Source organism: Roseateles sp. GW823-FHT07B05 (assembly GCF_058794515.1).
On the sequence record NZ_JBXAGX010000015.1, the window covers coordinates 1 to 55,467 of the forward strand.

50 protein-coding genes (1 of these 50 only partly in view) are annotated in these 55,467 nt (G+C 70.2%); 27 read left to right on the top strand and 23 right to left on the bottom strand.

Annotated features, from left to right (window positions below):
- Nucleotides 1-124 precede the first annotated feature (124 nt).
- Together AC1Q7O_RS23315 and AC1Q7O_RS23320 are read left to right on the top strand one after the other, a co-directional pair.
- Entirely contained in the window at nt 125-400 is a 276-nt protein-coding gene (locus AC1Q7O_RS23315; RefSeq protein ID WP_492661305.1) for a pyocin activator PrtN family protein, read from the top strand.
- A 659-nt stretch (nt 401-1,059) separates the two neighbouring features.
- Nucleotides 1,060-1,332 carry a hypothetical protein gene (locus AC1Q7O_RS23320; RefSeq protein WP_492661304.1) on the top strand — a complete coding sequence of 91 codons (273 nt, stop codon included), beginning with the start codon at nt 1,060-1,062 and terminating at the stop codon, nt 1,330-1,332.
- A gap of 355 nt (nt 1,333-1,687) precedes the next feature.
- Here AC1Q7O_RS23320 and lexA read toward each other — a convergent pair whose 3' ends face one another.
- Nucleotides 1,688-2,356 (bottom strand): transcriptional repressor LexA, encoded by a 669-nt coding sequence (gene lexA / locus AC1Q7O_RS23325; RefSeq protein WP_492661303.1) that lies wholly within the window; start codon nt 2,354-2,356, stop codon nt 1,688-1,690.
- Nucleotides 2,357-2,438: 82 nt separating this feature from the next.
- On the opposite strand from lexA, the gene AC1Q7O_RS23330 reads away from it, so the two are divergent.
- A complete protein-coding gene (locus tag AC1Q7O_RS23330) occupies nt 2,439-3,356 on the top strand; it encodes an asparaginase (protein WP_492661302.1) in 918 nt (305 codons plus the stop codon).
- On the opposite strand, the gene AC1Q7O_RS23335 is transcribed toward AC1Q7O_RS23330, so the two are convergent.
- From AC1Q7O_RS23335 to AC1Q7O_RS23345, 3 genes are all read right to left on the bottom strand, one after another.
- Nucleotides 3,357-4,808 (bottom strand): esterase-like activity of phytase family protein, encoded by a 1,452-nt coding sequence (locus AC1Q7O_RS23335; protein WP_492661301.1) that lies wholly within the window; start codon nt 4,806-4,808, stop codon nt 3,357-3,359. It lies immediately after the preceding gene.
- Between the two features lie 123 nt (nt 4,809-4,931).
- Entirely contained in the window at nt 4,932-5,366 is a 435-nt protein-coding gene (locus AC1Q7O_RS23340; RefSeq protein WP_492661300.1) for an organic hydroperoxide resistance protein, read from the bottom strand.
- Nucleotides 5,367-5,410: 44 nt separating this feature from the next.
- Nucleotides 5,411-5,914: a MarR family winged helix-turn-helix transcriptional regulator gene (locus tag AC1Q7O_RS23345; protein WP_492661299.1), complete on the bottom strand. Its 504-nt coding sequence runs from the start codon at nt 5,912-5,914 to the stop codon at nt 5,411-5,413.
- A 118-nt stretch (nt 5,915-6,032) separates the two neighbouring features.
- On the opposite strand from AC1Q7O_RS23345, the gene AC1Q7O_RS23350 reads away from it, so the two are divergent.
- Complete coding sequence (locus AC1Q7O_RS23350; RefSeq protein ID WP_492661298.1) at nt 6,033-6,392, top strand: DUF1304 domain-containing protein; 360 nt, start codon at nt 6,033-6,035, stop codon at nt 6,390-6,392.
- 24 nt (nt 6,393-6,416) lie between these two features.
- Here AC1Q7O_RS23350 and AC1Q7O_RS23355 read toward each other — a convergent pair whose 3' ends face one another.
- The 6 genes from AC1Q7O_RS23355 to queF are packed head-to-tail and all read right to left on the bottom strand — an operon-like array spanning nt 6,417 to nt 12,840.
- Entirely contained in the window at nt 6,417-8,366 is a 1,950-nt protein-coding gene (locus AC1Q7O_RS23355; RefSeq protein WP_492661297.1) for an ABC-F family ATP-binding cassette domain-containing protein, read from the bottom strand.
- Nucleotides 8,363-9,223 (bottom strand): 50S ribosomal protein L3 N(5)-glutamine methyltransferase, encoded by an 861-nt coding sequence (gene prmB, locus AC1Q7O_RS23360; protein ID WP_492661296.1) that lies wholly within the window; start codon nt 9,221-9,223, stop codon nt 8,363-8,365. Before prmB ends, AC1Q7O_RS23355 begins: the two co-directional genes overlap by 4 nt.
- The gene (locus AC1Q7O_RS23365) at nt 9,220-10,383 is read right to left on the bottom strand and encodes a PilT/PilU family type 4a pilus ATPase (RefSeq protein WP_492661295.1); all 1,164 of its coding nucleotides are present in this window, start codon (nt 10,381-10,383) and stop codon (nt 9,220-9,222) included. Before AC1Q7O_RS23365 ends, prmB begins: the two co-directional genes overlap by 4 nt.
- A 2-nt stretch (nt 10,384-10,385) precedes the next feature.
- Nucleotides 10,386-11,210: a 2,3,4,5-tetrahydropyridine-2,6-dicarboxylate N-succinyltransferase gene (dapD, locus tag AC1Q7O_RS23370; RefSeq protein ID WP_492661294.1), complete on the bottom strand. Its 825-nt coding sequence runs from the start codon at nt 11,208-11,210 to the stop codon at nt 10,386-10,388.
- Entirely contained in the window at nt 11,207-12,400 is a 1,194-nt protein-coding gene (gene dapC / locus AC1Q7O_RS23375; protein ID WP_492661293.1) for a succinyldiaminopimelate transaminase, read from the bottom strand. Before dapC ends, dapD begins: the two co-directional genes overlap by 4 nt.
- The gene (queF, locus tag AC1Q7O_RS23380) at nt 12,397-12,840 is read right to left on the bottom strand and encodes a preQ(1) synthase (RefSeq protein WP_492661306.1); all 444 of its coding nucleotides are present in this window, start codon (nt 12,838-12,840) and stop codon (nt 12,397-12,399) included. The genes dapC and queF overlap by 4 nt, the downstream gene beginning before the upstream one ends.
- A gap of 162 nt (nt 12,841-13,002) precedes the next feature.
- Here queF and smc point away from each other — a divergent pair, with 162 nt between their 5' ends.
- The 6 genes from smc (at nt 13,003) to paeA (ending at nt 22,358) form a co-directional block, all read left to right on the top strand.
- Nucleotides 13,003-16,515: a chromosome segregation protein SMC gene (gene smc, locus AC1Q7O_RS23385; RefSeq protein WP_492661292.1), complete on the top strand. Its 3,513-nt coding sequence runs from the start codon at nt 13,003-13,005 to the stop codon at nt 16,513-16,515.
- 157 nt (nt 16,516-16,672) lie between these two features.
- A complete protein-coding gene (locus tag AC1Q7O_RS23390; protein ID WP_492661291.1) occupies nt 16,673-17,725 on the top strand; it encodes a cell division protein ZipA C-terminal FtsZ-binding domain-containing protein in 1,053 nt (350 codons plus the stop codon).
- Between the two features lie 238 nt (nt 17,726-17,963).
- Complete coding sequence (locus AC1Q7O_RS23395; protein ID WP_492661290.1) at nt 17,964-18,695, top strand: PEP-CTERM sorting domain-containing protein; 732 nt, start codon at nt 17,964-17,966, stop codon at nt 18,693-18,695.
- A 10-nt stretch (nt 18,696-18,705) separates the two neighbouring features.
- Nucleotides 18,706-19,401, top strand: a complete 696-nt coding sequence (locus AC1Q7O_RS23400; RefSeq protein WP_492661289.1) for a DUF6445 family protein — start codon at nt 18,706-18,708, stop codon at nt 19,399-19,401.
- A 22-nt stretch (nt 19,402-19,423) separates the two neighbouring features.
- The gene (locus AC1Q7O_RS23405; protein ID WP_492661288.1) at nt 19,424-20,977 is read left to right on the top strand and encodes a tryptophan halogenase family protein; all 1,554 of its coding nucleotides are present in this window, start codon (nt 19,424-19,426) and stop codon (nt 20,975-20,977) included.
- A gap of 88 nt (nt 20,978-21,065) precedes the next feature.
- Nucleotides 21,066-22,358: a polyamine export protein PaeA gene (gene paeA, locus AC1Q7O_RS23410; RefSeq protein ID WP_492661287.1), complete on the top strand. Its 1,293-nt coding sequence runs from the start codon at nt 21,066-21,068 to the stop codon at nt 22,356-22,358.
- Between the two features lie 30 nt (nt 22,359-22,388).
- Here paeA and AC1Q7O_RS23415 read toward each other — a convergent pair whose 3' ends face one another.
- Entirely contained in the window at nt 22,389-24,254 is a 1,866-nt protein-coding gene (locus AC1Q7O_RS23415) for a carbohydrate-binding module family 20 domain-containing protein (protein WP_492661286.1), read from the bottom strand.
- Between the two features lie 379 nt (nt 24,255-24,633).
- Between AC1Q7O_RS23415 and AC1Q7O_RS23420 the strand changes: the two genes are divergently transcribed.
- Nucleotides 24,634-25,323: a Crp/Fnr family transcriptional regulator gene (locus AC1Q7O_RS23420; protein WP_492661285.1), complete on the top strand. Its 690-nt coding sequence runs from the start codon at nt 24,634-24,636 to the stop codon at nt 25,321-25,323.
- An 8-nt stretch (nt 25,324-25,331) separates the two neighbouring features.
- On the opposite strand, the gene AC1Q7O_RS23425 is transcribed toward AC1Q7O_RS23420, so the two are convergent.
- Together AC1Q7O_RS23425 and AC1Q7O_RS23430 are read right to left on the bottom strand one after the other, a co-directional pair.
- The gene (locus AC1Q7O_RS23425) at nt 25,332-25,640 is read right to left on the bottom strand and encodes a c-type cytochrome (RefSeq protein WP_492661284.1); all 309 of its coding nucleotides are present in this window, start codon (nt 25,638-25,640) and stop codon (nt 25,332-25,334) included.
- 9 nt (nt 25,641-25,649) lie between these two features.
- Entirely contained in the window at nt 25,650-27,398 is a 1,749-nt protein-coding gene (locus tag AC1Q7O_RS23430) for a cytochrome D1 domain-containing protein (RefSeq protein ID WP_492661283.1), read from the bottom strand.
- A 28-nt stretch (nt 27,399-27,426) separates the two neighbouring features.
- Here AC1Q7O_RS23430 and AC1Q7O_RS23435 point away from each other — a divergent pair, with 28 nt between their 5' ends.
- The 3 genes from AC1Q7O_RS23435 to AC1Q7O_RS23445 are packed head-to-tail and all read left to right on the top strand — an operon-like array spanning nt 27,427 to nt 30,700.
- The gene (locus AC1Q7O_RS23435; protein WP_492661282.1) at nt 27,427-27,585 is read left to right on the top strand and encodes a hypothetical protein; all 159 of its coding nucleotides are present in this window, start codon (nt 27,427-27,429) and stop codon (nt 27,583-27,585) included.
- Nucleotides 27,582-29,519: a TonB-dependent receptor plug domain-containing protein gene (locus AC1Q7O_RS23440; protein WP_492661281.1), complete on the top strand. Its 1,938-nt coding sequence runs from the start codon at nt 27,582-27,584 to the stop codon at nt 29,517-29,519. Before AC1Q7O_RS23435 ends, AC1Q7O_RS23440 begins: the two co-directional genes overlap by 4 nt.
- 59 nt (nt 29,520-29,578) lie before the next feature.
- Complete coding sequence (locus AC1Q7O_RS23445; protein WP_492661280.1) at nt 29,579-30,700, top strand: HD-GYP domain-containing protein; 1,122 nt, start codon at nt 29,579-29,581, stop codon at nt 30,698-30,700.
- A 10-nt stretch (nt 30,701-30,710) separates the two neighbouring features.
- Here the strand turns inward: AC1Q7O_RS23445 and AC1Q7O_RS23450 are convergent, their stop codons facing one another.
- Complete coding sequence (locus AC1Q7O_RS23450) at nt 30,711-31,229, bottom strand: hemerythrin domain-containing protein (RefSeq protein WP_492661279.1); 519 nt, start codon at nt 31,227-31,229, stop codon at nt 30,711-30,713.
- A gap of 40 nt (nt 31,230-31,269) precedes the next feature.
- On the opposite strand from AC1Q7O_RS23450, the gene ligA reads away from it, so the two are divergent.
- The gene (gene ligA / locus AC1Q7O_RS23455; protein WP_492661278.1) at nt 31,270-33,306 is read left to right on the top strand and encodes an NAD-dependent DNA ligase LigA; all 2,037 of its coding nucleotides are present in this window, start codon (nt 31,270-31,272) and stop codon (nt 33,304-33,306) included.
- 19 nt (nt 33,307-33,325) lie between these two features.
- On the opposite strand, the gene AC1Q7O_RS23460 is transcribed toward ligA, so the two are convergent.
- Both AC1Q7O_RS23460 and AC1Q7O_RS23465 read right to left on the bottom strand, forming a co-directional pair.
- A complete protein-coding gene (locus tag AC1Q7O_RS23460) occupies nt 33,326-34,156 on the bottom strand; it encodes a hypothetical protein (protein WP_492661277.1) in 831 nt (276 codons plus the stop codon).
- Complete coding sequence (locus AC1Q7O_RS23465; RefSeq protein WP_492661276.1) at nt 34,153-35,094, bottom strand: LysR family transcriptional regulator; 942 nt, start codon at nt 35,092-35,094, stop codon at nt 34,153-34,155. The genes AC1Q7O_RS23460 and AC1Q7O_RS23465 overlap by 4 nt, the downstream gene beginning before the upstream one ends.
- Before the next feature lie 91 nt (nt 35,095-35,185).
- Between AC1Q7O_RS23465 and AC1Q7O_RS23470 the strand changes: the two genes are divergently transcribed.
- The 5 genes from AC1Q7O_RS23470 to AC1Q7O_RS23490 all read left to right on the top strand — a co-directional run bounded on the left by AC1Q7O_RS23470 (nt 35,186) and on the right by AC1Q7O_RS23490 (nt 40,858).
- Entirely contained in the window at nt 35,186-36,001 is an 816-nt protein-coding gene (locus tag AC1Q7O_RS23470; protein WP_492661275.1) for a pirin family protein, read from the top strand.
- Nucleotides 36,002-36,025: 24 nt separating this feature from the next.
- Complete coding sequence (locus tag AC1Q7O_RS23475) at nt 36,026-37,129, top strand: HlyD family secretion protein (RefSeq protein ID WP_492661274.1); 1,104 nt, start codon at nt 36,026-36,028, stop codon at nt 37,127-37,129.
- Between the two features lie 12 nt (nt 37,130-37,141).
- Nucleotides 37,142-38,725, top strand: a complete 1,584-nt coding sequence (locus AC1Q7O_RS23480; protein WP_492661273.1) for a DHA2 family efflux MFS transporter permease subunit — start codon at nt 37,142-37,144, stop codon at nt 38,723-38,725.
- Between the two features lie 16 nt (nt 38,726-38,741).
- On the top strand, nt 38,742-40,145 hold the full coding sequence (locus AC1Q7O_RS23485; protein ID WP_492661272.1) for an efflux transporter outer membrane subunit: 1,404 nt from the start codon (nt 38,742-38,744) through the stop codon (nt 40,143-40,145).
- Between the two features lie 107 nt (nt 40,146-40,252).
- On the top strand, nt 40,253-40,858 hold the full coding sequence (locus AC1Q7O_RS23490) for a hypothetical protein (protein WP_492661271.1): 606 nt from the start codon (nt 40,253-40,255) through the stop codon (nt 40,856-40,858).
- A 12-nt stretch (nt 40,859-40,870) separates the two neighbouring features.
- Here the strand turns inward: AC1Q7O_RS23490 and AC1Q7O_RS23495 are convergent, their stop codons facing one another.
- From AC1Q7O_RS23495 to AC1Q7O_RS23505, 3 genes are all read right to left on the bottom strand, one after another.
- A complete protein-coding gene (locus tag AC1Q7O_RS23495; protein WP_492661270.1) occupies nt 40,871-42,151 on the bottom strand; it encodes a 3-deoxy-D-manno-octulosonic acid transferase in 1,281 nt (426 codons plus the stop codon).
- Nucleotides 42,151-42,906 (bottom strand): hypothetical protein, encoded by a 756-nt coding sequence (locus AC1Q7O_RS23500; RefSeq protein WP_492661269.1) that lies wholly within the window; start codon nt 42,904-42,906, stop codon nt 42,151-42,153. Before AC1Q7O_RS23500 ends, AC1Q7O_RS23495 begins: the two co-directional genes overlap by 1 nt.
- A gap of 116 nt (nt 42,907-43,022) precedes the next feature.
- On the bottom strand, nt 43,023-44,420 hold the full coding sequence (locus AC1Q7O_RS23505; RefSeq protein WP_492661268.1) for a phosphomannomutase/phosphoglucomutase: 1,398 nt from the start codon (nt 44,418-44,420) through the stop codon (nt 43,023-43,025).
- Between the two features lie 137 nt (nt 44,421-44,557).
- On the opposite strand from AC1Q7O_RS23505, the gene AC1Q7O_RS23510 reads away from it, so the two are divergent.
- The 7 genes from AC1Q7O_RS23510 (at nt 44,558) to AC1Q7O_RS23540 (ending at nt 52,056) form a co-directional block, all read left to right on the top strand.
- Nucleotides 44,558-45,691, top strand: coding sequence for a sensor histidine kinase (locus AC1Q7O_RS23510; RefSeq protein ID WP_492661267.1), 1,134 nt, complete (start codon nt 44,558-44,560; stop codon nt 45,689-45,691).
- Nucleotides 45,688-46,434 carry a LytR/AlgR family response regulator transcription factor gene (locus tag AC1Q7O_RS23515; RefSeq protein WP_492661266.1) on the top strand — a complete coding sequence of 249 codons (747 nt, stop codon included), beginning with the start codon at nt 45,688-45,690 and terminating at the stop codon, nt 46,432-46,434. The genes AC1Q7O_RS23510 and AC1Q7O_RS23515 overlap by 4 nt, the downstream gene beginning before the upstream one ends.
- Nucleotides 46,435-46,481: 47 nt before the next feature.
- Nucleotides 46,482-47,225 carry a substrate-binding periplasmic protein gene (locus AC1Q7O_RS23520; protein ID WP_492661265.1) on the top strand — a complete coding sequence of 248 codons (744 nt, stop codon included), beginning with the start codon at nt 46,482-46,484 and terminating at the stop codon, nt 47,223-47,225.
- A gap of 54 nt (nt 47,226-47,279) precedes the next feature.
- Nucleotides 47,280-48,731 carry an Ada metal-binding domain-containing protein gene (locus tag AC1Q7O_RS23525; RefSeq protein WP_492661264.1) on the top strand — a complete coding sequence of 484 codons (1,452 nt, stop codon included), beginning with the start codon at nt 47,280-47,282 and terminating at the stop codon, nt 48,729-48,731.
- Nucleotides 48,728-49,216 (top strand): methylated-DNA--[protein]-cysteine S-methyltransferase, encoded by a 489-nt coding sequence (locus tag AC1Q7O_RS23530; RefSeq protein WP_492661263.1) that lies wholly within the window; start codon nt 48,728-48,730, stop codon nt 49,214-49,216. Before AC1Q7O_RS23525 ends, AC1Q7O_RS23530 begins: the two co-directional genes overlap by 4 nt.
- Entirely contained in the window at nt 49,213-50,094 is an 882-nt protein-coding gene (locus AC1Q7O_RS23535) for a DMT family transporter (RefSeq protein ID WP_492661262.1), read from the top strand. The genes AC1Q7O_RS23530 and AC1Q7O_RS23535 overlap by 4 nt, the downstream gene beginning before the upstream one ends.
- Before the next feature lie 90 nt (nt 50,095-50,184).
- Entirely contained in the window at nt 50,185-52,056 is a 1,872-nt protein-coding gene (locus AC1Q7O_RS23540) for a right-handed parallel beta-helix repeat-containing protein (RefSeq protein ID WP_492661261.1), read from the top strand.
- Nucleotides 52,057-52,068: 12 nt separating this feature from the next.
- Here AC1Q7O_RS23540 and AC1Q7O_RS23545 read toward each other — a convergent pair whose 3' ends face one another.
- The 4 genes in view from AC1Q7O_RS23545 to AC1Q7O_RS23560 are tightly spaced (each overlapping or abutting the next) and all read right to left on the bottom strand, a layout consistent with a single transcriptional unit that may run on beyond the window.
- Nucleotides 52,069-53,850: a secretin GspD/PilQ domain-containing protein gene (locus tag AC1Q7O_RS23545; RefSeq protein ID WP_492661260.1), complete on the bottom strand. Its 1,782-nt coding sequence runs from the start codon at nt 53,848-53,850 to the stop codon at nt 52,069-52,071.
- On the bottom strand, nt 53,847-54,236 hold the full coding sequence (locus AC1Q7O_RS23550; protein ID WP_492661259.1) for a hypothetical protein: 390 nt from the start codon (nt 54,234-54,236) through the stop codon (nt 53,847-53,849). Before AC1Q7O_RS23550 ends, AC1Q7O_RS23545 begins: the two co-directional genes overlap by 4 nt.
- A complete protein-coding gene (locus AC1Q7O_RS23555; RefSeq protein WP_492661258.1) occupies nt 54,233-54,910 on the bottom strand; it encodes a hypothetical protein in 678 nt (225 codons plus the stop codon). The genes AC1Q7O_RS23550 and AC1Q7O_RS23555 overlap by 4 nt, the downstream gene beginning before the upstream one ends.
- On the bottom strand, nt 54,907-55,467 hold the 3' portion of the coding sequence (locus tag AC1Q7O_RS23560) for a PilN domain-containing protein (RefSeq protein WP_492661257.1). 126 nt of this gene lie beyond the right edge of the window; the window shows 561 of its 687 coding nt (coding positions 127-687); its start codon lies off the right edge, out of view — the gene reads right to left on this strand; its stop codon occupies nt 54,907-54,909. The genes AC1Q7O_RS23555 and AC1Q7O_RS23560 overlap by 4 nt, the downstream gene beginning before the upstream one ends.

The window sequence follows — 55,467 nt, forward strand, 5'->3', positions numbered from 1 at the left end:
CATCCGAACATCATCCCGACGCCGCTGCTGCCTTGCCACCAGATCAACCCGGAAGGCAGACCTTAATCAGCGTAGCCCTAGACTGCCCTCGCGGATCGACGTTGCGCAACGCGAAGGGTCAGACATGAATACGGCGTTCCTCCTGATGGCCCAATACGACGGTCGGGCGGTCATCCCCGTCGACGTTGTCGCGCGGGACTACTTCCCGCACCTGAGTGCCGACAAGTTCCTCAGGAAGGCAGCCCTCGGCGAGATCAGGTTGCCCGTGGTGCGCATCGACCCTGGCACTCAGAAGAGCGCAAAGGGCGTCCACCTGGCTGACTTGGCCCAGTACATCGACGACCGTCGCGCCGCAGCGATCAAGGAGGCTGCGCAGCTGGCCTGCGCCGCACGCTCCTAGCGCCGCAGCAATAGGCCGATGACGCTCTGCCGCTTGGCCACTGCCGACGATGCCAAACGCGCGGCCAATAGGTGAGCCGCGCTGACCAACGCCACACGGGCATTAATCTACATTCGCGCGATTGTTTCGGCGGGGTCGGCGTGTTCGGCCGAAACGCCAAGTGCGCAGCGCAGCAGTGACCCGGCATGGCCAAAGTGAACAGGAGTAGACGAAACGGCGTGAATCAGGCAATCAGGCGCCGTTTTGTCCCCGCCTGTTTTCTAGCGGGGACAATAGGCGGGGACAATATCTCTCTTTTGAATCAATGGCTTGCAGAGCTTGTCCCCGTGTCCCCGCTGTCCCCGCGACTTTTGCAGCGGGCGGGCGATGTAGGTCTGAAGTCGCGCCGCGCCGCCTGTGGATAACTTGCGCGCACAATCTACATTGTGCGAAATAGCGGCGGGGTTAGAAGTGCTGCATTTGTGAGCATCGGCCGCGATGCCAATAGGCATGCGGGTTGCGAGCCGGTGGGGGTGTGGACAACACCTCTGCGCGAATGTCGACAACCGGCGTTATGTTAAATAAATGTAGATTAATCTGCTGTTTGATCTACTTTGAGTGATGCGCTACGCTGCTTGCAGCGTAGCGGTTGAAGCCCCAAGCGGGCAGGAAGGAAAGCGATGACACCGGAGCAGTTCGACACCGGCCTAGAGGAGCTGGGCTGGAAGGCGGTTGACTTCACCCGCCGCACGGGTCTCGTCCCCAACACGGCCTGGCGCTGGCGCAAGGGGCTGACGCCCATCCCTGAGTGGGTGCCGCAGTACCTCGCCGCGCTGCTTGAGCTGAAGTTGCTGCGGGCGACGCTGGACCTGGAGCGGCTTCACGGCGTGCTCGCATCGGTGGCGCGGCCGATGGGTGCTGAGCCGGCGCAGACTGGGGACGCGGACGCCTGATTTCGAGTCAGGTGCACGCGGCATGCGCGGGAGTCGCTTGGCAGAGTTACCCGGTTTCCAGCGCGCCAAGTTACCCGGTTTGGGCCAGTTACCCGGAAAGTTACCCGGTTGACCGCACGCCAGTGGGCGGCCCGCTCGATGCCCAGGAATCACAATCCTGGCACACCTGAAGTGCCCTGCAGCGAGGTCACGCGGCGCACTGACCGGGTAACTTTCCGGGTAACTCGTCAAGGCCATCAAGTGAAAACCCAATAGCCATGCGGGTTTGCGGGCAGGGTTCAAGTGACCCCGGCCCACCCAAAACGAAAGGCCCGTGTCGGTGACACGGGCCTTTTTCATTTCCATCGAACCGGGGTCAATTGAACCCTTGTCCACGAATCAGTCCGACGGCCAGGCCCTCGATGCTGAAATGCTCGTCCTCGCTGACGAGGATGGGCTGGAAATCGGCGTTCTCGGGCAGGAGTTCGATGCCCGCAGGCCCGCGCTTGAAGCGCTTCACGGTCACTTCCTCGCCGACGCGGGCGACGACGACCTGGCCGTTGCGGGCCTCCTTGGCGGACTGCACCGCCAGCAGGTCGCCGTCGAGGATGCCGATGTCTCGCATGCTCATGCCCTTGACCTTGAGCAGGTAGTCGGGCTTCTTGGCGAACAGGCTGGGCTCGACGGTGTAGGTCTGCTCGACATGCTCCTGCGCCAGGATGGGCGCGCCGGCGGCGACGCGGCCGATCAGCGGCAGCGTCAGCTGCGACAGGCTGGGGATGGGCAGGCTGAACTGGCGGGCGCGGTTGACGGCGCTGAGCGTGTCGGACTTGAGCCGGATGCCGCGGGACGTGCCGCCTACCAGTTCCAGCATGCCCTTGCGGGCCAGCGCCTGCAGATGCTCCTCGGCGGCGTTGGCGGACTTGAAGCCCAGCTCGGCGGCGATTTCGGCGCGCGTGGGCGGGGAGCCGGTGCTCTCGATCGCGTGGCGGACCAGGTCGAAGATCTGCTGCTGGCGGGCGGTAAGCTTGGGTTGGTCTTGCACGGGCGGCCTTTTTGTTGGGCTGGTTGTGTATCCAGTATCTGTATTTTTATCCAGGAATCGAAAATTGCAAACCCTTGAGCCCTTGATCGTCATTCTCGGCACGGGCGGCACCATCGCCGGTACCGCGCAGAGCGCCGCGGATGGCGTGGGCTACACGGCGGCGCAGCTGCGTGTGGAGGACTTGCTGGCCGCCGTGCCGACGCTGGCCGGGCGACGGCTGGAGGCGCACCAGGTGGCGCAGCTGGACAGCAAGGACATGGACATCGCCACCTGGCAGGCGCTGGCCGCCGCGGTGCAGGCGCAGCTGGACCGGCCCGACGTGGGCGGCATCGTCATCACCCACGGCACGGACACGCTGGAGGAAACCGCTTACCTGCTGCACCGCGTGCTGGCGCCCGCCAAACCGGTGGTGCTGACGGCGGCCATGCGGCCGGCGACGGCGCTGGTGCCGGACGGGCCGCAGAACCTTGCGGATGCCGTGCAAGTGGCGGCCACGCCGGGCGCTGCGGGCGTCGTCGTGGCGTTCGCAGGGCGTGTGCATGACGCGCTGCAGGTGCGCAAGACGCACAGCTACCGCGTCGATGCGTTCGAGTCGACGGACGGCGCGCTGGTGGCGCGCGTGGAGGAGGGCACCGTGCGCGTGCTGGGCCGCTGGCCCGCGGGCGAGGCGCTGGGCCTGGTGCGCATCGCCGTGCCGGCGGCGGACTGGCCGCGCGTGGACATCGTGCTGAACCACGCCGGCGCGGACGGCCGCATCGTGCGGGCGCTGCTGGCGGCGGGCGTGGACGGCATCGTGGCCGCCGGCACCGGCAACGGCACGCTGGCCCGACCGTTGGAGGCGGCGCTGCGCGACGCGCAGGCTGCCGGTGTGCGCGTGCTGCGCAGCACGCGCTGCGATGCCGGGCCGGTGATGGACCTGCCCGGCCTGCTGCCGTCGGCCGGCGCGCTGAGCCCGGTCAAGGCCCGCATCGAGCTGATGCTGGCCTTGCTGGCGCGCTGATCAGGCGCGGCGCTGGCGGCGGGCCCAAGCCAGCACGCCCAGGCCGGCCAGCAGCATCGCGTAGGTCTCGGGCTCGGGCACCGGCGCCGTGTAGCCGGCGATGTCGGCCGTGTAGCTGTGAAGCACGCCGGGCAGCAGCTGGTAGGCGCTGGTCAGCGTGGCGCCCAGCGAGGTGGCGGTGGAGAAGCAGCCGGTCGTCACGCCCACGGGGCATTGGATGGACGAGGCGAACGGGTCCGCCTTGGTCACGTCCAGGTAGACGTCGAACTGCGTGCCGGTGCCGTTCTGCGTGACGCTGTAGTCGTTGTCGGTGCCGGCCAGGATGACGTACTTGCCGTTGGCCAGCTGCGGGCCGATGGCCAGGCCTTCCCACTTCTCGGGCGACTTGTTGCCCAGCGCGGCCAGCGTGTTGGCGTCCAGGTCCATGACCTTGGCACCCTTGGCGGCGGCGATGACACCGGCCGGCAGCGCGCCGCTGGCGGGCAGGTTGAGGCCGGACACGTCGGTGGCGGTGCTCAGGTCCACCTCGAAGACGTTCTTGTCGGGGCTGGCCACCGTGGCGCCGATGCCGATGCCGCGGTTGTTGCGCTCCAGCACGAGGAAGCGGTTGGCGTCGATGGCCACCAACGCCGAGATGCCGCGGCCCTGGCCCGAGCTGTTGAGCTGGTAGGCGTACTGGCCGACGGCCTCGCCGGTGGCGGTGTCGTACTTGACGATGCGGGTGTACTGGCCGCGCGTGCCGGAGGCGGCGTCGTAGCCGTCGGTGACGGTGCCGTTCTGCAGCATCGCGAACGCGTAGCGGCCGTCGGGCGTGATGGCCAGCGCTTCCAGGCCGCGGTTGCCTTCGCGGCCGCTGGTCAGTTGCGGCGTGCTGCCGGCGGGCGCCAGCGCGTTGTAGTCGACGCTGCTGCCGGCCTTGGGCACGAGGTTGGCCGGTGTGGCGTACTGGCGCACCAGCTGGCCGCTGCGGTTGAACTCGTAGACCGAGGGGCCGTACTCGTCGCTGACCAGCAGGTTGCCGGTGACGGGGTTGACGACGATGCCCTCGGGATCGAAGGACTTGCCCAGCAGGCTGGGCGTGGCGGGCGCCTGGCCGTTCAGCGCGATGCCGGCGCTGGTGAACTTGAGGGTCTGCTGGATCTGGAAGTTGGAGATCGCACCGGTGTTGGCGTTGATGTCCAGCGTGAAGCGCTGCACGCGCGTCTCGTAGGGCAGCGTGCCGCCGCCGGGGCCGCGGTCGGACAGGCCCCACCACTCGTTGCGGGCGCGGTCGTAGTAGATGTCGGAGAAGAAGCCGACGCGGCGGTCGAAGTCACTGCCGCTGGACAGGTCCAGCGTGTTGCCGGCGATGGTGATGCCGTTGATGAAGCTGACGTTGCTGACCGACGTGGCCGCAGCGGCCGAGGCGCTGGCGATGGCGGTCAGCGTGAGCAGAGAAGCTCGGAAGAACATGGGGCCCCCAGGACGTTGCTTTGTTGAAGAGCGTCGGAGGCTAGGCAGGGCTTGTGAAAACCCCGTGACGACGCCCCGGGGCACCCCGCACTCGCGTGAGCGGGGGAACCCGGGGCCGCGCGATCAGACGATGGTCAGCGTGACGTCGACGTTGCCGCGGGTGGCGTTGGAGTAGGGGCAGACCTCGTGGGCCGTGGCCACCAGGGCTTCCAGCTGGGCGCGCTCCATGCCGGGCACGGAGATCTTCATGTCGACCTGGATGCCGAAGGCGCCGGGCTTGTTGGCGTGCGGGCCGATGGCGACGTCGCTGGTGATGGAGACCTCGGCGGGCAGGGCGATCTTCTGCTTGCCGGCGACGGCCTTCATCGCGCCGATGAAGCAGGCGGAGTAGCCGGCCGCGAACAGCTGCTCGGGGTTGGTGCCGAAGGCGCCGTCGCCGCCCAGTTGCTTGGGCGTGGTCAGCACGGCGTCCAGCGCGCCGTCGGAGGACTTGGCGGTGCCGGCGCGGCCGCCGGTGGCGGTGGCGGTGGCGGTGTAGAGGGCTTTTTCGATGGCCATGGTGGGCTCCTTGGGGGTGGGGGAACGGGAAGAGGTGAGGCGCTTCAGGCCGCCTCGGTGGCCGCAGTCAGCTGACTGCGCAACTCATGGAGGCGCTGCGTCAGCAGCGCGAGTTCGTGCAGGTCGCAGGCGCTGGCGCAGGCCAGCTGGCCGGGAATGTCCAGCGCCTGGCGGCGCAGCTTGCGCCCGGCGGGCGTCAGGAAGATGTCGACGCGGCGCTCGTCATCCCGGGCGCGGCGGCGTTCGATGTGGCCCAGCGTCTCCAGGCGCTTGAGCAGCGGCGTGAGGGTGCCGGAGTCCAGCGACAGCCGCTGCCCCAGCTGGCCGACGGCCAGGCCGTCGCTCTCCCACAGCACCAGCATCACGAGGTACTGCGGGTAGGTCAGGCCCAGCGGGGCCAGCAGCGGCTTGTAGAGCTTGGTCATCGCCAGCGAGCTGCTGTAGAGCGCGAAGCACAGCTGGCGGTCCAGCTGCAGCCACTGCTCCCGCGGGTCGGCGGCCGGAGCGGCGTCGGCAGCGGAGGCGGTGGTGGGCTTGTGGCGTGGCATGGGCGAGAATGTAGGCGGCAATTAAATTGCACACAATCAAAATGGTCTTTCTGGTGACAGCCGGCGCGCCGGCGGTCTGCGACCATGCGCGTCAAATCAACTTCAAGAGGAGAGGGCCATGCAGACCCTGGCTTTGGTGCTCGCAACGCTGCTCGCGCTGCTGCACGTCTACATCCTGGTGCTGGAGATGTTCTTCTGGACCAAGCCGCTGGGTCGCAAGGCCTTCGGGCTGAAGGCGGACTTCGCCGAGCAGAGCAAGGCGCTGGCGGCCAACCAGGGGCTGTACAACGGCTTCTTGGCGGCCGGCCTGGCGTGGGGCGTCATGCAGGGCGCGGTCGCGGGCCGGCCCTGGATGATCTTCTTCGCGGGCTGCGTGGTGGTGGCCGGCGTGTTCGGTGCGGCCACCGCGTCGCGCAAGATCCTGTTCGTGCAGGCGCTGCCCGGCGCGCTGACGCTGGCGGCCGCGCTGGCCGCCTGAGCGGCCTGATCGGCTGTCAGGCGCTCAAGCGGACAGCGCCTCGATCTGCTCGCCCAGCTCCAGCCAGCGCATCTCGTCGGCTTCGAGCTGGTCGGCAATCGCCTTCAGGCGCTTGCCCATCTCGGCGATGGCCGACGCGGCGGCGCCTTCGGCAAGCTGCGCCTCGATGCCCGCGCGCTCCTCGGCCAGCGCGTGCATGCGCTTGTCGATGGCGTCCATCTCCTTGCGCAGCGGCCGCGTCTGCTCGGCCAGCTTGGCGCGCGCCTGGCCCGAGGCCTTGCGGTCCACGGGCGCCGAAGGCGCCGGCGCGGGAGCGGCCGCCGCCTTGGGCTTGGGCGCCGGGGCCGACGCCTGCTTCTTGGCCGCGCGCGCGGCTTCCTTGCTCTGCTCCAGCAGCCAGCGCTGGTAGTCGTCCAGGTCGCCGTCGAAGGGCTTGACGACGCCGTCGGCCACCAGCCAGAACTCGTCGCAGACCTCGCGCAGCAGCGCGCGGTCATGGCTGACCAGCATGACGGTGCCCTCGAACTCGTTCAGCGCCATCGACAGCGCCTCGCGGGTGTTCAGGTCCAGGTGGTTGGTGGGTTCGTCCAGCAGCAGCAGGTTGGGGCGCTGCCACACGAGCATCGCCAGCACGAGGCGCGCCTTCTCGCCGCCGCTCAGGCTGCCGACCTGCTGGTTGACCATGTCGCCCGTGAAGCGGAACTGGCCGAGGAAGTCGCGCAGCTCCTGCTCACGGCCTTGCGGGCCGACCTCGCGCGCAAGCCGCACCATGTGCTCCAGCGGGCCTTCGTCCAGGCGCAGCACATCCAGCTCCTGCTGGGCGAAGTAGCCGATGGACAGGCCCTTGCCTTCGGTCAGCTTGCCGCCCATGGGCGCCTGCGCGCGGGCAATGGTCTTGACCAGCGTGGACTTGCCCTGGCCGTTGGCGCCCAGGATGCCGATGCGCTGGCCGGCCAGCACGGAGCGATCGACACCGCGGACGATGATCTTGTCGCCGTCGTCGGTCGCATAGCCGGCCGACAGTTCGTCGAACATCAGCATCGGGTTGGGCAGGTTCAGCGGCTCGCGGAACTCGAAGTTGAAGTCGGCGGACGCCAGCACCGGCGCGAGCTTCTCCATGCGCTCCAGCGCCTTCACGCGGCTCTGCGCCTGCTTGGCCTTGCTGGCCTTGGCCTTGAAGCGGTCGATGAACTTCTGCAGGTGGGCCACGCGGTCCTGCTGCTTGGCGAACGCGGCCTGCTGCAGCACCATGCGCTCGGCGCGCTGGGTTTCGAAGCTGGTGTAGTTGCCGCCGTAGCGCACCAGCTTGCCTTCGTCCAGGTGCAGCGTGACCTTGGTGATCGCGTCGAGGAACTCGCGGTCATGGCTGATGACGATCATGGTGCCGTCGTAGCGCAGCAGCCAGGCTTCCAGCCAGACGAGCGCGTCCAGGTCCAAGTGGTTGGTGGGCTCGTCCAGCAGCATCAGCTCGGCCGGGCACATCAGCGCGCGTGCCAACTGCAGGCGCATGCGCCAGCCGCCAGAGAAGCTGTTGACGGGCGCGTCGAGCTGGTCGGTCTTGAAGCCCAGGCCCATCAGCAGCGCCTGCGCGCGCGAGCGGGCGTCGAACGCGCCGGCGTCGGCCAGCGCGGCGTGCGCGTCGGCCATCGCGTGGCCGTCCTCGGCGGCCTCGGCCTCGGCCAGCGCCACGCGGGCGGCCACCAGCGTCAGGTCGCCCTGCAGCACGTAGTCGGTCGCGCCGTCGTCGGTCTCGGGCATGTTCTGGGCCACTTCGGAGCGGCGCCAGTGCTTGGGCACCTCGACCTCACCCTTGTCGTTGCCCAGGCGGTTCGTCAGCAGCGCGAACAGGCTGGACTTGCCGGCGCCGTTGCGGCCGACGAGGCCGATCTTTTCACCGGGTTGCAGCGTGGCGGACGCGTCGTCCAGCACCACCTTCACGCCGCGGCGCAGCGTGATGTTGCGAAGGGTAATCACAGCAAATTCTCTTTCGTCACCAGCAGCACCTGGTCGGCACCGGATGAGGTTTCCATCCACACGACATCGAGATCCGGGAAGGCGGCTTCGAAGTGCTCGCGCTCGTTGCCGATCTCCAGCACCAGCACGCCGTCGTCGTTCAGGGCGGCTGGCGCCGCGCGCAGCAGTTCGCGGATGAAGTCCATGCCGTCGCTGCCGCCGGCCAGTGCCAGCTCGGGCTCGGCCAGGTACTCGGCGGGGAGGGCGGCCATGCTGCCGCTGTTCACGTAGGGCGGGTTGCAGAGGATGAGGTCGTAGGTGCCCTCGGCACCGGCCAGCCCGTCGCCCTGCAGCAGGCGGATGCGCGACGCCAGGTCATGGCGCTCGACATTCAGTTTCGCCACGGCCAGCGCGTCGGCGCTGAGGTCCAGCGCGTCCACCGCCACGTCGGGCCAGGCCATCGCTGCCAGCACGGCCAGGCTGCCGTTGCCGGTGCACAGGTCCAGCACGCGGCGGCTGGCCGGGTTCAGCCAGGGGTCGATGCTGGCGTCGACGATCAGCTCGGCGATGAAGCTGCGCGGCACGATGGCGCGCTCGTCGATCGTGAACGGCACGCCCTGCAGCCAGGCCTCGCCGGTCAGGTAGGCGGCGGGCTTGCGGGTCGCGATGCGCTCGTCGACGAGCGCCGTGATGGCAGCCTCTTCGGCGCCGGTCAGCTCGCGGGCCTCGTGGTCGTCCAGCGCGTCCAGCGGCAGGCCCAGGCGCCACAACGCCAGCCACGCGGCCTCGTCGAACGCGTTCGTCGTGCCATGGCCAAAAAACAAGCCCGCCTGGGTCAGGCGGGCGGCTTGGGTGTCAATGCAGTCGATCAGCTTCAAGTGCCGCGGACGTCCAGGGTGATTTCGGTGAAGCTGGCTTCGTCGCCAGCCTTCTCTTCCTTGCGGGGGGCGGTTGCGAGGCGCGAGCCGGGCGCCTCGTTCTGCAGCCGCCACAGCAGGTTGGTGGGCGAGTCGGCGAAGGCCAGGCCTTCCTCGCGGGTGATGGTGCCGTCGGTGATGAGCTTGGCGAAATGCTCTTCGTAGGTCTGCGAACCCTCGGCGATGGACTTCTCCATCGCCTCCTTCACGCCGGTGAAGTCGCCCTGCTCGATGAGCTCGGCCACCAGTTTGGAGTTCAGCAGGATCTCCAGCACCGGCACGCGGCCGCCGGCCGTGGCGCGCACGAGGCGCTGCGACACGATGGCCTTCAGGCCCGCGGCCAGGTCGTTCAGCAGCGCCGGGCGGGACTCGGGCGTGTAGAACGACAGGATGCGGTTCAGCGCGTGGTAGGTGTTGTTGCCGTGCAGCGTGGCCAGCACGAGGTGGCCCGACAGCGCGTAGCTGATGGCCGCCGTCATCGTGTCGCGGTCGCGGATCTCGCCGATGAGGATGCAGTCCGGCGCCTGGCGCAGCGCGTTCTTCAGCGCGATCTGCAACGACGCGGTGTCGCGGCCGATCTCGCGCTGGTTGACAACCGAGCGCTTGTTGCTGAACAGGTATTCGATCGGGTCCTCGATGGTGAGGATGTGCCCGGTCATCGTCTGGTTGCGCAGCTCCAGCATGCTGGCCAGCGTCGTGCTCTTGCCGGTGCCGGTTGCGCCCACCATCAGGATCAGCCCGCGCTTCTCCTTGATCATGCCGCCCAGGATGGGCGGCAGGCCCAGGCTGTCCATCGTCGGGATGTCGTGCGGGATGTGCCGGAACACGCCCGCAATCGACCCGCGCTGGCGGAAGCCCGACAGCCGGAAGCTGCCCACGCCGCTGACCGACACGGCCATGTTCAGCTCGCCGGAGCTGTCCAGCTCCGACAGGCTGGCGGGGTCGATGACCTCGGAGATGAGCTGGCGCGGCTGCGGCGGCGTCAGGAGCTGGTCGGACAGCTGCACCGTCTGACCGTTGATGCGGATCAGCACCGGCATGTTGGCCGAGAGGTAGCAGTCCGACGCACCCTTGTCGGCCATCAGCCGCAGGATGCGCTCCATGTTGCCGCTGGTGGCCATGCTCAGGCGCGCAGCAGTTCGTTGATGCTCGTCTTCGAGCGGGTTTGCGCGTCCACGCGCTTCACGATGATCGCCGCGTACAGGCTGTAGCGGCCGCCGTCCTTGGGCAGCGAGCCCGAGATGACGACGGAGCCCGCCGGGATGCGGCCATAGCTGACGGTGTCGGTGGCGCGGTCGTAGATCGGCGTGCTCTGGCCGATGTAGACGCCCATCGAGATGACCGAGTTCTCTTCGACGATGACGCCTTCGACGACCTCGGAGCGGGCGCCGATGAAGCAGTTGTCTTCGATGATGGTCGGGTTGGCCTGCAGCGGCTCCAGCACGCCGCCGATGCCGACGCCGCCCGACAGGTGCACGTTCTTGCCGATCTGCGCGCAGGAGCCGACGGTGGCCCAGGTGTCGACCATGGCGCCTTCATCGACGTAGGCGCCGATGTTCACGTAGGACGGCATCAGCACCACGTTCCTCGCCTGGAAGCTGCCGCGGCGGGCGACGGCCGGCGGAACCACGCGCACGCCGGTGGCGCGCAGCTCGGCTTCGGTCATGCCGGCGAACTTGGTGGGCACCTTGTCGAAGAAGGTCAGTTCCTTGTCGCCCATGATGCGGTTGTCGTTCAGGCGGAACGACAGCAGCACGGCCTTCTTGATCCACTGGTGCACGGTCCATTGGCCCACGCCTTCACGGGTGGCCACGCGCAGGCGGCCGGCGTCCAGTTCGGCGATGACGTGGTCGACGGCCTGGCGCACTTCGGGCGCGTTGACGGGATCGAGCGAGGTGCGGTTGTCCCAGGCGAGGTCGATCGTGCTTTGGAGTTCGGCGATGTTCATGGGCGGGATTTCGTGAAGGAGACGATGCGGCGGGCGGCTTCCAGGCATTCGGCCTCGTCGGCCACGAGGGCCAGGCGGATGCGCCCGGCGCCGGGGTTGCTGCCGTGGGCCGGGCGGGCCAGCAGGCTGCCCGGCAGGACCGCGAGATTGTATTGAGCGAGCAGGCCCTGGGCGAAGGCGACGTCGTTACCACCTGGAACCGCGGCCCACAGGTAGAAGCCGGCGTCGGGCAGCGCCACGTCCAGCACCTCGGCCAGCAGCGGCGTCACTTCGGCGAACTTCTGCCGGTAACGCGCACGGTTGTCCACGACGTGCGCCTCGTCGTTCCAGGCCGCGATGCTGGCGGCCTGCACCAGCGGGCTCATCGCGCTGCCGTGGTAGGTGCGGTAGAGCAGGAACTTCTTCAGCAGTGCGGCGTCACCGGCCACGAAGCCCGAGCGCAGCCCCGGCACGTTGGAGCGCTTGGACAGCGACGTGAACGCGATGAGGTTCTTGAAGTCGCTGCGGCCCAGCCTGGCGGCGGCTTCCAGGCCGCCCAGCGGCGCCTCGTCACGGAAGTAGATCTCCGAGTAGCACTCGTCGGAGGCGATGACGAAGCCGTGCCGGTCGCTCAGCTCGAACAGCGTCCGCCACTCGGCGAGCGGCATCACCGCGCCGCTGGGGTTGCCGGGCGAGCAGACGTACAGCAGCTGCGTCCTGGCCCAGGTGGCGTCCTCGATCTGCGACCAGTCCACCGCGAAGTTGCGCGCCGGGTCGGCGTTGGCGTAGGCCACATCGGCACCGGCCAGCAGCGCGGCGCCTTCGTAGATTTGATAGAAGGGGTTGGGGCAGACCACCGTGGCGCCGGCGCGACTGCCGTCCACCACCGTCTGCGCGATGGCGAACAGCGCCTCGCGCGAGCCGTTGACCGGCAGCACCTGCGTGGCCGCGTTCAGCGCCAGCCCGTAGCGGCGCTGCAGCCAGCCGGCGATGGCCTCGCGCAGCGCGGGCGTGCCGGCCGTGGCCGGGTAGCCGGCCAGCTGCGGCATCGCGTCCTGGATGGCCTGGGCGATGAAGGCCGGCGCCGGGTGGCGGGGTTCGCCGATGCCCAGCGAGATCGGCGCGAAATCCGGGTTGGGCCGGATGTCGGCCGTCAGCTGCTTCAGGCGTTCAAACGGATAAGGGTGCAGCCGGTCGAGCAGCGGATTCATGCGCCCAGCATCCCCGACTCGAAGCCATGCGACGGCAGGTCCACGCGCGGCGCGGGCGTCCAGCCGGCCTTGCGGTGCTCGGCGACGACGTTGGTGTAGATGCCGCCGCGCACGTACCACTTGGCGGTGATGCGGATGAAGCGCGGGTCGGTGACCTTGACGATGTCGTCCAGGATCTTGTTGGTGACCTTCTCGTGGAACGAGCCCTCGTTGCGGTAGCTCCAGAAGTACATCTTCAGGCTCTTCAGCTCCACGCACAGCTCGTCCGCGATCATGTCGATCGTGAAGTGGGCGAAGTCGGGCTGGCCGGTCAGCGGGCAGTGGCAGGTGAACTCGGGCACCTGGAACTGGATGACGTAGTCGCGCTCGGGGTTGGGGTTCGGAAAGACCAGGATGTCCTTGCTGGGCTTGCTCGGCGGGTTCGGCGGCACCTCGCGCATCTTGGGCTTGTTCTTCTTGGCGGGGGCGGCGGCAGCGGACTTCTTGGTGGCCATGGCAGTGAGGCGTTCTGGGAGGGGGCGAATGCTATCATCCGGCCCCGTCGGAGCGCCCCTGCAGGGCGCTTTTCTTTAGCCAAATCAAGGGCTTACCTCGCGACCTCCATGCGGCTGAACTCGATCAAGCTCGCCGGCTTCAAGTCCTTCGCCGAACCCACCACCTTCCAGCTGCCGGGGCAGCTCGTCGGCGTCGTGGGCCCCAACGGCTGCGGCAAGTCCAACATCATGGACGCCGTGCGCTGGGTGCTGGGCGAGAGCAAGGCCAGCGAGCTGCGTGGCGAGTCCATGCAGGACGTCATCTTCAACGGCTCGGGCAACCGCAAGCCGGCGGGGCGCTCCAGCGTGGAGCTGGTGTTCGACAACAGTTCGGCGCGCGCCGGCGGGCCGTGGAACCAGTTCACCGAGATCGCCGTCAAGCGCGTGCTGACGCGCGACGGCACGAGCAGCTACTTCATCAACAACCAGCCGGTGCGCCGCCGCGACGTGCAGGACGTGTTCCTGGGCACGGGCCTGGGGCCGCGCGCCTACGCCATCATCGGCCAGGGCACCATCTCGCGCATCATCGAGAGCAAGCCCGAGGAGATGCGGCTGTTCCTCGAAGAGGCCGCGGGTGTCTCCAAGTACAAGGAACGACGCCGCGAGACCGAGAACCGGCTGAAGGACACGCGCGAGAACCTGACGCGTGTCGACGACATCCTGCGCGAGCTGAACGCCAACCTCGAGAAGCTGGAGCGCCAGGCCGAGGTGGCGGCGAGTTACCGCAGCCTGCAGGACAGCGGCACGCTGAAGTTGCACCAGCTGTGGTTCCTGAAAGCGCGCGACGCCGGCAACGAGGCCACGCGGGTGAAGCTCGCGCATGCCGAGGCGCTGAACGCGCTGGAGTCCCGCACGGCCGAGCTGCGCGCCGTGGAGGCCGAGCTGGAGGAAGTGCGCCAGCAGCACTACGCTGCCGGCGACGAGCTGCACGCGTCGCAAGGCCGTTATGCCGAAGCGCAGCTGGAGGTGAGCCGGCTGGAGGAGCGCATCCGCTTCGTCGTCGAGAGCCGCAACCGCGCTCAGGCGCGCCTGGCCGAGCTGCATGCGCAGGACCGGCAGTGGCGCGAGCGCGTCGAGCAGTCCAGCGCCGAGCTGGAAGGCATTGCCGAGCAGATTGCCGGCGCCGACGAGCAGAGCGAGATCCTCGCCGCGCAGGCCGAGGAACAGCAGGCCCAGCTTCCCACCAGCGAGGACGCCGTGCGAGCCGCGCAGGCCCGTGCCAACGAGCAGCGCGCGCTGGTGGCGCAGGTGCAGCAGCAGATCCAGGTGCTGGCGGCCGAAAGCCGCAGCGTGGACGAGCAGGTCAAGTCGCTGCGGCAGCGCGAGGACCGGCTGACGGCCGAGTCGCGCGCGCTGGGCGCACCCGACCACGACGCGCTGGAGGCCTTGAAGGCGCGCAGCGCCGAGGCCGACGAGGCGCGCGAGCTGTCGGAAGGCCGGCTTCAGGAGCTGGCCGAGCAGCTGCCGCAGCTGGAGGAGCAACGCCGCAACGCGCAGCAGGATGCCAACGCGCAGCTGGCCCGGCAGTCGGAGCTGACCGCCCGGCTGGAAGCGCTGAAGGCGTTGCAGGAGAAAGTGCAGACCGAGGGCAAGTTGAAGCCCTGGCTGGCCAAGCACGGCCTGGACGGCCTGCAGGGGCTGTGGACCAAGCTGCACATCACCTCCGGCTGGGAGAACGCGCTGGAGGCCGCGCTGCGCGAGCGGATGGGTGCACTCAGCGTGAGCCGGCTGGACACCGTGCGCGCCTTCGAGCGGGATGCCCCGCCGGCCCGCCTGGCGTTCTACTCCACGCCCGCCGGCGCCATCGCCAACACGCACGAGACGCTGCCCACGCTGACATCGCTGCTGAAGCTGGCTGACGCCGGCCTCGTGGCGCTGCTGAACGACTGGCTGGAAGGCGTCTACACGGCGCCCGACCTCGACGCGGCGCTGGCCGCTCGCGACCGGCTGACGCACGGCGAGCTGATCCTGACACCGCAAGGCCATGCGGTGGGCCAGTTCTCGGTGACCTTCTATGCGCCCGATTCCGAGCAGGCCGGCCTGCTGGCGCGCGCACAGGAGATCGAGCAGCTGACGACCGCGCAGCGCGCCCAGAACCTCGTTGCCGATGAGGCCCGCATCACGCTCACGCGGCTGGAGCACCAGTTCAACGACGCCAACGGCCGCCTGACGGCGCTGCGCCGCGAGGCCAGCGAGACGCAGACGCGCGCGCACCAGCTGCACGTCGAGCTGCTGCGCCTCACGCAGCAGGCCGAAGCCAGCCAGCAGCGCCGTAGCGCGCTCGATGCCGAGCTGGCCGAGATCGCCGAACAGCAGGAGGCGCTGCAGGAGCGCCGCGCGGTGGGCGAGGCGCGCTTCGAGGAGCTGGACATCCAGCTGGGCGACGCGCAACAGCGCCATGCCGAGCTGGAAGACGGCACCATCGCCGCTGAACGCAAGCTGGCCGACGCCCGAGAGCAGCTGCGCATGCTGGAGCGACGCGCGCAGGAAGCCCGCTTCGCGACACAGGCGCTGGCCGCCCGCCGCGGCGAGCTGCAACGTGGCATCGAGACCGCGCAGGCGCAGATCGCCACCGTTGCGACGTCTGCCGCCAGCCTGCAGGCGGAGCTGGACGGCTTCAACGATGCCGCCGCCGAGGCCGGCCTGCAGGATGCGCTGGCGCTGAAGGTCGAGCGCGAGGGGCAGCTTTCCGCCGTGCGCGCCAGCTACGACGACCTCAGCTTGCGCCTGCGCAAGGCCGACGAGCAGCGCCTGACGTTCGAGCGCAGCCTGGACCCGCTGCGCGAGGCCATCACCAAGCTGCAGCTGGAAGAACAGGCCGCGCAGCTGGGCGGCGCGCAGTACCGCGAGCAGCTGGAGGCGGCGGCTGTTGATCAGGAGGCGCTGGCCCGGTCCATCGAGGAAGGCGGCGTGAAGCTCTACGGCCTGCAGGGCGAGATCGACCGCATCAACCGCGAGATCGCCGCACTCGGTGCGGTCAACCTCGCGGCGCTGGACGAGCTGACCGCGGCGCGCGAGCGCAAGACCTTCCTGGACGCGCAGTGCGCCGACCTGAACGCCGCGATCAAGACGCTGGAAGACGCGATCCACAAGATCGACCTGGAGACGCGCGACCTGCTGGGTTCCACCTTCAACCAGGTCAACGAACACTTCGGCCGCATGTTCCCCGAGCTGTTCGGCGGCGGGCAGGCGCGGCTGGTGATGACGGGCGAGGAAATCCTGGACGCCGGCGTGCAGGTCATGGCGCAGCCGCCGGGCAAGAAGAACAGCACCATCCATCTGCTGTCCGGCGGCGAGAAGGCGCTGACCGCGATCGCGCTGGTGTTCGCGATCTTCCAGCTCAACCCGGCGCCGTTCTGCCTGCTGGACGAGGTGGACGCGCCGCTGGATGACGCCAACACCGAGCGCTACGCCAAGCTCGTCAGCAAGATGAGCAGCGGCACGCAATTCCTCTTCATCTCGCACAACAAGATTGCGATGGAAATGGCTGAACAACTGATTGGGGTGACGATGCAGGAGCAGGGCGTCTCGCGCATCGTCGCGGTGGACATGGACAAGGCCCTGGCCATGGCCGAGACGTGAGCCCCTCGCCCGGTCTTGCCGCGCTGAACGCGGGCAAGCCCGGTCGGTCCCCCGCGGGGACAGCGATGCCCGCCGGATCGACCGGCAGGTGCATCGCCAAAGCGGGCCGGCTTGGGAGCGGCCCTGCGCTCGGCCCGAATGCAGAATGGATCAATAGATGAGCGTCACCCTGACTGAACTTCTCGCGATGGCCGGGGGCGTCGTGCTCGCCGGTGTCGTCGCCCACGGCGCCTGGACGGCGCGCAAGGCCGGCCCCAAGCGCGCGCTGCCGCCGATGGAGGAGCCCAGCTTCGATGCGCCGCCGGCTGCCGCTGAGACTGACGCCGTGGTCGAGCCGGATGCCATGGATGTGAACCTGCCCGCCGTGGCCCGGCCCGTGCGCCGGCCGTCGGCCCGCATCGACGCGCTGATCGACGCCATCGCCACCATCACCGTCGAGTCGCCGGTGTCCGGCGAGCTGGCGCTGCAGCACCAGCCCGGCAGCCACCGCGCCGGTACCAAGCCCTTCCAGATCGAGGGCCTGAACGCTGGCAGCGGCGACTGGGAGCTGCCGTCGCCGGGGCGGCGCTACGGCGAGTTCCAGGCCGGCCTGAAGATGGCCAACCGCAGTGGCGCGATGACCGAGATCGAGTACTCGGAGTTCGTGCAGAAGATCCAGGCGTTTGCCGACGGCGTCGGCGGCTTCGTGCAGTTCCCCGACATGCTGGACGTCGTGGCACGCGCCCGTGAGCTGGACCAGTTCGCCGCCAGCCACGACGCGCAGCTGGCGCTGTTGCTGCGCGCCAGGGCCACCGCCTGGACGCCGGGCTTCGTGCAGCAGTCCGCCGCGCGGCATGGCTTCGTGGCGGGCGCGCTGCCGGGCCGGCTGGTGCTGCCGTCGGCCGAGGAGGGCGCGCCGCCGGTGCTGACGCTGCAGTTCGACGCCCAGGCCGCGCTGGCCGAGGACCCCGAGGCGCTGTCGCTGCGCGAGCTGACGCTGGCGCTGGACGTGCCGCAGACGCCCGCCGAGGCCGAGCCCTTCGCGGCCTGGCAGGAAGCTGCGCGTGCGCTGGCGCGCGACCTGGAGGCCGAGGTCTGCGACGACCGCGGCCAGGTGCTGGGCCTGCACGCGTTCGCGGCCATCGACGTCGAGCTGAAGAAGCTCTACGAGGCGCTGGCCGAGCGGGATCTGGCCGCCGGCTCCCCGGCGGCGCGACGGCTGTTCAGCTGATCCACCCTGCGCAAAAGTCACGGTAGACGCGCTGTGGCGACCGGCGCCACACGCGATCACCCCGTGAAGTGGGGGATATGACCGACTGACTTTTCGCCGATTGCCTCGACACTCAACCCCCTATAACTAGGGATAACGGAGCGAGGGGCACATGGCGATTTTGAAACTTTCGGCGACGGCGTTGGCGGTGGGTTCCGCGCTGGCCGCACAGGCATCACCGGTGACGGTCTCCCAGACCATGACCCTGGGGCAAGTGCTCAACGGCAATTCCGCAAGCTTCCAGTTCGACGTCAATGCTGCGCTGGCGGCGCAGGGCGTGGCGGGCGGCACCGCGCTGTCGGGCACGCTGGTCGTCTACGGCATCTCCGATGCCTCGTACAACAGCACGACCGGGCCTGTCTTTGGCAACTACGAGACGATCTCGTCCTACGGTTACACCTACTACGCCTACGGTGGTTGCTATTACTCGTGGTGGGGCGGCAGCAGCTGCTACTACTACCCCGTCTACGCGACCTACACGGAACAGCTCCGCTCCGGTGACGTGCAACACCGTGACACCGTGGCCGACAAGATGACCGTCGCCGCCGGCAACGCCACGGCCAGCGACGTCGTGGACCAGTGGATCACGTCGAGCACCGGCTACGGCGGCAACAACTACGAAGGCCAGTACAGCAACGGCAACGGCTACACGACCTACTACAACCGCCAGCGCGACGTGTACGAGGCTTTGCAAGGCGAGCTGCAGACGAGTCTCGGGCTGGACATGGCGGCCCTGGCCGACCTCCAGGGTGACGGCGTGCTGAGCTTCAACGTGGGCGCGTCGGTGGGGCAGTTCCGCGTGCTGTCGGCCTCGCTGAACCTGCTGGTGGAAGAGCCGCAGCGTGGCCTGCCGGAGCCTGGCACGGTGGCGCTGGTGGGCGCCGCTGCGCTGACAGGCGCCTGCTTCACGCGCCGCCGCCGCAAGTCCTGACTGCCCGGCCGTGCTGGAGCAGGTCTTTCGCCTCAACGCCGCGGCTGAGCTGCGGATCGAATCGGTCGGCGAGGACTGCCCCGTCCTCGTCGTCGACAACTTCTACGAAGACCCCGAGGCCGTCCGCCAGCTCGCGCTGCGCGGCAGCTACGACAGCTCGCTGGCCTACTACCCGGGCCTGCACAGCACCATCCCGCCGCAGGCGCTGACGCCGCTGTTCGAGCAGCTTGGCCGCCTGCTCGGCGCGCTGGGCACGCCGGGGCTGCGGCCCGAGCACTTCACGTCGGACTTCTCCATCGTCACGACGCCGGCCGCCGAGATGCTGGCCGACCAGAAGCACCCGCACATCGACGGCCAGCTCGTCGCCGGCATCGTCTACCTGAACCCGCACCTGGAAATCGGCACCTGCCTGTTTCGCCACGTGCCCACCGGCAAGGCCATGCTGCGCACGCAGGCCGAGACGGACGAGTACAACGCTTGGCTGCGCGAGCACGGTGCCAGCACCCAGCCGACCACCTATGCCATCGAGCAGGACGGCATCTGGGAGCGGCTGCACACGATGGCGGGGTGCTACAACCGGCTGGTCATGTATCCCGGCAATGCCTTCCATTCCATCGACATGCGCGACGTGCAGGCCAACCACACGATGGAGACGGCACGACTGACCCAGCGCCTGTTCGTGCGGCCGCCTGCCGTCGCTGCCTGACGCCCCTTTTCCGGAGCGCTCCATGTACACCCGCAACATCGTCATCGTCGGCGGCGGCACAGCCGGCTGGCTGGCGGCCTGCTACCTGCAACGCACGCTGGCCGGCAACCCCGAGGCCGGCGTACGCATCCGCCTCGTGGAGTCCCGCGAGATCGGCACCATCGGCGTCGGCGAAGCCACCGTCCCCACGCTGCGCGGCACGCTGGCCGCGCTGGGCATCGGCGAGTCCGCGTTGTTCACGGCCTGCGACGCGGGGTTGAAGAACGGCATCCGCTTCGTCGGCTGGCGCGAGGGCGGCGATGCGGGCAACGATCGCTACGACCACCCCTTCGACGGCATCACGCCGTACGACGGCTATTCGATGGCCGCGCACTGGATGAACCTGAAGCAGCGCGGCGCCAGCGTGCCCCCGCTGGCCGATGCCTGCCTGGCGCAGACGGCACTGTTCGATGTCAACGCGTCGCCCAAGCCCATGGCGGCGCCGGATTTCCAGGCCCCCGTCACCTATGCCTACCATCTCGACGCAATCAAGCTGGCCGCGCTGCTGAAGAAGACCGCCATCGAGCGCGGCGTCGAGCACATCGTCGGTGACGTGGTGGACGTGAAGCGCAACGCCGACGGCGTCGAGAGCCTGGGCCTGGCCGATGGCACGCGGCTGGCGGGCGATTTCTTCTTTGACTGCAGCGGCTTCCATTCGCTGCTGTTGGGCAAGTCGCTGGAGGTGCCGTGGGAGTCGTACGCCGACCTGCTGCCCTGCGACCGCGCCGTGGCCATGCCCTGGGCGTACGCCGAGGCGAACGCGCCGATGCGCTCCTACACGACGGCCACAGCCCAGGCGGCGGGATGGACGTGGGAGATCGACCTGCAATCACGCACCGGCGCGGGTTATGTGTATTCGTCGGCCGACTGCAGTGACGAAGAGGCGCTGGCCACGCTGAAGCGCCAGATGGCCGGGCGCGAGTCGCTGGCCGATCCACGTGTGCTGAAGATGCGGGTCGGCCGGCATCAGCGCAGCTGGCAAGGCAACTGTATGGCCCTGGGCCTGGCCGGCGGCTTCATCGAACCGCTGGAGTCCACGGCCATCTACCTGATCGAGTACGCGCTGCAACTGTTCGTCGACCACCTGCCCGCGCCCGCTGGGCTGGAGCGCTGCCGCGCCCGCGTGAACCAGCTGATGGCGGAGATCTACGAGGAGTTGCGCGACTTCGTCCTGCTGCACTACGTGCTCTCGCAGCGGCGCGACAGCACGTTCTGGCGGCGCATCACCGAGGAAGTGGCGCTGCCGGCGTCGCTGGTGTCCACGCTGCAGCTGTGGGAGGCCAAGCTCCCGTCGCCCAGTGACATGCGTCACCGCATCTCGCTGTTCGGCGCGCACAACTGGCTGTTCATCATGGCCGGGCTGCACTGGCTGCCCGAGCATGGCATCGGGCAGACGGCCTACATGCCGGTGGCCAGCAGTGTGGCGGCCATGAAGCATGTGCAGCAACTGCGCCAGCAGGCGGCCACGCATTCGCCCAGCCTGCGCGACTATGTGCGCAAGCTGCGCGCGGCCCACGACGGTCGGCCGCAGGCCTGAGCCGGCACCTGGCGCGCACCGCGTTGCGCTTGCCAACAACCGGGGTGAGGGCGTCTAGACTGGATGCCCGTCATTCCTCGGAGCCCGCTTGAGCTTCAGCCTGCTGCTGATTGCCCTCCTGATCGCCGCCAGCGCCTTCTTCTCGATGGCCGAGCTGTCGCTCGCGGCGTCGAGGCGGCTCAACCTGCAGCAGCGCGCCGACGGCGGCGACCCCCGCGCGGCCAGGGTACTGGCCGTGCAGGAGCACCCGGGCGACTACTTCACCGTCGTGCAGATCGGCGTCAACACGGTCGCCATCCTGGCCGGCATCGTCGGCGAGGGGGCGTTCACGCCGCATTTTGAGTCGGCGCTGCGTGTCGTCGTGGCGCCCGATCTGGCGGCTACGCTGGGTTTCGCGGCATCGTTCGTCAGCATCACGGCGCTGTTCATCGTCATGGCCGACCTCGTGCCCAAGCGGCTGTCCATGAACGAGCCCGAGCGCGTGGCGATGGCGCTGGTGGGGCCGATGCTGCTGCTGTGCCGGCTGCTGAAGCCGCTGGCCTGGTTCTTCAGCAGCATCACCGAGGGGCTGATCCGGCTGCTGGGCCTGCCGGCCAAGCGCGACGAGACCATCAGCCACCGCGACATCCTGGCGCTGACCGAGGCGGGTTACCAGGCCGGCGTCGTCGCCGACGAGGAGCAGCAGGTCATCGAGAACGTGTTCGAGCTGGACACGCGCACCGTCGAGACGGTGATGACCAACCGCGAGCGCATCGTGTTCTTCTCGCGCGACGACGATGACGCGCTGATCCGCAACCGCATCGCCGACGCGCCGCACTCGACCTACCTCGTCTGCGACGGCGACATCGACGAGGTGGTGGGCTACGTGGATGCGACCGACCTGTTCCAGCGCGTGCTGCGGGACGAGCCGCTGTCGCTGCGCACGGACAGCGGCGTGCTGGTCAAGAAGGTGCTCATCGTGCCGGACCGGCTGACGATGGCCGAGATGCTGACGCAGTTCCGCGAGGCGCACGAGGACTTTGCCGTCATCGTCAACGAGTACAGCCGCGTCGTCGGTGTCGTCACGTTGAACGACGTGATGAGCACCGTCATGGGCGCGCTGGTGGCGCCGCATGACGAGGAGCAGATCGTGCGCCGCGAGGATGGCTCCTTCCTGGCCGACGGCATCACGCCCATCCCCGACGTGGAGCGGTCGCTGGGCATCGATGGCTGGCCGCATGCCGGCACCTATGACACGCTGGCCGGCTTCCTGATGGTGATGCTGCGCCGCATTCCGCGGCGCACCGATGTCGTCGAGTGGGAGGGCTGGCGCTTCGAGGTGGTCGACGTGGACAGCTACCGCGTCGACCAGGTCATGATCACCCGACGACACATTGAATGAAGCGGCTGCACCACGTCGGAGCCTCGTCTCTCAAGGCTTGAAATTGCCGTCGCTGCGGGCCTGAGAGCCGCTGGCGCAGCTCGTGAACTCGCGGTTGCCGCTGCCGGTGGCCTGGTTGCTTTCCCAGACGGCGGTCGAGCCGTTCCACTTCACGTACTTGTACTGGATGGCCGTGCCGGCCGGCAGGCTGACGGTGCCGGTCCATGGCACGTTGGCGCCGGAGCCCTGGATGGTCAGCGCGAAGCCCGAGGCCGGCGCCCACGCCCCCAGGCCGCTGATGCTGCCGACGACGCGCAGGTTCTGGCCGAACGTGGTGTTGGCGTTGGCGATGGTGAACGTCACCGCGCAGTTGCCGGTGCCGCCGCCGCTGCCGGTCTTCTGGCCGGTGTAGATCGCGACGGCCGGGTTGCCGCCGCTGTTGTTGGCGGGCACCGTGAAGCTGGCGTTGCCGCTGGCGTCCACCGTCACCGTGTCGGCGGTGCAGCCGGTGCCAGCGGCGTTCTTGGTGCCGTTGATGACGTTGCAGTAGGTGCCGGCGGGCAGGCCGGTGGCGAACGTGCGCGTCCAGGCACTGCCGCTGTTGTTCAGCGCGACGAAACCGACGTTGCCGCGGCTGAACGCGACCTGGTTGCCGTTGTTGCCGACGATCCAGTTCTGCTGCGGTTGCCCCGTGGCGGCGTTGCGGAAGCCCACCATGTTGGCCAGCGGCGTCCAGCGGTGCGCGAAGTCCCACACCACGTTGATCTGCGGCACGCCGCCGTTGTAGGGGCTGGCGGTGGGGCGGTCGGCGTCGGTGTTGCTGAACTTGAAGCCCGAGTACAGCTGGCTCTCGCCGTAGCCCTGGGCCAGCATGAAGATGTTGGCCAGCGTGTAGCGCTGGTTGGCGCCGTCGTTGCCGGCGGCGTTGTTGATGTTCAGCGAGCCGCCGTTGCGCTCGGTGTCCCAGTTGGTGATGAAGACGGTGGCGTTCTGCGGCTGGATGAAGCCCCAGCTGCCGCCCCAGTTACCCCAGGTGCCCATCACGGACGGGATGCTGGCCAGGTTCAGGCCGTTGTTGTTGCGGAACACGTCGCGCATGGCCGATGTGAACTGGAACTCGTTGAGGGTGCCGATGGGGAAGTAGCTGGGCCGGTCCACCTCGCCGTCGTTGATGATCTCCTGCGTGACCCAGATGGGCTCGCCCTGCAGCGTCTGCGGGTAGGCCGCCTTCACGTTGGCCATGATGGCCGTCCAGGCGCTGGCGGGCATGTGCTTGGCCGCGTCGATGCGGAAGCCGTCGACGCCCATGGCCAGCAGTGCCTTCAGGTAGCTGGCGATCTGGCCCTGCACGTAGCTGCTCTCGGTGGCCAGGTCGGGCAGGCCGCCCAGGCGGCAGTTCTGCACGTTGCTGCGGCCCGCCGGCGTGTCGTAGTCGCTGTTGTTGATGTTGCAGTTGGCGTGGAAGTCGCTGGCGCTGAAGAAGGGGTAGCTCAGCGTCGCGGCGTTCCAGGTCGAGCCGTCGGTGGCGGTGCCGCTGCCATCGGCCATCTGGTTGACGACGATGTCGGCATAGACGCGTACGCCGGCGGCGTGGCAGGCGCTGATCATGCTTTGAAGCTGCGCGGGCGTGCCCATGCGGCTGGTGAGGTTCTTGTAGTTCACCGGCTGGTAGACGCCCCACCAGCCGTTGGCGTTCTTGGATGCGTGTGGCGGCGAGATCTGCACGCCGCCGAAGCCCTTGGGGCCCAGCCACTGCGTGCATTCGGTGGCGATGTCGGGCCAGCTCCACTCGAACATCTGCACAGACGTCGAGTTCGGGTTGAGCGCCTGTGCCGGCGAGGTAAGGGTGGCGAGGGCCGCCGCGGCGGTGGCCGTCAGGGCGTGGGCGAGCCGGCGGCTCGTGGGCAGCGTGTGCATGGTCTGTCTCCGGTGTGTTGCTGCCGCCCTCGGTGCGGGGCGGCTGTGGCCGGCCGATCGACTGCATGCCCTGGCCGCGTTGCCGGGGTCATCCCGGCAAGTGCTTGCACTCTAGGCAGAAGCTCAGGCGTAAGAAGTAGGAAAACTACTAACTATTTCCAATCACCCCTAGAAGATGGGCGTCTCCTTGTGTGACTCATGCGGATACCTTCTTCGTGAACAGTAAATGAAATGTAGTTTTGCAACGTTCATTGGCGTATTTGCGCAGCATGCGCTGACGAGGAACCACACGCGCTGCGCGCACGACGGCTTCTGTTGATGCGGATCAACGAGGCCGGGCACGCGCGCCGGCAGCATCCCGCCCCGACAAGCCGCCGCCATGCTCGCCCCCTTCAACATCCCCCAGTTCCTGCGCAGCCAGCCCCTGTTCGTCGATGTGGACGAGGCCGCGCTGCTGCGCCTGGCGGCCACGTGCCGGCTGGCGAGCGCCGCCCGCGGCGAGCCGGTGCTGTGGGCCGGCTCGCGCTGCGACGCGGTGTTCATCGTGGCCCGCGGTCAGGTGCGGCTGTACATGACGGCGCCCAACGGTCACGAGAAGGTCATCGAACTCGTCGGCCCCGGCCAAAGCTTTGCCGAGGCGCTGGTGTTCATGGAGCGGCCCTGCCCGGTGCATGCCCAGGCCCTGCAGGACACGCTGCTCGTGCAGGTGCCGCGGCAGGCGCTGCTGCAGGAGGTGCAGCGTGACGCGGCGTTCGCGATGGGCATGCTGGCCGGCCTGTCGCGCCGTCTGCACGGCCTGGTGCAGGACGTGCAGGCCAGCGCGTTGCAGTCGGGGCTGCAGCGCGTGGTGGGCTATCTGCTGCGCGACGTGAACCCCGATGAGCCGGGGCCCGCGGTGGTGAGCCTGCCGGCGGCCAAGGCGACGGTGGCGTCGCTGCTGTCGCTGACGCCCGAGTACTTCTCCCGCGTGCTGCACGAGCTGGAAAGCGCCGGCCTGCTGCGCGTCGACCGGCGCGACATCCACCTGCCCGACCCCGCGGCGCTCGCGCGCCACGTGGCCGGGGCGTAGTCAGCGCCTCACAGCGCCAACACCCACTCCAGCGCCGCCTTCAGGTCGGCATCGGCGATCTTGTCGGCGCCGTTGGGCGGCATCGGGATGGGCCCCCACGCGCCCTTGCCGCCCTTGCGCACCTTGTCGGCGAGCTGCGCGGCAGCGTCTTTCTGGCCGCGGTACTTGGCGGCGATGTCCTTGAAGGCCGGGCCGACGAGCTTCTTATCCTGCGCGTGGCAGGCCACGCAGCCGGCCTTGGTCAGGGCCTCGTCGGGGCCGGCCTGGGCGCCGCTGGCGAGGGCCAGCAGCGCGGTGATGAGCAGCGTCTTTCTCATGGTGCGACCTCAGTAGATGTCTTGCTGGGTGTTGTTGATGTTGAAGTGGCCGGTGGGCGTGATCAGGCGCGGGTCCTTGATGACGGCCTTCAGCTTCAGCGTCTTGTCGTCCACCACGACCAGTGCCGACTGCTTGTCCTTGGCCGACCAGACCGAGAACCACACCTCGTCACCCGCCTTGTTGAACTCCGGCTGCACGACGCGCTTGGCGCCGTCGTCCGTGAGGCCCGCCCACTGCGCGATGGGCAGCACCGTGTAGCCCTTGTCCAGCGCCTTCACGTCGAACACCGCCACCGATTGCGCCACCGCCGGATCGGGGTTGAGCGGCGTGTCCACGTACAGGTGCCGACTCTTGGGGTGGCTCTTCAGGAACAGCGAGCCGCCGCCCTGGCCCTTCAGCGTGGCCACCACCTTGAAGGCCTGGGCCGGGTGCTTGTCGGGGTCCGTGCCGATCAGCGAGATCGTGTCGTCGCCCAGGTGGCCGGTGCTCCACACCGGGCCGTACTGCGGATGCACGAAGTTGGCGCCGCGGCCCGGGTGCGGGATCTTGCCCACGTCGATGAGCTTGGCGAGCTTGCCTTCCTTCAGGTCCACTGCGGCGATCTTGTTGCTCTGGTTGGCTGCCACCATGAAGTAGCGGTGCGTGGAGTCCAGCCCGCCGTCGTGCAGGAAGCGCGCGGTGCCGATGGTGGTCACCTTCAGCGCGTCGACGTTGCTGTAGTCCACCAGCAGCGTCTGCCCGGTCTCCTTCACGTTGACGACGAACTCGGGCTTGTAGTGGCTGGCCACGATGGAGGCCACGCGGGGCTCGGGGTGGTACTCCTGCTTGTCCACCGTGTTGCCGCGGGTGGAGACGATCTTCAGCGGCTCCAGCGTGTCGCCCTTCATGATCGTGTACTGCGGCGGCCAGTAGCTGCCGGCGATGGCCAGCTTGTCCTCGAAGCCCTTGAACTTGCTCGTGTCCACCGAGCGCGCTTCCAGCCCCACGCGCACCTCGGCGACGTTGTCGGGCTTGGCCATCCACAGGTCGATCATGTTGATCTTGGCGTCGCGCCCGATCACGTAGAGGTAGCGCCCGGACGCCGACGTGCGCGAGATGTGCACCGCGTAGCCGGTCTTGACGATGTTGATGATCTGCTTGGTGTCGCCGTCGATCAGCGCCACCTCGCCGGTGTCGCGCAGCGTGGTGCTGAAGATGTTGGCGATGTTGAAGGCGTTCTCCTTCTTCTTCGGCCGCGCCTCGGGCGGCACGATGACCTTCCACGTCGCCTTCATGTCGGCCATCGAGAACTCGGGCGGCGTCGGCGGCTCGTGCTGGATGTAGCGGGCCATGATGTCGACCTGTTCCTCGGTCATCTCGCCACTCGTCTGCCAGTTGGGCATGCCGGCCGGGCTGCCGTAGGCGATGAACACCTTCAGGTAGTCGGTGCCTTTACCGATCGTGATGTCGGGCGTCAGCGGCTTGCCGGTGGCGCCCTTGCGCAGCACGCCGTGGCAGCCGGCGCAGCGCTCGAAGTAGATGCGGCGAGCCACGTCGAACTCGGCCTGCGTCATCGGCGGGGCCTTGGGGTTGCGGCTCTCCACCATGGGCACGGCGCCCACGGGCGAGGGGCCGGAGTGGTACTTCACCTCGGCGGGCAGCACGTCCTTCTTGGCGCCATCGGCCGCGGCCTGCGCCATCGTGGCGAGCGGCCAGGCGAACAGCAGGCTGGCGGCCAGCAGCGCGACGCGGGGAAGGTAGGGGAGGGGGGATCTCATCGGAACTCCTTGCAGTGGGAATGGCGCCATGCTCGAAGCAGCCGTGCGCGGCTTCCTTGACCGGGTTCAAGTTTTCGCCGCCGTTGCGGGCGTGTTGACGTGGATCAAGCCGCGCGCGGCGGGCGCCGTGCGTCTTGAACTCGGTCAAGGTCTGGCACATCGCCCGGCGCAATGCTGCGGGCCATGAACACCACACTGCACCTTCCCCGCCTGCCCCTGTCTGCGCTGGCGCTGCTGTCACTGGGTGGCGGCGCGGCGCTGGCCGCCGAGAGCCCCGAGGCGCTGCCGCGCATCGTCGTCAGCGCCACGCGCCACGCCATGCCGCTGGCCGACGCGCCGGCGGCCATCACCGTCGTCGACGCCGAGACCGTGGCCCAGCGCGGCACCGACAACCTGCTGCAGGCGCTGCGCGTGGAGCCCGGCGTCACCGCCTTCGGCCGGCCCACCGGCGGGCGCAAGTCGCTGTCGCTGCGCGGCATGGACCCGCGCCACGTGCTCGTGCTGGTGGACGGCCAGCGCATCTCGGCCAGCGACGGGCTGGTCGGCTCGTCCGACTTCCAGCTCGACTGGACCGGCGCCGTGGACATCGCCCGCATCGAGGTCGTGCGCGGGCCCATGTCGGTGCTGTACGGCGCCGAGGCGCTGGGCGGCGTCATCAACGTCATCACCGAACCGCTGACGGGCGAACTGCAGGCCCGCGCCTTCACCGAGGGGCGCCGCGGCCAGGGCGGCGGCAGCGGCCACCGGCTGGGCGCGGCGCTGCGCGGCAGCTTCGGCAGCGCGGTGGACTTCGGCCTGGCGCTGAGCGACGCGCGGCGCGAGGCCACGCCGACGGCGGCCGATGCGCACATCACCGCCGTCGAGGGGCGCCAGCCGCGCGAGGCTGCCCTCAAGCTGCAGTGGCACGCAGCCCCTGGCCAACGCCTCGCGCTGGACGCCCGCCATGGCGACGAGCAGCGCTGGCTGGACGCCCGCGAGCGCTCGGGCCAGAAGCGCTACCACCAGAGCCAGCACCACCTCGTGCGCGACCACACCGCGCTGCAGTGGGACGCCGACTGGGGCGCAGGCCGCGAGACGCTGCTGCGCGTCTACGAGAACCGCCTGGCGGTCAGCAACGTGAAGACCAACGGCGTCGCCTCGCTGCGCCCCAACTCGCTGACCGACCGCGTGCTGGAGGGCCAGGCCAGCGCGCCCATGGGCACCGCCCAGCTGCTGACGAGCGGCTTCGAGCTGCGCGACGAGCGGCTGACCAACGCCGGCCTGCCCGGCGGCCACGCCAGCGCCACGCACACCGGCGTGTACCTGCAGGACGAAGCCCGCCTGACGCCGGCGCTGAGCCTGACCGCCGGTGCGCGCGCCGACCACGCCAGCCGCTTCGGCACGGAGTTCAGCCCGCGGCTGTACGCCGTCTGGAAGCCCGTGGCCGGCTGGGTCGTCAAGGGCGGCGTGGGCCACGGTTTCAAGGCGCCCACGCTCAAGCAGATCAACCCCGACTACCGGGAAGACGAGGGCCCCAACACCTACGTCGGCCAGGCCGGCCTGCAGCCCGAAACCAACGACAACGCCGAGGCCACGGTGGCCTGGGACGCCCCGCAGGCCGGCGCCTCCGTCACGCTGTTCCGCAACCGTATCCGCCACCTCATCGTGCCCGTGCTGCTCAGCGGCTCGCCGGCCAGCGGCACCTACCAGTTCCGCAACATCGACACGGCCGTGCTGCAGGGGCTGGAGGCCGCTGCCGGCTGGCGCAGCGGCAGCTGGACGCTGCAGGCCCAGGCCGGCCTGCTGAGCGCCCACGACGGCCGCGGCGTGTGGCTGGAAAAGCGCGCCCGCACCACCTGGGGCCTGCGGGCCGACTGGCGGCGGGGCGCCTGGCAGGCCGGTGGCGACGTGACGACGCAGAGCGGCCTGCGCCTGGCCGCCACGGTAGCGGGCCAGCCGCCGCAGGCCGTGCCGCGGGTCACGCTGGCCAACCTGCATGCCAGCGTCGCGCTGGGGCATGGCCTGACCCTGCGCGCCGGTATTGATAACGTCACGAACACGCGGCTCGCCGCCAAGTCCAGCCTGTTCGCCTGGGAAGAATTGCCGCGCAGCTGTCGTATCGGTGTCGAAGGGCGCTGGTGACGCGCCCCGGCGCCTGACCCGGCCCCTAACATGGCCCGGTCGCCACGAAGGGGAGCGTGATGAGGACATCGGAGCAGGTGCTCAACCGCGCGGAGATCGAGCGCTCGGGCCTCGGCGAGCGCATCCGCAGCCTGCACAGCATCCTGCTGGCGCGCTACCCGTCCATCGGCCGCATCGCGCTGGCGCTGTACGACCCCGAGACCGACCTGCTCAAGACCTTTGCCAGCAGCAACGAAGGCGGCCCCACGCTGCAGCGCCACGAGGCCCGGTTGAGCGACGTCCCCTCGCTCATCGCGCTGCGCGACGGCCGCACGGCCCGCGTGGTGGACGACATCGACGAGGCCTTCCACGCCGCCAGCACGCACACCGGCTGGCTCAAGTCGCAGCACTACCGCAGCAGCTACACGCTGCCGATCTTCCGCGGTGCGGAGCTGTCGGCCTTCCTGTTCTTCGACTCGACGCAGCCCGCCGCCTTCACGCCGCCGGTGCGCGGCGTGCTGGACCAGTTCGCCGACATCATTTCGCAGCTCTACCTGCTGCGGCTCTCGGCCGTGCACCACCTGATCGGCGCGGTCGACATCGCCACCGGCCTGGCCCGCATCCGCGACGTGGAGACCGGCCGGCATCTGGAGCGCATGGCCAAGTACTCGCGCCTCATCGCGCGCGGCGTGGCTGACCGCTATGGCCTGACCGACGAGACCATCGAGTACCTGCACCTGTTCGCGCCGCTGCACGACATCGGCAAGGTGGGCATTCCCGATGCGATCCTGCTCAAGCCCGGCAAGCTCGATGCCGACGAGTGGCGGCTGATGCAGCAGCACGTCGCCATCGGCGAGCAGCTCATCGACCACATCGTGGCCGACCTCGGCCTGCAGGGCGACACGGCGGCCATCATCATGCGCGACGTCGTGGCGGGCCACCACGAACGCGGCGACGGCAGCGGCTATCCGCGCGGCCTGCAGATGGCCGAGATCCCGGTGCCTGCCCGCATCGTCGCCGTGGCCGACATGTACGACGCGCTGTCGTCCACCCGGCCCTACAAGCAGCCGTGGGACGAGGCGCGCTGCGCCGAGGAACTGCGCAGCCAGGCGGCGCGCGGGCTCATCGACGGCGCCTGCGTGGAGGCGCTGCTGGGCGACGACGCCGCGCGCCGGCAGATCCGCGAACGCTTCGCCGACTAGGCCCCGGGCGTCATCCGCGGCGCCGGGCCGCCATCTCGCTGCCCATCGCCGCCAGTGCATCGTCGGCGAGCCCCCGCGCCGCCAGCGGAAAGGCCTCGCCTTCCTCGGCGCGCATGTGCTCGGCGTACAGCGCGGCATAGGCCTGGCAGGCATCGGCGTCCAGCGGCGTCGCCTCACCCGCGGCGAGGCCGGCAAGGGCGGGGCGCAGCGCGGCCCACTGTCGCGTCATCTCGGCATGGTCGTCGGCCAGCCGCTGCGCCAGCGCCTCACGCCCGGCGGCGCGCAGCCGCGGCAGCACGTGGCGCTCCTCGTCCTCGTGGTGCTTGGGGCCGGCCAGGTCGAAGTAGCGCAGCACGTCGCGCGCAGCGTCGCGGGCCTGCGTGTCGGCGCCATGCCGGGCCGCGTGGGCCTGCAGGCGCAGCAGCAGGTCCAGGCTGCGCTGTACGCGCTCGTGGCAGGCCAGCAGCATGTCGAAGGGCTGGTCGAACCCGACCGCGGGGCCGGCGTGGAGCAGGGGGAACGTGGCCATGCTGCCGATTCTCGTCGCCGCGGCCCGCGACAATGCCGGCATGACCGACGCCTCCGCCACGCCCGCCCAACGCGCCGCCGAGTTGCGCGCCCAGCTCAACCACCACGCCCATCTCTACTACGTGCTCGACGCGCCCGCACTGCCGGACGCCGAGTACGACAAGCTGTTCGCCCAGCTGCAGGCCCTGGAGGCTGCGCACCCCGAGCTGCTAACGGCCGATTCGCCCACCCAGCGCGTCATCGGCGCGGTGCTGCCCGGGCTGACGCCGGTGCGCCACGTGGTGCCCATGCTGTCCATCACGACCGAGACCGACACCACCGAGGGCGGCGCCATCGCGTTCGACGCCCGCGTGCGCCGCGAGCTGGCGCTGACCGAGGCCGACGCGCCCGTCGAGTACGCCGCCGAGCTGAAGTTCGACGGCCTGGCCATGAGCCTGCGCTACGAGCACGGCGTGCTGGTGCAGGCCGCCACGCGCGGCGACGGCGAGACGGGGGAGGACGTCACGCAGAACGTGCGCACCATCGGCCAGATCCCGCTGCGCCTCCAGGGAGACGCGCCGGCCGTGCTGGAGGTGCGCGGCGAGGTCTACATGCGCCGCGACGACTTCGAGAAGCTCAACGAGCGCCAGCGCGAAAAGGGAGAGAAGACCTTCGTGAACCCGCGCAACACGGCGGCCGGCGCCATCCGCCAGCTGGACCCGGCGCTGGTGCGCCAGCGGCCGCTGTGCTTCTACGCCTACGGCCTGGGCGAAGTGCAGGGCTGGGACATCCCGGCCACGCATGCCGGCCTGCTGGATGCACTCGCCGGCTTTGGGCTGCCGGTCAACGGTGACCGCGTGGTGGCGCAGGGCCATGCCGGCCTCGTGCAGTTCCACCAGGCCATGGCCGCCAAGCGGGATGCTTTGCCGTTCGACATCGACGGCGTCGTCTACAAGGTCAATTCACGCGAGCTGCAGGCGCGGCTGGGCTTCAAGACCCGCGAACCGCGCTGGGCCGTCGCGCACAAGTACCCGGCGCAGGAGCAGGTCACGACGCTGCTGGCCATCGACATCCAGGTGGGCCGCACCGGCAAGCTGACGCCGGTGGCGCGGCTCGACCCGGTGTTCGTCGGCGGCACGACGGTCAGCAACGCGACGCTGCACAACCTGTTCGAGATGCGCCGCAAGGGCGTGCGCGTGGGCGACCAGGTCATCATCCGCCGCGCCGGTGACGTGATCCCCGAGGTCGTCGGCCGCGTGCCGGGCGAGCGCGCGCGCTACGTGCCCAACTTCCACATGCCGCGCGCCTGCCCCGTGTGCAACAGCGAGGCCGCACGCGAGCGCGGCGGCATGGACTACCGCTGCACCGGCGGCGTGTTCTGCCCGGCGCAGCGCAAGCAGGCCCTGCTGCACTTCGCCGGCCGCCGTGCGATGGACATCGAGGGGTTGGGCGACAAGCTGGTGGAGCAGCTGGTGGACAGCGGCATCGTGCTTAGCCTGCCGGGCCTCTACAAGCTGGGTGTGGCCAAGCTGGCGGCGCTGGACCGCATGGCCGAGAAGAGCGCGCAGAACATCGTCGATGCACTGGAGAAGAGCAAGACGCCGACGCTGGCGCGCTTCCTGTTCTCGCTGGGCATCCGGCAGGTGGGCGAGACGACGGCCAAGGACCTGGCGCGCCACTTCGGCACGCTGGACAAGCTGATGGGCGCCAGCGTCGAGCAACTGCTGGAGGTGCCCGACGTGGGCCCCATCGTCGCGGCCAGCATCCACACCTTCTTCGCGCAGCCGCACAACGTCGAGGTCGTCGAGCAGCTGCTGGCGGCCGGTGTTCAGCCGAAGGAAAGCGAAGGCGAGGGCGACGACCGGCCGCGCCCGCTGCTGGGCAAGACGCTGGTGCTGACCGGCACGCTGCCCACGCTGTCCCGCGACGAGGCGCAGGCGCTGATCGAGGACGCCGGCGGCAAGGTCAGCGGCTCGGTGTCCAAGAAGACCAGCTACGTCATCGCCGGCGAGGAGGCCGGCAGCAAGCTGGAGAAGGCACGCACGCTGGGTGTCACGGTGCTGGATGAGGCGGGGCTGCGAGCATTGCTGGCCGGCTGAGATCACCGGCCTGCCGGCCTCAACGGCGTTGCTGAACCCGCTCGGACAGCTGCTTCCCGGAAGCCATCGCCTCGGCAATCTGTGGGTCGCTCAACCCCTGCTTCAGCAGCGCGAATGTCTGCGGATCGGTAATGTCACGTCCGGGCCGCGGTGCCGTGCTGTCGCGGGTGAGTTCGACATAAGCCGTGAAGTACCGCAACGCCTGGGCGTGATCTGGCGCCGTGAACTGATGGAAGTTGCTCATGTTGAAGATGGCTTCCCGCTCCCCGTTCTCGGCGGCCTGCCGGACATAAGACCTGGAGCGCTGCATCCACTCGGCCACCCCCGGGCTGTCAGGCGCGGCATCCGCGTCCAACTCTGGCTGGCCCGTCGGCCCTTCCCGGAGAAACGCCATCGCGGCGCCCGCAAGCCCCGCCTTGGCAGCGGGTTCCAGGTAGCTCGCCCGGCTGGCGATCTGCCCCGGACTGATGTCGCCGCAGACGACGCCAGGCTTGGGCTCCTTGCGCATCCAGGTGCGTGTGATGCCGGGCGGCGTTGTTGGCAACTGCTCGGCGATCTTCCTCGCGCGAACGCAGGCGGCAAGCAGCTGGTAGGCCGCCCATGCGTCAGTCGGCGTGCCGGTTCGCACGAGGCGACTGACCTCGGCCGCCTTCGATGGGGGCGCCGTGTCTGCTAAAGCTGCCATTTGCACCGTCGATGCAGCGGCTACGACGCTCGCCGCAGGCTCGGGGCTCAGGGAGGCTCGCTCTGAAGAAACCGGTGCCTCATCCACCGCTCGGTCGGTGTTGCGAAGGCCAACCGCGGCAACGACGCCGAGCAATGCAAGCGCCGAAACGACGAACCTCCTCATGGCTTGCGCTCGACGAGCCCGGAAAACTTCGACGGCACCGCGAGAAATGGTCCCTTGGCCCACTCCGGCACCGTCTCGAACAGGTGGTCGATGAAGGCCCGCGTCTTGGCCGGCATCAGCCGCCGGCTGGCCGTCAGCAGGTGCACCGGCAGCGGCTCGTAGCGCCACTCCGGCAGCACCGGCACCAGCGTGCCGGCGGCCACGTCGGCGGCCACCATGCCGAACGGGAAGCTGGCGATGCCTCCGCCGGCGCGCGTCAGTGACAGCACCAGGCCGATGGAGTTGGCCTCCAGCGGCCCGCGCATCTGCACCTCGGCCGTCTGCTTGCCGTTCAGCAGCGTGCGGTACATGCCCTTGCCCTGCGTCAGCACGACGAAGTCATGGTCAGCCAGGTCGGCCGGCGTCTGCGGCGCGGGGCGGGCCTGCAGGTACACGGGGCTGGCGTACAGGCCGCGTTCCAGCAGCATGAACTGGCGCGCGACGAGGTCGGGTTCGTCCACCGGGCCCATGCGCACGGCCACGTCGTAGGGCTCGTTGAACAGGTCCACGCGGCGCGGCGTCGTGTCCAGCTCCAGCTCCACCTTCGGGTAGCGGCGCACGAAGCGCGCAAAGCTGTCGGCCAGCACCAGCATCGCGAACTCCGACGGCACCGACACGCGCACCTTGCCTTGCGGCGTCGCGTCGCGCGAGGCCAGCCAGTGGCGTGTCTCGGCGATGTCGTCGTCATGCCGCGCGGCGCGTTCGGCGAGCTGCTCGCCCAGCTCGGTCAGCGTCATGCGCGCCGCGCCGGGCACGAACAGCCGCGCGCCCACCGAGGTCTCCAGCGCCGTGAGGCGCCGGCTCAGCGTGGCCTTGGGCAGAGCCAGCTGCCGGGCCGCTTCGGACAGCGAGCCGGCCTTGTGCACCTGGGCCAGCAGCAGGAGGTCGTCGATCTTCATGTCTCGTTTTATTGCGTTTCGTTTCTGGAACGGTCCGTTTGAGTTTTGCGGCTATGCGCCGGAAATGGAACTCTCTACAGTCACGGCCATCATGTCAACCGCCCGCCTTCTGCAGCCGCAACGCCACCGCATCGGTGCCGGTTTCGAGGCCGACGGCTGGCGTGAGCCGCTGGCGCTGCTGGACCCGTTCATCATGGTGGACCACTTCCGCATGCGCGAGGCGGTGTTCGCGCCGCACCCGCACGCGGGCTTCTCGGCGGTGACCTACCTGTTCGACGATTCGGCCACCGGCCTCGTCAGCCGCGATTCGCTGGGCGGCGAGCATGCCGTGGTACCCGGCGGCCTGCACTGGACGCTGGCCGGCCGCGGTGTCATGCACGACGAATTCCCGGCCGAACCCGGCCGCGAGGCCCATGGTCTGCAGATCTTCGTGAACCTGCCGGCCGACCAGAAGCTGCGCGCGCCGGCCGTCATGGCGCTGGCGCCGGAGCAGATGCCGCACCGCGCCGGCCCCGGCTGGCGGGCGGTGCAGGTGTTCGGCGGCGCCGCGGGCCTGGCACTGCCGTGGCCGGCGGCGCTGTCCATCGTCGACGTTGACGCCGATGCCAGCTTCGAGCTGGCCCTGGACCACGGCGAGCAGGGCTTCGCGGTCGCCATTGCCGGCCGAGGGCAGGGCGCCGGGCTGCCGCTGTCGGCCGGCCGGGCACTGAGCCTGCCCGAAGGCGGCAGCGCGCGCCTCACCGCGATCGACCCGCTGCGCCTGGCCTGCTTCAGCGGCCGGCCGCTGCGTGAGCCGCTGGTGCGCCACGGCCCGTTCGCAATGAGCGACGAGGGCCAGGTGGTGGCCGCGCTGCAACGTTTCCAGACCGGCGGCATGGGCCGCCTCTGCCCCCGACAACAAACCTAACGATCCCGCACAAGGAACCCTGTCATGAACGCTCCGCAAGACAACGCCGCCGCGCCCAAGCCCGCCGCCCAGAACGGCAAGAAGAGCGGCCCACCCGTGCCGCTGCTCATCATCGGCGCGCTGCTGCTGATCGGCGGCATCGGCCTGGGCGGCCGCATGTGGTGGCGCAGCCAGCACCTCGTCGAGACCGAGAACGCCTTCATCGCCGGCCGCCTCCACCCGGTCGCCACGCGCGTGGCCGGCGTCGTCACCGAGATGCGCATGCAGGACAACGCGGTCGTGAAGGCCGGCGACGTGCTGCTGCGGCTGGACCCGGCCGACGCCGCCGTGCAGGTGGAGCGGCTGAAGGCGCAGATCGCGCAGGCCGACGCCGCCATTGCCACCAGCGCCGCGCAGATTGCCCAGGCCAAGGCCCAGGCGGCGGCGACGGGTTCGCAGGTCGCCCAGGCCGAGGCGGTGCTGGCCCGCACCGAGCTGGAAGCCAAGCGCAGCCAGGCGTTGTTCGGCGCCGAGCTGCGCGCCACCAGCAAGCAGGAGCTGGACGCCGCGCTGGCCGCCCGCGACGTGGCCCGCGCCGACCTGGCCGCCCGCAAGGCCAGTGCCAGCGCCGCCAAGGAAGCCGTGGCTGCCGCCGAGAGCGCGCGCCAGTCGGCCAACGCGCAGAAGGCCGCCACGCAGGCGCAGCTCAAGGACGCTCAGAACCAGCTCGGCTATGTGGAGCTGAAGGCGGCCAGCGACGGCCGCATCGGCAAGCGCACGGTGGAGGTGGGCCAGCGCGTGCAGGCGGGCCAGCAGCTGGCCGCCATCGTCGAGCCGGAGACCTGGATCGTCGCCAACTTCAAGGAAACCCAGCTCGCCCGGATGAAGCCGGGCCAGAAGGTGCACGTCAAGGTGGACGCCTTCCCGGGCCAGGACCTGCTGGCCCGCGTGGACAGCTTCGCGCCCGCGTCGGGCGCCAGCTTTGCGCTGCTGCCGCCGGACAACGCGACCGGCAACTTCACGAAGATCGTGCAGCGCGTGCCGGTCAAGGTTGTCTTCGAGCCCGAGAGCCTGAAGGCGCTGGGCGAGGCGGCCTCGCGCCTGGTGCCGGGCCTGTCCGTCCAGGTTGAAGTGGAAATCGGCGAGTAAGTCGGGGCCGGCATGGGCAACGAAAACCACCTCCCGCCACCGCCCGACCAGAAGGTCAGCGGCCGCACCTGGATCGCCGTGCTGGCGAGCCTGCTGGGCGCCTTCATGGCGGTGCTGGACATCGCCATCACCAACTCGTCGCTGCGCGACATCCTCGGCGCGCTGTCGGCCACGCAGGAAGAGGGCTCCTGGATCTCCAGCGCCTATCTGGTGTCCGAGATCATCGTCATCCCGCTGGCAGGCTTCCTGGCGATGGTGTTCTCCACGCGCCGCTATCTCATCGTCAACGTCGCGCTGTTCCTGATCTTCAGCACGCTGTGCGGCATGGCCTGGAGCCTGGAGTCCATGATCGCGTTCCGCGCGGCGCAGGGCTTCACGGGCGGCGTCATGATCCCGATGGCGATGACGCTGGTCACGCGCCGGCTGCCGCTGCACAAGCGGCCCATCGGCCTGGCGCTGTTCGGCATGACGGCCACGCTGGCGCCGACGCTGGGCCCCACCATCGGCGGCTACCTGACGGAGCTGTACGGCTGGCCCAGCATCTTCTACATCAACTGGGTGCCGGGCGCGCTGCTGATGCTGGGCGTGGGCTATGGGCTGGACAAGGAGCCCATGAACCTCAAGCTGCTGCGCGACGTGGACTGGTGGGGCATCTTCTTCATGGCGCTGGGCCTGGGCTCGCTGACGGCGATGCTGGAGGAGGGCAACGCCAAGGACTGGTTCCAGAGCCCGTTCATCATCGGCGCTGCCGTGCTGGCCGTGGGCGGCCTCTACGGCTGGGGCTGGCGCGGGCTGACGCGCAAGAACACCTTCATCGACCTGCACATCCTGGGCCGCCCCAGCTTCCTGATCGCCGGCGTCATCGCGTTCGCGACCGGCATGGGCCTCTACGGCTCGGCCTTCATCCTGCCGCTGTACCTGGGCCAGATCGCGCAGTACACGCCGATGCAGATCGGCCTGGTCATCATGTGGATGGGCCTGCCGCAGCTGTTCATCATGCCGTTCGCGGCCAAGCTGTCCACCAAGCTGGACAACCGCGTGATGATGAGCGTGGGTCTGGGCCTGTTCGCGCTGTCGTGCTTCATGAACACGCACATGAGCGCCGACACGGCGGGCCCCGAGCTCATCGCCGCGCAGGTGGTGCGGGCACTGGGCCAGCCGCTCATCATGATCACGCTGACCAACTTCGCGGTGAACGGCGTGCCGCCCCAGCTGCTGCCCAGCGCGTCCGGCATGTTCAACATGATGCGCAACCTGGGTGGTTCGGTGGGCATCGCGACGCTGGCCACGCTGCTGACCAACCGCGAGCACCTGCACAGCGCCCGCATCGGCGAGTCGGTCACGCTGTACGACACCGCCACGCAGGTCCGGCTGGACACGCTGGCGGCCAACTTCACCGCCAAGGGCTTCGACGCCGCAACGGCGCAGGACATGGCCATGAAGGCGCTGGACAACGTCGTGCGGCGCGACAGCTTCGTGATGGCCTACAACGACGCCTTCCTCATCCTCGGCATCGCGCTGCTGGCCTGCGTGGCCATCGTCTGGATGAGCAAGAAGGTGATGGGCGGCGCGGCTGGCGCCGAAGCCGCGCATTGAATACGGGAGATCGACCATGATCCAACTCAAGACTGTCCTCACCCTCGTCGCCACGGCCGCCCTGGCTGCCTGCACGACGCTGGGCCCCAACTACCAGGCGCCCGCCGCGAACGCGCCGGCCGCCTACCGCGCCGCCAGCCCGGCGGCCGGCGCCGAACTGCAGCGCGACTGGTGGCTGATGTTTGGCGACACCCAGCTCAACGCGCTGCAGGCACAGGCACTGCAGGCCAGCCCGACGCTGGCCGCGGCGGCCGCGCGCATCGAGCGGGCCCGCGCCGTGTTCGGCGCGACCAAGGCCGACGAGCTGCCGCGCGTGGACGTCGGCGCCAGTGCCGGCGGCCTGCGCACGTCGGCCAAGGCGACAACGACGCCGGTGCTGAACGGCCACGCCGTCACGTTCGAGGGCGAGAGCTTCGGGCTGTCGGCCAGCGTCGGCTGGGAGCTGGACCTGTGGGGCCGCGTGAAGCGCCAGCAGGAGGCCGCGCAGGCGCAGCTGGACGCGACGACGCTGGACGCCGCCGCCGCCCGTGTCGCGCTGACGGCCGACGTCGCCGCCGCCTACTGGCAGTGGCGCGCGCTGGCCGACGAGGTGGGCGCGCTGCAGCGCGTGCGCGACAGCCGCGCCAAGGCCTTCCAGGTCGCGCAGACGCGCTTCGACGCCGGCTCGTCGACGACGCAGGACCTGGAGCGCGTGCGCGCCGAGCTGGCCGCCGCCGAGGCCGACCTGGCCGACCTGCCGCGCCGCCAGTCGCTGCTGCTGAACCAGTTGGCCGCACTGACCGGCCAGGCCGCCGCCGACCTGAAGCTGACGGCGGCTCCGCTCGCCACGCCGCCGGCCCTGCGCGCCGGCCTGCCGTCGGAGCTGCTGCAGCGCCGGCCCGACCTGGCGCAGAGCCTCGCGCAGCTGCATGCCGCGACGGCCCAGGTGGGCATCGCCGAGGCAGCGTTCTACCCGTCCATCAAGCTGACCGGCAGCTTCGGCTACTCCAGCGAAGACCTGGGCGCGCTGATCTCGGCGCCCGCGCGGCTCTACAACGTCGGTCCCAGCATCTCGCTGCCGCTGTTCGAAGGCGGGCGCAACAAGGCCAACCTGGCGGCGTCCAAGGCGTCCGTCGATGAATCGCTGGCAGTCTTCCGCGGCCGCATGCTGCAGGCGCTGCGCGAGGTGGACGACGCGCTCGCCGAGCTGCAGGGCCGCACCGCGGTCGTCGATGCGCAGACCCTCACGCTGGCTTCCAGCAGCCAGGCGCTGAACGTGGCCCGCAGCCGCTACGACAAGGGTGCCGTCAGCTACCTGGACGTGACCGAGGCCGAACGCACGCCGCTGGCCACCGAGCGCGCGCTGGCCCAGTTGCGTGGCGCGCAATGGGCGGCGACGGCGCAGCTCGTCAAGGCGCTGGGCGGGGGCTGGGGCGGCTGACGCGCGGGTCGCCCCGTGATGGGCGATCCACCGGGACATGGCGGCTTTGGGCCGCCATGTCCGTTTGGGAGGGTGTACGCCTGACATCCGCAGCAAGGAGGCCCCCCATGACCGACAGCACCGCAGCCGCCGAGGCGCAGCAGCTGTTCTATCGCCAGCTCGGTCAGCAGGACGCCATCGCCCAGCAGCAGGCCACGAACCTGCTGCGGCTGGCCTTCGTCGCGCGGGCTGTCGCACTGCTCGACCAGGCGGGATTGGCCGCCGGCAGCGAAGCCATCGCCCGGCTGGTCGCCGACTTCAACCACGTCCTGGCCCAGGTCCAGGCGGTCCCCAGCGCGGCCGGTCCAGCGCCGCCCCCATCCTCTGACGCAAGGAGTCCTGCCATGCCCCTGAACGAAGAAGTCGTGAATGCCGTGAACAGCGGCAACGTGAAGGCTGCCGGCGAACAGCCGGCCATGCTCGACAACCTGGCCTACGCGAACCTGGTGGCCAACACCAACCTGGCGCAGCAGAACGCCGTGGCCCACCAGCAGGCCATGAACGAGCTGGGCATTGCCGTCGTGGCCAAGGCGGTCGACACCGTCACCAACCTGGGGCCGCTGGAAGCCCGCTCGGCGGTCGACGCGCTCAGCAACAACGAACTGGCGCAGACGGTGGCCGACCTGAAGGCCGCGGTCCAGGCCTTTACCCAGCCCGCCGACAACAAGCCCTGACCCGGGCGGGCCTCAGGCGCGCGCCTGGGGCAATGCCAGCAGCGCGTCGGCCATGCGGCCGGCCGCGCCGCGGTGCGTGGCCGAGAAGGCCAGCGCGTTCGCGCTCATCCCTGCGCGCGCCGGCTCGGCCCGGCACAGCGCGTCGCCGCGCGCCACCGCCGCCGCGAGCGATGCGCAGCGCTCGGCCGCGCCCGCGGCGATGGCCAGCTCGGCGGCTTCCGCGAAGTTGAACGTGTGCGGCCCCGCCAGCACCGGGCAGCCGCAGGCCGCGGCCTCGATGAGGTTCTGGCCGCCCAGCGGCTCGAAGCTGCCGCCCAGCAGCGCGACGCTGGCCAGGCCGTAGTACAGCGGCATCTCGCGCATGGAGTCGCCCAGCCAGACGTCGGCGGCCAGCGCGTCGGCGGGAGGCTCGTCACCCCAGCTGCCGCGCCGCGCCAGCGTGAAGCCGGCGGCCTGGATGAGACCGGCGATTTCGTCAAAGCGCTGCGGGTGCCGCGGCACGATGGCCAGCAGCGGGCGCGGCGCCGGACGCTTCGCCCACTCGTCCAGCAGCGCCTGCTCCTCGCCCTCGCGGCTGACGGCCAGCATCAGCACCGGCCGGCCCAGGCGTGCCGCCCAGGCCTGGCCGCGCGCGATCAGCGCCGGGTCCACGGCGATGTCGTACTTCAGGTTGCCCGCCACCTCGACGCGGGCCGTGCCCATCGCGCGGATGCGGGCCGCATCGGCCTCGGTCTGCGCCAGCGCCAGCGTCATGCGCCGTGCGGCCGGGCGCAGCAGCGCACCGAAGCGCCGGCCCTGGCGCAGGCTCTTCTCGGACAGCCGGGCGTTGGCCAGCACCATCGGCAGGCTGGCCCGCTCGGCCTCGCGCTGCAGCACGGGCCAGACTTCGGTCTCCATCAACACGCCCAGCCGCGGTTGCCAGTGGCGCAGGAAGCGGCGCACGGCGCCAGGGGTGTCGTAGGGCAGCCAGGTCAGCGCGTCACCGTCGCGCAACAGCGCCTGCGCGGCCTCGCGGCCGGTGGCGGTGGAGTGCGTCAGCAGAAACTTGAGCGTCGGGTCGCGGGCGCGCAGCGCGTCGATGAGGGCGCTGGCCGCGCGCGTCTCGCCCAACGAGACGGCGTGTATCCACAGCCGGCCCGATGTGGCCGTTCCAGCGTAGAAACCCAGCCGCTCACCCAGCGCGTGGCGGTACGGCGCCTCCTCGGCGCCGCGCCGCCACAGGCGCAGCAGGTAGGCGGGCGTCAGCAGCCGCAGCACGGCCGCGTAGAGCGCCAGCGCGACGCCCTCAGGCATCAGCCACCCTTGCGCGCCAGCTCGTGCGCGGCCTTCAGGCGGCGCATGACCGGTGCGTTCAGCTCGCGGCTGACGGGGTTCCACAGCTGCACCTGGCGATCGATCTCGGTCTGCAGCCGCGCGGCGGTGGCCGCATCGCCGCTGGCGAGCGCCCAGATCGAGTACTCCGCATGGGCTTCGAAGCTGCCGAACCGGCGCACGGCCGCCTCGAAGCTCTCGCGCGCCTCGGCCTGGCGGCCGGTGCCGGCCAGGCAGCGGGCCAGCAGCAGCAGGACCTGGTCGGAGCGGTACTCGGGCCGGTCGGCCTTGAGCACCTGCAGATGGCTGAGCGCGGCGTCGAAGCGCTGGCAGTCGACGTAGGCACGCACGGCGCCGAAGCGCAGGTCGGGGTCGTTGGCGAACGGCCCCTTGAGGGCGCCTTCGTACAGCTCGGCAGACTCCTTGGCCTCGCCGGCGTTCAGCAGCGCCTCGGCCAGCCGCATCTGGTTCTGCGCGGACGGCGACACGTCGTAGACGGCACGCGCTTCGCGCACGTCGCGACCGGGGTCCATGGCCCGCGCGGCGGCCGACACGGCCTTGCGGGCGCCACGGTCCAGCCGCGAGTTGGGCAGGTAGATGGCGAAGAAATAGACCACGCTGCCCAGCAGCGGGAACGCGAACAGGATGAACAGCCAGTACATCGGCTGGCCGCTGCGCACGGCATGCACCGCGCACAGCAGCGCGATCAGGATGTGCAGGCCTCCGATCAATGGCATGTCGTTCTCCCTGTGATTTGTTTTTCGGGCCGAGCGCCGGGCCGCTCCCAAGCCGGCCCCTCGGGGGACCGACCAGACTCGCTCGCGTTCAGCGCAGCGAGCCTGGGCGAGGGGCTTCAGTGCCCAGCGGCGAACTTCGCGTCCGGCTTCACGCGCTTGAGCTGCGCCAGCACGTCGTGCTGGATACGCTCCAGCGCCTCGGGCGTGTGGCCCTCGAAGCGCAGCACCAGCACCGGCGTCGTGTTGGACGGGCGGATCAGGCCGAAGCCGTCCGCGTACTCGAAGCGCATGCCGTCGATGGTGTTGATCTCCAGCACGCCCGGCAGGTCGGCCGGCGTCACCAGCTCCTTGAGCTTCTTGACGACCTCGTGGTGCTCGCCTTCGGCGCAGGGCACGTTGATCTCGGGCGTGTTGAAGCTGTTGGGCAGGCCCTTCAGCGTGGCGCTGGGGTCGGCGTCGCGGGACAGGATCTCCAGCATGCGCCCGGCCGTGTACATGGCGTCGTCGAAGCCGTACCAGCGCTCGCTGAAGAAGATGTGGCCCGACAGCTCGCCGGCCAGCGGTGCGCCGGTTTCCTTCAGCTTGGCCTTGGCCAGCGAGTGGCCCGTCATCCACATCAGCGGCTTGCCGCCGTGTTCCTTGATCCACGGCGCCAGGCGCTGCGTGCACTTGACGTCGAAGATGATCTCGGCGCCGGGCTGGCGCTTCAGGATGTCGGCGGCCAGCAGCATGATCTGGCGGTCCGGCATGATCATCTCGCCGTCCTTCGTGACGATGCCGAGGCGGTCACCGTCGCCGTCGAAGGCCAGGCCCAGTTCGGCGTCGGTGGCGTGGACGATCTTCTTCAGGTCTTCCAGGTTCTCGGGGCGGCTGGGATCGGGGTGGTGGTTGGGGAAGTCGCCGTCCACCTTGGAGAAGATGTCGATGACCTCGCAGCCCAGCGCGCGCAGGATGGCCGGAGCCGAGGCGCCGGGGATGCCGTTGCCGCTGTCGACGACGATCTTCATCGGGCGGGCCAGCTTGCAGTCCTTGACGACGCGGGCCGTGTACTCGGGCACGATGTTCATCTGGCCGACGCGGCCCTTGCCGGTGGCGTAGTCCTCGGCTTCGATCCGCTTTTTCAGGCCCTGGATCTGCTCGCCGTAGACGGCGGCACCCTTGAGCACCATCTTGAAGCCGTTGTAGTCCTTCGGGTTGTGGCTGCCAGTGACCATGATGCCGGAGTTGCAGCCATGCTTGCCGCGCGTGGCGGCCACGTAGTACAGCATCGGCGTCGTCACGGCGCCGATGTCGACGACGTCGAGGCCCGTGGACGCGATGCCGCGGATCAGCGCGGCAACCAGGCCGGGGCCCGACAGGCGGCCGTCACGGCCCACGGCCACGGCCTTCTCGCCCAGGGCCTTGGCCTCGGTGCCGAAGGACTTGCCCAGGTGTTCGGCGAGTGCCTCGTCCAAGGTCGTGCCGACGACGCCGCGGATGTCGTAGGCCTTGAAGATGGATGCGTTGACCTGCATGAATTCCCTCTTGAATACTGGGTTTGAAATCGCGGCGGATTGTAGGCACGGGGTGTGACTCGCCATCCATCGCACGGGCTGTCGATCCGTCACTCATGCAAGGGGCATGCCGCGCGGGCTTCCTACACTCGCGACCCATGAGCTTCCCCGAGGAATTCGCCCAGGCCTGGCGCCACCAGCGCACACTGATGAAGCACCGGCCCGACCGGCTGCGCGTGCGCATGCTGATTTATGTGCTGTGGCTCGCCGGCTTCGGGTTCTTCTTTGCCGTCATCCACGGCGTGCAGGGCCGGCAGCTGGGCACGGAGCGCTGGTGGCTGCGTGACGTGCCGGGCCACCTGATCGTCAGCGCCTGCGTGACGGCCTGCTTCTTCATCGTTTTCCGCGGCTTCGAGAAGCTCGCGCCGCAGCGCTGGATCGACACGATCGTCGGCTGGCGCGACTGGCGCGCCGGCCTGTTCTACACGGGCGTGTCGGTGGCCTGTTCCGCCATCGGCATTGTGTTCGGCCTGTCGGTGGTGGACCAGGTCTGGTTCGCCAAGGGCTGGCAGAGGGCGCTTGCACAGCCGGCCTTCTGGGGCCAGTTCCTGGGCATCTCGGCACTCGTCTCCATCGTCATCGGCGTGCGCTACCGCGCCCGCTGGAAGCAGGAGCAGCTGCAGGCGCGCGTCACCGAAGCCCAGCTGCGGCTGCTGCAGGGCCAGATCGAGCCGCATTTCCTGTTCAACACGCTGGCCAACGTGCAGAGCCTCATCGACTTCGACCCCGAGCGGGCCAAGCTGATGCTGGAGCGCTTCACCGACTACCTGCGCGCCAGCCTGGGCCAGCTGCGCGGCGAGGCGACGACGCTGGCGCAGGAGTTCGCCATGCTGGAGGCCTACCTGGGCCTGATGCAGCTGCGCATGGGCGAGCGGCTGCGCGTGCGGCTGGATCTGCCGGCCGAGCTGGCCGGTGTCGAGCTGCCGCCACTGCTGGTGCAGCCGCTGGTGGAGAACGCCATCCACCACGGTCTGGAGCCCAAGATCGGCGGCGGCGAGATCGCCGTCAGCGTGCGGCGCGGCGACGCGGGCGCCCTCGTCATCGACGTGGAGGACGACGGCCAGGGGCTGGGCGGACCGAAGCGCCGCGCCGGCAACGGCGTCGCCCTGGCCAACATCCGCGCCCGCCTGACCGCCCGCTGGGGCGTCTTCGCCACGCTGGAACTGCAGCCCCGCGACGGCGGCGGCACCCGCGCCCGCATCCACATTCCCTTGAACAGCCTGCCGACATGACCACCGCCCTGATCGCCGACGACGAACCCCACCTGGCCCAGTACCTGAAGGCCCAGCTCGCCCAGGCCTGGCCCGAGCTGCAGATCGTCAAGGTCGCCGCGCACGGCCTGGAGGCGGCGCAGGCCATCGCCGAGCTGCAGCCGGACATCGCCTTCCTGGACATCCAGATGCCCGGCCTGACCGGGCTGGAGGTGGCCCAGGGCATCGAGGGCGCGACACGCGTCGTCTTCGTGACGGCCTACGACCAGTACGCCGTCGACGCCTTCGAGGCGCGCGCGGTGGACTACCTGCTCAAGCCGCTCAAGGCCGAGCGCCTGGCAGCCTGCGTGCAGCGCCTGCGCGCGGCGGCCCCCGAGGGCGACGGTGCGCTGGCCGAGACGCTGCGGCGCCTGCTGCCCGCTGCCGTCGCCGCGCCCGCACGGCTGCGCTACATCCGCGCGGCCCAGGGTGAGCTGATGCACCAGGTGTCGGTGGACGACGTGCTGTTCTTCCACGCCGACGACAAGTACACCATCGTGCAGACGGCCACGGCCGAGCACCTCATCCGCACGCCCATCTTCGAGCTCGCCGGCCAGCTGGACCCCGACCGCTTCTGGCAGATCCACCGCTCCACCATCGTCAACCTGGCCCACCTCGACGGCACCCGGCGCGACGACCAGAGCAGGTTGTTCGTGCGCGTGCGGGGCCGCGACCGGGAGCTGCCCGTGAGCCGCGCCTACGTGCATCTGTTCAAGGCGATGTGAAGCCGGGCGGCTGCGGCTAGAGTCGGGCTTCCCCGCCTGCCGCCGACATGCTGCCCCGCCGCGCCATTCCTCTGACTCTCGCCAGCCTGCTTGCAGGCCTTGGCGGCGCTGCGCGTGCAGCGTCCGCGGTCTGGGTTGGCCACGACATCCCGCCCTACCTGTGGCGCGGCACCGCGGGGCCGGACGGTTATGCCTTCCACCTGTTCCAGCGCGTCGTCAGGCAGGCCCGGCTGGATGCCGTGCTGCACATCTACCCGTGGGCGCGGGCGCTGCGCATGCTGCAGGCCGGCCAGGCCCAGGCCGCGCTCGTGGTGACGCGCTCGCCCGAGCGCGAAACGCAGTTCCGCTGGCTGTTCCCGGTGGGGCGCTTCCGCTTCGCGGTGTTCACGCGGCCGACGCAGGGGCCGGTGGCCGGGGATCTGTCGGCGCTGAAGACGCTGCGCATCGGGGCGCTGCGCGCATCGGTCGGCCGCAGCCTGCTGGAGCCGGCCGGCATCGCTCACATCGTCGAGGGCAAGGACTTCGTCGAACTGCTGGCCTTGCTGGACCGCGGCATCGTGGACGCCGTCCTCGGCCCGGAGCCGGTGCTGCGCGCCATCGACACCCGTGCCGGCGGCGAGGGCCTGCGCATCACGCCGTTGAGCCAGGGCTATGACTTCTACGCCGCTGCCGGCGCCGCAATGAGCGACGACACCGTCCGCCGCGTGATCGCCGCCTATCAGCACCTCGTCGACAACGGTGTTGTCGCCCAGCTGCGCAAGAGCTACCCGGACGCGATGCAGGCCGACTAGGGGCATGTCCGAAAACTGCCAGACCCTGGCAGGAGCGCCACCTAGACTGGCCGCATGTTGACCGACACCCTGCCTCCCGACGCCGCCTACGCCGCGCTGCAGGCGCATGACGCGCGCTTCGACGGGCGGCTCTACGTGGGCGTCACGTCCACCGGCATCTACTGCCGGCCCGTCTGCCGCGTGCGGCTGCCGCGGCGCGAGAACTGCCGCTTCTTCTCGACGGCGGCGCAGGCCGAGGCCGAGCGCTTTCGCCCTTGCATGAAGTGCCGGCCCGAGCTGGCGCCGCGCGCGCTGCCGTGGACGACGATGGACGCGTCGCGCACGCTGGCCGCCCAGGCCGCCGCGTGGCTGGACGCGTGCGACGACGCCGAAGCCAGCGTCGAAGGCCTGGCCGCCCACCTGGGCATCACTAGCCGCCACCTGCGCCGCATCTTCCTGGCCGAGCATGGCGTGTCGCCGCTGCAATACCTGCAGACGCGCCGGCTGCTGCTGGCCAAGGCCTTGCTGACGGACAGCGCGCTGCCGGTCCAGGACGTCGCCTACGCCGCCGGCTTCGCGAGCCTGCGCCGCTTCAACGCGGCCTTCCTGGAGCACTACCGGCTGCAGCCGACGGCGCTGCGCCGCGCCGGGCGCGACGGCAGCGGCCACGCGCCCACGTCGCGGCTGCGGCTGGGCTACCGCGAGCCGTACGACGTCGCCGGCGTGCTGGCCTTCCTGGCGCCGCGTGCCGTCGCCGGCGTCGAGCGGGTGGAGGCCGGCGCCATCACGCGCTCGCTGGCCTTGACGCACGCCGGCCAGCGCCATGCCGGCTGGTTGCGCGTGGGCTTCCAGCGGCCGGGCGAGGTGGCCGTGGAGCTGTCGCCCACGCTGTGGCCGGCGGTGGGCTCACTGCTGCCGCTGCTGCGCCGCTGGCTGGACCTGGACGCCGACCCCTACGCCATCGCCACCGCTTTAGGCGACGCCAGCGTGCCGGGCCAGCGCCTGCCGGGCTGCCTGGACCGCTTCGAGCTGACCGTGCGCGCCGTGCTGGGCCAGCAGGTCACCGTGGCCGCTGCGCGCACGCTGGCGGGCCGCTTCGTCGAGCGCTTCGGCGAGGCGCTGGCCGACGCGCCCGACGGCTGCCAGCGCCTGTTCCCGACGCCCGAGCGCATCGCCGCCGCGACGCGCGACGACATCGCGTCGCTGGGCATCATCGGCCGCCGAGCTGACAGCCTCATCGCGCTGGCGCAGGCCTGGCCGGCGCTCGCGTTCGCGCGCCGCGAGGGCAGTGCGGAAGCCGCCGCGGCCGAGCTGACGCAGGTCCCCGGCATCGGCCCCTGGACGGCCGGCTACATGCTGATGCGCGGCTGGAGCTGGCCCGACGCCTTCCCGCCCGGCGACGTCGTGCTGCGCAAGGCGCTCAGCGGCGACGGCCCGCCGGTGTCGCCCAAGGCCTACCTTGAAGCCGCCGAGCGCTATCGCCCCTTTCGCAGCTACGCCGTGCTGCACCTCTGGAGACACGCATGACCCACCACATCCTGCAACGCCGCATCGACACGCCGCTGGGCCCACTGACCGCCGCCCGCAGCGCCGCCGGCCTGTCGGGCCTGTGGTTCGACGGCCAGAAACACCACCCCGGCCCGCTGGCCGTGCCCGAGGACGGCGGCCGCGACCCGGTGCTGACGGCCACCGCCACCGCGCTGACGGCCTACTTCAGCGGCAAGCCGTTCACGCTGCCGCCACTGGACCCGGCCGGCACGGCCTTCCAGCGCGAAGTCTGGCGGGCGCTGCTGGACATCCCGCCCGGCGCGCCGGACACCTACGGCCACCTGGCCGAACGGCTGGGCCGCGCCAGCGCCGCCCGCGCGCTGGGCGCCGCCGTGGGCCGCAACCCGATCTCGGTGCTGGTGCCTTGCCACCGCGTCGTCGGCGCCGACGGCTCGCTGACCGGCTATGCCGGTGGGCTGGACCGCAAGCAGGCCCTGCTGAGCCTGGAGGGCGCCACCGCATGAAGCCGTTCGACCTCGGCGAGCTGGTGCTGCTCGCGGCGCTGTGGGGCGCGTCCTTCCTGTTCATGCGCCTGGGCGCGCACGAGTTCGGGCCCGTCGCGCTGGCCTTCGTGCGTGTCGGGCTGGCCAGCGTCATGCTAATCCCGCTGCTGGCCTCGCGCGGGCAGCTGGCCGAGCTGCGCACGCACTGGAAGGGCCTGCTGCTCGTCGGCGCGCTGAACAGCGCCATCCCGTTCGCGCTGTTCTCGTTCGCGGCGCTGTCCATCACGGCGGGCCTGTCCAGCATCGTCAACGCGACGACGCCGCTGTGGACGGCCGTCGTCGCCTTCGTCTGGCTGCGCCAGGGCCTCACGCCGTGGCGCGCACTGGGCCTCGTCATCGGCTTTGCCGGCGTGGCCTTCCTGGCCTGGGACAAGGCCAGCTTCAAAGCTGGTGCCGACCACAGCGGCTTCTTCTCCGTGCTGGCCTGCGCGGGCGCCACGCTCTGCTACGGCGTGGCCGCCAACGCCACCAAGCGCTACCTGTCCGGCGTCTCGCCGCTGGCCGTGGCCACGGGCAGCCAGCTGGCTGCGGCGTTGATGCTGGCGCTGCCGGCCGCCGTGCTGTGGCCAGCGGCGCTGCCCAGCGGCACCGCGTGGGGCGCGGCGCTGGCGCTGGCGGGGCTGTGCACGGCGCTGGCCTACATCATGTACTTCCGCCTGATGAGCCGCGTGGGGCCGACGAACGCGGTGTCCGTCACCTTCCTGATCCCGCTGTTCGCCATGCTGTGGGGCGCGCTGTTCCTGCAGGAGGCCGTCACGGCGCAGATGGTGGCGGGCGGCGCCATCGTGCTGGTGGGCATCGCGCTGGCGCTGGGGCTGGTGGGGCCGAAACCGCGTTGATGCCCGCGGGGGAGGGCGGTGGCGCCAAGCCGTGGTAGCGTGCGGCCATAACGATTGGTAGCGCTACCGTTTGGCGCAGATGGAGACCGCATGACTTCCCCGACCCCCTCCCGTTCGCCGCTGGCGACGTTGCGCCGCTGGGCTGGCGCACTGGGCCTGCTGGCCCTCCAGGCGGTGGCGCCGGCCTGGGCGCAGCCGTCCGGCGGCCCCTACGGCCCCGTGCCGCAGCGCTACGCGGTGCCCAAGGCGGCGCACGTCTACTTCGTCGCTCCCGACGGCAAGGCCGACTCGGCCGGCGCATCGATCAGCGAGCCCACGACGATCGAGTCCGCCATCGCCCGCGTCGTCACCGGCGACGCCATCGTCATGCGCGGCGGCACCTACCGCACCGGCGGCCTGCAGCTGAACCAGGGCATCACCATCCAGCCCTACCTGGACGAGGTGCCGGTGCTCAAGGGCACGCGCGTCGCGGGCGAGTGGCAGGCGCTGCCCAACAACGTCTGGCGCACGACTTGGGCCACGCTGTTCCCGGCGGCGCCGCTGGGCTGGTGGCATGCCGACCGCGAGGCCATGCTGACGCCGCTGCACCGCTTCAACAACGACATGGTGTTCATCGACGGCGAGGCGCTGCAGTCCGCCGGCTGGCCGGGTGAGGTGACGGCAAAGAGCTACTACATCGACTACGCCAAGGGCCATGTCTACATCGGCGCCAGCCCCGCCGGTCGGCTGGTGGAGATCACGGCGCATGACGTCGCGTTGCACCGCCCGTCGCGCGAGGTGCACGGCAAGCCGTCCGACCGCCTGGGCCCGCAGATCCGCGGCATCACGTTCACGCAGTACGCCTATCGGGCCATCGACATCGAGGGCAAGAAGCCCGCGACCAAGGTGTCCGAGGAGCCCACCGACGATCCCGTCGGCCCGTCGCCCGAGAGCGAGCACGGCAAGGAGGTCGTCGGCACGCTGCTGGAGAACGTCACCATCACGCACTGCTCGCGCGTGGCCGGCTTCTTCCGCGGTGACAAGCTCGTCATCCGCAACTCGCTGATCAGCGACACCAGTACCGAGGGCATCTACGTCATCGGCTCGTCCGACGTGCTGCTGGAGCGCAACCTGATCCGGCGCAACAACGTCGAGCGGCTGACCGGCTACTACCCGGCCGCCGTCAAGATCTTCAACCAGTCGCACCGCGTCGTCGTGCGCGACAACCTCGTCATCGAGCAGCCGTATTCCAACGGCGTCTGGTGGGACGTCGGCAACAAGGATGGTGTGTTCGTCAACAACCATGTCGAAGGCACGATGGCCGGGGTCTTCTTCGAGATCTCCAAGGGCCTGACCGTGGCGGGCAACGTGTTCGTCAACAACCAGCAGGGCGCGCGCATTCTGAACAGCTCGGGCGCGAAGCTGCACCACAACACCTTCGTGAACTCGCCCGTGCTCATCGACCGCAACGAGCGCAGCGCGCAGGGCGACCACTTTGGCTGGCACCCGCAGACCGGGCCGGACGTCAACGAACGCGTGGGCCATGTCTTCGAGGGCAACCTGCTGGTGGCCGACGCCGGCGTGAAAGGCCCGCTGCTGCGCTTCGAGCAGGCGCCGGTCACCTGCGGCAAGGTCACCGCGCCGATGACGACGCGTGTCGACGGCAACGTCTACATCCGCCCCGCGGGCGCCCAGCCGCTCATCAGCTGGGCACCTGCCACGGGCACCTCGGGCGCGCCGTGCCAGGCGAGCTTCGCGACGCTGGGCGACTTCCGCCAGGCGGTGCCGGGCGTGGAAGCCAAGGGCAGGGCGCTCGCCACGCCCGATGGGGCCGTGTTCAGCAGCCCCGAGCTGCGCCGCTTCGAGCTGGCCCGCGTGCCGGACGGCGTGCAGCCGCTGCCGGTGCCGGCCGACGTGCGCAAGCTGCTGGGCTGGGCCGGCGCCACGCATCTGCCGGGCGCGCTGCCCGCGGCGTCGCGCTGACGCCGCGTCGCGCTACTTCGGCGCCGTGGTGGCGCCGTCCAGCCGGATCACGCGCCGCGAGCGGCTCTCGGTGTCGCTCAGCGACTCGCTGACCAGCCGGTTGTGCTGCTCCCAGTCCTCCGCGCTGCGGATGATGCTGGGCTTGATGAGCACCACCAGCTCGCGCTTGCGGCCGTTGTTGGCGCGGTTGCCGAACAGCAGCGACGTGACCGGGTTGCTGTCCGCGCCCGGCAGGCCGGAGCCGCGGCGCGTCGCCTCCATCTGCATCAGGCCGCCGATGGCGACGATGTGGCCGTCGGGGATGCGCACCACCGTGTCGGTCTCGTTGACGCTGGAGCTGGCCAGCGGCAGGCGGAAGTTGCCCACCGAGCCCAGGTCCACCTGCTTGACCTTCTCCGTCACGTTGGACACCGACGGGTGGATGTGCAGCGTGATCATGTCGGCCGCGTCGATCTGCGGCGTCACGTCCAGCGCGATGCCGCTGAAGAACGGCGTCAGCGTCAGCGTCGGGATCTGGTTGGTCGTCGTGCCGTTGGTGCCGGTCGTCGTGCCGCTGTTGCTGCCGCTGATGCCGGTGATGAAGTAGTCGTCCGTGCCGACCTTGAGCACGGCCTTCTGGTTGTTCAGCGTCGCGATGCGCGGGCTGGACAGGATCTGCGTGTCGCCGTGGCTCTCGATGAAGCTCAGCAGAGCCTGGAAGCCGCCGCGCGCCAGCGCCAGGCCGAAGGTGCCGCCGCCGGCCGACGGCAGCGGGATGAGGTCGGGCCAGCTGGGGCTTTGCGTGCCGCTGGACAGCGTGGGCAGCCCGCGCGTGTTGCTGACCAGCGGGTTGATGATGCCGTTGACGCCGCTCGGGATGGACGGGTTCGCGCTGGTCTGGCCGATGGCGCCACGGTCGCCCACGCGCGACCAGTCGATGCCGCTCTGGTAGCCCTCGCGCAGCTCCACCTCGACGATCTTGGCCTCCAGCATCACCTGGCGTTCCACCGCCACGCGCGTGGCCTTCAGCCACGCCTCCACGTGGCGCAGTTCCTCGGGCATGGCGCGCACGGCCAGCGTGCCGGTCTGCGGGCTGACGATGACGGTGCGGCCTTCGCCGCCGCCCACCAGCGCGCGCAGCGCCGTGCTCGTCTCGGCCCAGAAGTCGCTTGTGACCTTGGTGCTGAGCTGGCTGCTCTCCTGCTGCAGCACCGTGTTGGCGCCGCCGGCGCTGCCCGCGTTGCCCGTGCCCGTCGAGCCGCCGGCGTTGTTCGGGTTGCTGAGCGGCGCGGCGCCGGAGCTGACGCGCACCTCGCTGCGGCCGCTGCGCTGCAGCGCCAGCGCGTTGATCGAGAACACGCGCGTCTGCAGCGTGGGCGGGAAGACGGTGATGCGGCGGCCGTCGATGGCGTAGTCGAAGCCGTAGACCTCGCGGATCGCGTCCAGCGACTCGCGCAGCGTGACGCCCTTCAGCGTGACCGACAGCGTGCCCGCCACGCTGGGGTGCACCAGCATGCTGTAGCGCGTGTCGCTGACGAGGGACAGGAACACGTCGCGCGCCGGGGCGCCGTTGACGATGAGGTCGAAGCGCGGCTCGGGCGGCAGCGCCGGTGCGGGCGGGGGCACGGGCATGGCCTGCACCTCGGGCGCCGAGGCGGCCGGGGCCGGTGCTGCCGGGCGCTGCGCCTGCAGCTCCTCGCGCAGCGACTGGCTGGGCTGGGCCACGCGCAGCGGCTTGTCGGCACAGCCGGCCAGCAGCACGACGGCGGCACTCAACAGCAGAAGACGGGGACGACAGGGGACCGGGGCCTTCATGGCTGCTTCTCCTTGGATTTCCTGGCGGCCGGCGGCGGCGCGGGCGGACGCTTCTCGACACCGCCGTACAGCGGTTCGCGCCGAACCTGACCGGCCTCGCGCAGCCACACGGCCTGCTCACTGATGCGCTCGATGCGCGCGCCGTCCAGCTGCTCGCCGATGCCGTAGCGGCGCCCGCGCTGCACGACGTAGGCGCGGCCGTTGGTGAACACGACGTGGCGTATGCCTTCGCGCTCGGGCTCCACGCCCGAGGCCGGGCCGGAGGCCGCGACGGCGCTGCGCAGCGCCTCGGGCCAGGTGGTGGGGTCGCGCGGCGTGTCCTGGGCCTGGGCCGCCAGCGCGGCGGCCAGCAGCAACAGCAGCGCGGGTGGGGCTTTCATCGTCATGGCTGCACCCTCAGCAGGAAGAGCTGCGCGCGCAGCCGCGGCGCCGCGGTGGCACCGGGCACGCTGAGGTGCAGCTCGCCCCAGCGCAGGCCGGGCAGCTCGCGCTCCAGCGCCTGCAGGTAGCGCTGGATGTCGTGGTAGCCGCCCTGCACCTGCAGCTCCACGCCCTGCCAGCTGACGCCGGGCACGCCGGCGGGCGCCGATGCGGATGCTGGCGCCGGCGCGGCGGGGGCGTCGTCCAGCAGCGCGAGCTGCTCCAGCACCAGCCCCGGCTGGCGCGCCAGCAGGCGCTGCAGCACGGTGGCCAGGCCCTCGCCGCCGCTGACCGAGCCGGCTTTGCGCAGCTCGCCGTCCAGCCGCTCGCGCTCGACGCGCGCCTTGTCCAGCTGCGCCTGCAGCTGGCCGGCCGGGTCGCCGATGTTCTGGCTGGCCGCGACGAACTGCTGGCGCAGCTGCGCGACCTCGGCGGCCTGCACGGCCTGCACCTCGGCGCGCAGCCGGGCGCGGGCGGACAGCGGGCCCAGCACCAGCGTGTCGAACAGCGCCGCCAGCACGGCGACGATGCTGAGGAACAGGATGGCGCGCTCGCGCAGGCTCAGCGCGTCGATGCGCCGGGCCTGGCGCTCCCAGCCCGCGCGCAGCGGCGCCAGCGTGACGGGGGTGGAGGCCTTCATCGCGTGGCTCCCGAGGCTGCGGGCCGCGCGGGCGCGCTGACGACGCGGAAGGCCCACACCGGCAGCCGCGCCTGGCCCAGCGCGTCGCTGCCGGGCAGCAGCGGCTTGCCGGCGTCGCTGCTGGCCGCGCCGACGCGCTCCACGCGCAGTGCCGAGAGTTCCTGCCCCGCCAGCAGCGGATGCGCCGACAGCTGGCCCAGCCAGGGCCGCAGCGCGGCCGTGTTCAAGGTGCCGCCCACCAGCTCGACGCGGCCGGCGCTGTGGTGCAGCTCGCCCAGCCACACCGGCTCGGGCAGGCTGCGGGCGATCAGCGCGAGCAGGTCGGAGTGGCGCTGGCCCGCCCGTACGCCGTCCTCGCCGCCCTCGGCGCCCAAAGCCTGCAGCAGCGCGCGGCGCTCGGTGTTGCCGGTCTCCAGCAGCGCCAGCTGCTGCTGCAGCTGGGCGGCGTCCTGCGGGGCGGGCAGGTTGGCGCGTGCCACCGTCAGCCGCTGGCGCTCGGCGGTGTAGTTCGCCAGCATGGCCTGGTGTCCGGCCTCGGCGCTGCGGTCGCGCTGCTG

Coding starts and splice junctions, on each gene's coding strand:
- AC1Q7O_RS23315 (WP_492661305.1), top strand. CDS start 125: ATGAATACGGCGTTCCTCCTGATGGCCCAATACGACGGTCGGGCGGTC.
- AC1Q7O_RS23320 (WP_492661304.1), top strand. CDS start 1,060: ATGACACCGGAGCAGTTCGACACCGGCCTAGAGGAGCTGGGCTGGAAG.
- AC1Q7O_RS23335 (WP_492661301.1), bottom strand. CDS start 4,808: ATGTTCTTCCGAGCTTCTCTGCTCACGCTGACCGCCATCGCCAGCGCC.
- AC1Q7O_RS23340 (WP_492661300.1), bottom strand. CDS start 5,366: ATGGCCATCGAAAAAGCCCTCTACACCGCCACCGCCACCGCCACCGGC.
- AC1Q7O_RS23345 (WP_492661299.1), bottom strand. CDS start 5,914: ATGCCACGCCACAAGCCCACCACCGCCTCCGCTGCCGACGCCGCTCCG.
- AC1Q7O_RS23350 (WP_492661298.1), top strand. CDS start 6,033: ATGCAGACCCTGGCTTTGGTGCTCGCAACGCTGCTCGCGCTGCTGCAC.
- AC1Q7O_RS23365 (WP_492661295.1), bottom strand. CDS start 10,383: ATGGCCACCAGCGGCAACATGGAGCGCATCCTGCGGCTGATGGCCGAC.
- dapD (WP_492661294.1), bottom strand. CDS start 11,210: ATGAACATCGCCGAACTCCAAAGCACGATCGACCTCGCCTGGGACAAC.
- dapC (WP_492661293.1), bottom strand. CDS start 12,400: ATGAATCCGCTGCTCGACCGGCTGCACCCTTATCCGTTTGAACGCCTG.
- queF (WP_492661306.1), bottom strand. CDS start 12,840: ATGCGCGAGGTGCCGCCGAACCCGCCGAGCAAGCCCAGCAAGGACATC.
- smc (WP_492661292.1), top strand. CDS start 13,003: ATGCGGCTGAACTCGATCAAGCTCGCCGGCTTCAAGTCCTTCGCCGAA.
- AC1Q7O_RS23390 (WP_492661291.1), top strand. CDS start 16,673: ATGAGCGTCACCCTGACTGAACTTCTCGCGATGGCCGGGGGCGTCGTG.
- AC1Q7O_RS23395 (WP_492661290.1), top strand. CDS start 17,964: ATGACCCTGGGGCAAGTGCTCAACGGCAATTCCGCAAGCTTCCAGTTC.
- AC1Q7O_RS23405 (WP_492661288.1), top strand. CDS start 19,424: ATGTACACCCGCAACATCGTCATCGTCGGCGGCGGCACAGCCGGCTGG.
- AC1Q7O_RS23415 (WP_492661286.1), bottom strand. CDS start 24,254: ATGCACACGCTGCCCACGAGCCGCCGGCTCGCCCACGCCCTGACGGCC.
- AC1Q7O_RS23420 (WP_492661285.1), top strand. CDS start 24,634: ATGCTCGCCCCCTTCAACATCCCCCAGTTCCTGCGCAGCCAGCCCCTG.
- AC1Q7O_RS23425 (WP_492661284.1), bottom strand. CDS start 25,640: ATGAGAAAGACGCTGCTCATCACCGCGCTGCTGGCCCTCGCCAGCGGC.
- AC1Q7O_RS23430 (WP_492661283.1), bottom strand. CDS start 27,398: ATGAGATCCCCCCTCCCCTACCTTCCCCGCGTCGCGCTGCTGGCCGCC.
- AC1Q7O_RS23435 (WP_492661282.1), top strand. CDS start 27,427: ATGCTCGAAGCAGCCGTGCGCGGCTTCCTTGACCGGGTTCAAGTTTTC.
- AC1Q7O_RS23440 (WP_492661281.1), top strand. CDS start 27,582: ATGAACACCACACTGCACCTTCCCCGCCTGCCCCTGTCTGCGCTGGCG.
- AC1Q7O_RS23445 (WP_492661280.1), top strand. CDS start 29,579: ATGAGGACATCGGAGCAGGTGCTCAACCGCGCGGAGATCGAGCGCTCG.
- AC1Q7O_RS23450 (WP_492661279.1), bottom strand. CDS start 31,229: ATGGCCACGTTCCCCCTGCTCCACGCCGGCCCCGCGGTCGGGTTCGAC.
- ligA (WP_492661278.1), top strand. CDS start 31,270: ATGACCGACGCCTCCGCCACGCCCGCCCAACGCGCCGCCGAGTTGCGC.
- AC1Q7O_RS23460 (WP_492661277.1), bottom strand. CDS start 34,156: ATGAGGAGGTTCGTCGTTTCGGCGCTTGCATTGCTCGGCGTCGTTGCC.
- AC1Q7O_RS23465 (WP_492661276.1), bottom strand. CDS start 35,094: ATGAAGATCGACGACCTCCTGCTGCTGGCCCAGGTGCACAAGGCCGGC.
- AC1Q7O_RS23470 (WP_492661275.1), top strand. CDS start 35,186: ATGTCAACCGCCCGCCTTCTGCAGCCGCAACGCCACCGCATCGGTGCC.
- AC1Q7O_RS23475 (WP_492661274.1), top strand. CDS start 36,026: ATGAACGCTCCGCAAGACAACGCCGCCGCGCCCAAGCCCGCCGCCCAG.
- AC1Q7O_RS23480 (WP_492661273.1), top strand. CDS start 37,142: ATGGGCAACGAAAACCACCTCCCGCCACCGCCCGACCAGAAGGTCAGC.
- AC1Q7O_RS23485 (WP_492661272.1), top strand. CDS start 38,742: ATGATCCAACTCAAGACTGTCCTCACCCTCGTCGCCACGGCCGCCCTG.
- AC1Q7O_RS23490 (WP_492661271.1), top strand. CDS start 40,253: ATGACCGACAGCACCGCAGCCGCCGAGGCGCAGCAGCTGTTCTATCGC.
- AC1Q7O_RS23495 (WP_492661270.1), bottom strand. CDS start 42,151: ATGCCTGAGGGCGTCGCGCTGGCGCTCTACGCGGCCGTGCTGCGGCTG.
- AC1Q7O_RS23500 (WP_492661269.1), bottom strand. CDS start 42,906: ATGCCATTGATCGGAGGCCTGCACATCCTGATCGCGCTGCTGTGCGCG.
- AC1Q7O_RS23505 (WP_492661268.1), bottom strand. CDS start 44,420: ATGCAGGTCAACGCATCCATCTTCAAGGCCTACGACATCCGCGGCGTC.
- AC1Q7O_RS23510 (WP_492661267.1), top strand. CDS start 44,558: ATGAGCTTCCCCGAGGAATTCGCCCAGGCCTGGCGCCACCAGCGCACA.
- AC1Q7O_RS23515 (WP_492661266.1), top strand. CDS start 45,688: ATGACCACCGCCCTGATCGCCGACGACGAACCCCACCTGGCCCAGTAC.
- AC1Q7O_RS23520 (WP_492661265.1), top strand. CDS start 46,482: ATGCTGCCCCGCCGCGCCATTCCTCTGACTCTCGCCAGCCTGCTTGCA.
- AC1Q7O_RS23525 (WP_492661264.1), top strand. CDS start 47,280: ATGTTGACCGACACCCTGCCTCCCGACGCCGCCTACGCCGCGCTGCAG.
- AC1Q7O_RS23530 (WP_492661263.1), top strand. CDS start 48,728: ATGACCCACCACATCCTGCAACGCCGCATCGACACGCCGCTGGGCCCA.
- AC1Q7O_RS23535 (WP_492661262.1), top strand. CDS start 49,213: ATGAAGCCGTTCGACCTCGGCGAGCTGGTGCTGCTCGCGGCGCTGTGG.
- AC1Q7O_RS23540 (WP_492661261.1), top strand. CDS start 50,185: ATGACTTCCCCGACCCCCTCCCGTTCGCCGCTGGCGACGTTGCGCCGC.
- AC1Q7O_RS23545 (WP_492661260.1), bottom strand. CDS start 53,850: ATGAAGGCCCCGGTCCCCTGTCGTCCCCGTCTTCTGCTGTTGAGTGCC.
- AC1Q7O_RS23550 (WP_492661259.1), bottom strand. CDS start 54,236: ATGACGATGAAAGCCCCACCCGCGCTGCTGTTGCTGCTGGCCGCCGCG.
- AC1Q7O_RS23555 (WP_492661258.1), bottom strand. CDS start 54,910: ATGAAGGCCTCCACCCCCGTCACGCTGGCGCCGCTGCGCGCGGGCTGG.